This window comes from Actinoplanes sp. NPDC049118 (assembly GCF_040648555.1).
GTDB lineage: Bacteria > Actinomycetota > Actinomycetes > Mycobacteriales > Micromonosporaceae > Actinoplanes.
In genome coordinates, this window is sequence record NZ_JBEZDY010000042.1 from 1 (window position 1) to 57039 (window position 57039).

51 protein-coding genes, 1 tRNA gene and 2 pseudogenes (1 of these 54 only partly in view) are annotated in these 57039 nt (G+C 72.7%); 29 read left to right on the forward strand and 25 right to left on the reverse strand.

Annotated elements, in window-relative coordinates:
• Positions 1–105: 105 nt before the first annotated feature.
• Positions 106–2121: a hypothetical protein gene (locus AB0B58_RS39630; protein ID WP_360235571.1), complete on the reverse strand. Its 2016-nt coding sequence runs from the start codon at positions 2119–2121 to the stop codon at positions 106–108.
• On the opposite strand from AB0B58_RS39630, the gene AB0B58_RS39635 reads away from it, so the two are divergent.
• The 3 genes from AB0B58_RS39635 (at position 2065) to AB0B58_RS39645 (ending at position 5681) form a co-directional block, all read left to right on the forward strand.
• Complete coding sequence (locus tag AB0B58_RS39635; RefSeq protein ID WP_360235574.1) at positions 2065–2988, forward strand: Replicase polyprotein 1ab; 924 nt, start codon at positions 2065–2067, stop codon at positions 2986–2988. The two genes, AB0B58_RS39630 and AB0B58_RS39635, sit on opposite strands and share 57 nt — an antisense overlap.
• Positions 2985–3968 (forward strand): HAD-IIA family hydrolase, encoded by a 984-nt coding sequence (locus AB0B58_RS39640; protein WP_360235577.1) that lies wholly within the window; start codon positions 2985–2987, stop codon positions 3966–3968. Before AB0B58_RS39635 ends, AB0B58_RS39640 begins: the two co-directional genes overlap by 4 nt.
• A gap of 225 nt (positions 3969–4193) precedes the next feature.
• The gene (locus AB0B58_RS39645) at positions 4194–5681 is read left to right on the forward strand and encodes a DUF4407 domain-containing protein (protein ID WP_360235580.1); all 1488 of its coding nucleotides are present in this window, start codon (positions 4194–4196) and stop codon (positions 5679–5681) included.
• Between the two features lie 46 nt (positions 5682–5727).
• Here the strand turns inward: AB0B58_RS39645 and AB0B58_RS39650 are convergent, their stop codons facing one another.
• The 11 genes from AB0B58_RS39650 to AB0B58_RS39700 form a co-directional block, all read right to left on the reverse strand.
• The gene (locus AB0B58_RS39650) at positions 5728–8082 is read right to left on the reverse strand and encodes a hypothetical protein (protein ID WP_360235583.1); all 2355 of its coding nucleotides are present in this window, start codon (positions 8080–8082) and stop codon (positions 5728–5730) included.
• Entirely contained in the window at positions 8079–9869 is a 1791-nt protein-coding gene (locus tag AB0B58_RS39655) for a hypothetical protein (protein WP_360235586.1), read from the reverse strand. Before AB0B58_RS39655 ends, AB0B58_RS39650 begins: the two co-directional genes overlap by 4 nt.
• A complete protein-coding gene (locus AB0B58_RS39660) occupies positions 9869–10144 on the reverse strand; it encodes a hypothetical protein (RefSeq protein ID WP_360235589.1) in 276 nt (91 codons plus the stop codon). The genes AB0B58_RS39655 and AB0B58_RS39660 overlap by 1 nt, the downstream gene beginning before the upstream one ends.
• 1 nt (position 10145) lies before the next feature.
• Positions 10146–11528 (reverse strand): hypothetical protein, encoded by a 1383-nt coding sequence (locus AB0B58_RS39665; protein WP_360235592.1) that lies wholly within the window; start codon positions 11526–11528, stop codon positions 10146–10148.
• Positions 11529–11544: 16 nt separating this feature from the next.
• The gene (locus tag AB0B58_RS39670; RefSeq protein ID WP_360235595.1) at positions 11545–12288 is read right to left on the reverse strand and encodes a hypothetical protein; all 744 of its coding nucleotides are present in this window, start codon (positions 12286–12288) and stop codon (positions 11545–11547) included.
• Positions 12289–12690: 402 nt separating this feature from the next.
• Positions 12691–13176: a DUF4396 domain-containing protein gene (locus AB0B58_RS39675; RefSeq protein WP_360235598.1), complete on the reverse strand. Its 486-nt coding sequence runs from the start codon at positions 13174–13176 to the stop codon at positions 12691–12693.
• Positions 13177–13259: 83 nt separating this feature from the next.
• Positions 13260–13943: a response regulator transcription factor gene (locus AB0B58_RS39680; protein ID WP_360235601.1), complete on the reverse strand. Its 684-nt coding sequence runs from the start codon at positions 13941–13943 to the stop codon at positions 13260–13262.
• Complete coding sequence (locus AB0B58_RS39685) at positions 13940–15043, reverse strand: sensor histidine kinase (RefSeq protein ID WP_360235737.1); 1104 nt, start codon at positions 15041–15043, stop codon at positions 13940–13942. The genes AB0B58_RS39680 and AB0B58_RS39685 overlap by 4 nt, the downstream gene beginning before the upstream one ends.
• Positions 15044–15048: 5 nt before the next feature.
• A complete protein-coding gene (locus AB0B58_RS39690) occupies positions 15049–15870 on the reverse strand; it encodes an ABC transporter permease (RefSeq protein WP_360235604.1) in 822 nt (273 codons plus the stop codon).
• Complete coding sequence (locus tag AB0B58_RS39695; RefSeq protein WP_360235607.1) at positions 15863–16753, reverse strand: ATP-binding cassette domain-containing protein; 891 nt, start codon at positions 16751–16753, stop codon at positions 15863–15865. Before AB0B58_RS39695 ends, AB0B58_RS39690 begins: the two co-directional genes overlap by 8 nt.
• A gap of 81 nt (positions 16754–16834) precedes the next feature.
• Positions 16835–17170, reverse strand: coding sequence for an SCP2 sterol-binding domain-containing protein (locus AB0B58_RS39700; protein ID WP_360235740.1), 336 nt, complete (start codon positions 17168–17170; stop codon positions 16835–16837).
• A 119-nt stretch (positions 17171–17289) separates the two neighbouring features.
• On the opposite strand from AB0B58_RS39700, the pseudogene AB0B58_RS39705 reads away from it, so the two are divergent.
• The 20 genes and pseudogenes from AB0B58_RS39705 to AB0B58_RS39800 all read left to right on the forward strand — a co-directional run.
• Positions 17290–17589 (forward strand): annotated as a pseudogene (locus tag AB0B58_RS39705) (hypothetical protein); the annotation flags it as partial.
• A 743-nt stretch (positions 17590–18332) separates the two neighbouring features.
• Positions 18333–18707, forward strand: coding sequence for a hypothetical protein (locus AB0B58_RS39710; RefSeq protein ID WP_360235755.1), 375 nt, complete (start codon positions 18333–18335; stop codon positions 18705–18707).
• A 29-nt stretch (positions 18708–18736) separates the two neighbouring features.
• Entirely contained in the window at positions 18737–19597 is an 861-nt protein-coding gene (locus AB0B58_RS39715) for a TlyA family RNA methyltransferase (protein ID WP_360235610.1), read from the forward strand.
• Positions 19594–20481 (forward strand): NAD kinase, encoded by an 888-nt coding sequence (locus AB0B58_RS39720; protein ID WP_360235613.1) that lies wholly within the window; start codon positions 19594–19596, stop codon positions 20479–20481. Before AB0B58_RS39715 ends, AB0B58_RS39720 begins: the two co-directional genes overlap by 4 nt.
• A gap of 64 nt (positions 20482–20545) precedes the next feature.
• The gene (gene recN / locus AB0B58_RS39725; RefSeq protein WP_360235616.1) at positions 20546–22303 is read left to right on the forward strand and encodes a DNA repair protein RecN; all 1758 of its coding nucleotides are present in this window, start codon (positions 20546–20548) and stop codon (positions 22301–22303) included.
• Between the two features lie 114 nt (positions 22304–22417).
• Positions 22418–23596 (forward strand): putative cytokinetic ring protein SteA, encoded by a 1179-nt coding sequence (gene steA, locus AB0B58_RS39730; RefSeq protein ID WP_360235619.1) that lies wholly within the window; start codon positions 22418–22420, stop codon positions 23594–23596.
• A 27-nt stretch (positions 23597–23623) separates the two neighbouring features.
• Positions 23624–24553, forward strand: a complete 930-nt coding sequence (locus AB0B58_RS39735; protein WP_360235622.1) for a copper transporter — start codon at positions 23624–23626, stop codon at positions 24551–24553.
• Positions 24554–24650: 97 nt separating this feature from the next.
• Positions 24651–25517 carry a hypothetical protein gene (locus tag AB0B58_RS39740; RefSeq protein ID WP_360235625.1) on the forward strand — a complete coding sequence of 289 codons (867 nt, stop codon included), beginning with the start codon at positions 24651–24653 and terminating at the stop codon, positions 25515–25517.
• The gene (locus AB0B58_RS39745; RefSeq protein WP_360235628.1) at positions 25514–27169 is read left to right on the forward strand and encodes a lipid II flippase MurJ; all 1656 of its coding nucleotides are present in this window, start codon (positions 25514–25516) and stop codon (positions 27167–27169) included. Before AB0B58_RS39740 ends, AB0B58_RS39745 begins: the two co-directional genes overlap by 4 nt.
• Positions 27166–28293, forward strand: coding sequence for a glycosyltransferase family 4 protein (locus tag AB0B58_RS39750; protein WP_360235631.1), 1128 nt, complete (start codon positions 27166–27168; stop codon positions 28291–28293). Before AB0B58_RS39745 ends, AB0B58_RS39750 begins: the two co-directional genes overlap by 4 nt.
• Complete coding sequence (locus AB0B58_RS39755) at positions 28290–30704, forward strand: hypothetical protein (RefSeq protein ID WP_360235634.1); 2415 nt, start codon at positions 28290–28292, stop codon at positions 30702–30704. The genes AB0B58_RS39750 and AB0B58_RS39755 overlap by 4 nt, the downstream gene beginning before the upstream one ends.
• 140 nt (positions 30705–30844) lie before the next feature.
• Positions 30845–32563: a CTP synthase gene (locus tag AB0B58_RS39760; RefSeq protein ID WP_360235637.1), complete on the forward strand. Its 1719-nt coding sequence runs from the start codon at positions 30845–30847 to the stop codon at positions 32561–32563.
• Positions 32560–33156, forward strand: coding sequence for an NUDIX hydrolase (locus tag AB0B58_RS39765; protein ID WP_360235640.1), 597 nt, complete (start codon positions 32560–32562; stop codon positions 33154–33156). The genes AB0B58_RS39760 and AB0B58_RS39765 overlap by 4 nt, the downstream gene beginning before the upstream one ends.
• A gap of 205 nt (positions 33157–33361) precedes the next feature.
• Positions 33362–34477: an alanine dehydrogenase gene (gene ald, locus AB0B58_RS39770; protein WP_360235643.1), complete on the forward strand. Its 1116-nt coding sequence runs from the start codon at positions 33362–33364 to the stop codon at positions 34475–34477.
• A gap of 23 nt (positions 34478–34500) precedes the next feature.
• Positions 34501–35397 (forward strand): site-specific tyrosine recombinase XerD, encoded by an 897-nt coding sequence (locus tag AB0B58_RS39775; RefSeq protein WP_360235646.1) that lies wholly within the window; start codon positions 34501–34503, stop codon positions 35395–35397.
• Positions 35398–35508: 111 nt separating this feature from the next.
• Complete coding sequence (locus AB0B58_RS39780; protein WP_354721389.1) at positions 35509–36438, forward strand: AAA family ATPase; 930 nt, start codon at positions 35509–35511, stop codon at positions 36436–36438.
• 1 nt (position 36439) lies between these two features.
• Complete coding sequence (locus tag AB0B58_RS39785) at positions 36440–37108, forward strand: hypothetical protein (RefSeq protein WP_360235649.1); 669 nt, start codon at positions 36440–36442, stop codon at positions 37106–37108.
• A gap of 125 nt (positions 37109–37233) precedes the next feature.
• Positions 37234–40302, forward strand: a complete 3069-nt coding sequence (locus tag AB0B58_RS39790) for a PAS domain S-box protein (protein ID WP_360235652.1) — start codon at positions 37234–37236, stop codon at positions 40300–40302.
• Between the two features lie 94 nt (positions 40303–40396).
• Positions 40397–41788 carry an MFS transporter gene (locus tag AB0B58_RS39795; RefSeq protein WP_360235655.1) on the forward strand — a complete coding sequence of 464 codons (1392 nt, stop codon included), beginning with the start codon at positions 40397–40399 and terminating at the stop codon, positions 41786–41788.
• A 37-nt stretch (positions 41789–41825) separates the two neighbouring features.
• Complete coding sequence (locus AB0B58_RS39800) at positions 41826–42773, forward strand: aminotransferase class IV (protein ID WP_360235658.1); 948 nt, start codon at positions 41826–41828, stop codon at positions 42771–42773.
• Positions 42774–42777: 4 nt separating this feature from the next.
• On the opposite strand, the gene AB0B58_RS39805 is transcribed toward AB0B58_RS39800, so the two are convergent.
• Entirely contained in the window at positions 42778–43482 is a 705-nt protein-coding gene (locus AB0B58_RS39805; RefSeq protein WP_360235661.1) for an HAD family hydrolase, read from the reverse strand.
• Between the two features lie 151 nt (positions 43483–43633).
• Here AB0B58_RS39805 and AB0B58_RS39810 point away from each other — a divergent pair, with 151 nt between their 5' ends.
• The 6 genes from AB0B58_RS39810 (at position 43634) to AB0B58_RS39835 (ending at position 49200) form a co-directional block, all read left to right on the forward strand.
• A complete protein-coding gene (locus AB0B58_RS39810) occupies positions 43634–44833 on the forward strand; it encodes a segregation/condensation protein A (protein WP_360235664.1) in 1200 nt (399 codons plus the stop codon).
• A gap of 413 nt (positions 44834–45246) precedes the next feature.
• Entirely contained in the window at positions 45247–46182 is a 936-nt protein-coding gene (scpB, locus tag AB0B58_RS39815; RefSeq protein WP_360235743.1) for an SMC-Scp complex subunit ScpB, read from the forward strand.
• A complete protein-coding gene (locus AB0B58_RS39820; RefSeq protein WP_360235667.1) occupies positions 46169–46909 on the forward strand; it encodes a pseudouridine synthase in 741 nt (246 codons plus the stop codon). Before scpB ends, AB0B58_RS39820 begins: the two co-directional genes overlap by 14 nt.
• Positions 46910–46965: 56 nt before the next feature.
• Positions 46966–47646, forward strand: a complete 681-nt coding sequence (cmk, locus tag AB0B58_RS39825; RefSeq protein ID WP_360235670.1) for a (d)CMP kinase — start codon at positions 46966–46968, stop codon at positions 47644–47646.
• Between the two features lie 20 nt (positions 47647–47666).
• A complete protein-coding gene (gene der, locus AB0B58_RS39830; protein ID WP_360235746.1) occupies positions 47667–49040 on the forward strand; it encodes a ribosome biogenesis GTPase Der in 1374 nt (457 codons plus the stop codon).
• Between the two features lie 86 nt (positions 49041–49126).
• Positions 49127–49200 (forward strand) — tRNA-Pro (locus tag AB0B58_RS39835).
• Between the two features lie 69 nt (positions 49201–49269).
• Here the strand turns inward: AB0B58_RS39835 and AB0B58_RS39840 are convergent.
• From AB0B58_RS39840 to AB0B58_RS39895, 12 genes and pseudogenes are all read right to left on the reverse strand, one after another.
• On the reverse strand, positions 49270–50415 hold the full coding sequence (locus tag AB0B58_RS39840; protein ID WP_360235673.1) for a site-specific integrase: 1146 nt from the start codon (positions 50413–50415) through the stop codon (positions 49270–49272).
• Entirely contained in the window at positions 50412–50618 is a 207-nt protein-coding gene (locus tag AB0B58_RS39845) for a helix-turn-helix domain-containing protein (RefSeq protein WP_360235677.1), read from the reverse strand. The genes AB0B58_RS39840 and AB0B58_RS39845 overlap by 4 nt, the downstream gene beginning before the upstream one ends.
• Before the next feature lie 29 nt (positions 50619–50647).
• Positions 50648–52588 carry a replication initiator gene (locus AB0B58_RS39850; protein WP_360235680.1) on the reverse strand — a complete coding sequence of 647 codons (1941 nt, stop codon included), beginning with the start codon at positions 52586–52588 and terminating at the stop codon, positions 50648–50650.
• Positions 52589–52767: 179 nt separating this feature from the next.
• Positions 52768–53004 (reverse strand): annotated as a pseudogene (locus AB0B58_RS39855) (hypothetical protein); the annotation flags it as partial.
• Complete coding sequence (locus AB0B58_RS39860; RefSeq protein WP_360235683.1) at positions 53001–53744, reverse strand: DUF2637 domain-containing protein; 744 nt, start codon at positions 53742–53744, stop codon at positions 53001–53003. The pseudogene AB0B58_RS39855 and the gene AB0B58_RS39860, both read right to left, overlap by 4 nt.
• On the reverse strand, positions 53741–54031 hold the full coding sequence (locus AB0B58_RS39865) for a hypothetical protein (RefSeq protein ID WP_360235686.1): 291 nt from the start codon (positions 54029–54031) through the stop codon (positions 53741–53743). The genes AB0B58_RS39860 and AB0B58_RS39865 overlap by 4 nt, the downstream gene beginning before the upstream one ends.
• Positions 54028–54444, reverse strand: a complete 417-nt coding sequence (locus AB0B58_RS39870; RefSeq protein WP_360235689.1) for an RRQRL motif-containing zinc-binding protein — start codon at positions 54442–54444, stop codon at positions 54028–54030. The genes AB0B58_RS39865 and AB0B58_RS39870 overlap by 4 nt, the downstream gene beginning before the upstream one ends.
• Complete coding sequence (locus AB0B58_RS39875; RefSeq protein ID WP_360235749.1) at positions 54441–54743, reverse strand: hypothetical protein; 303 nt, start codon at positions 54741–54743, stop codon at positions 54441–54443. The genes AB0B58_RS39870 and AB0B58_RS39875 overlap by 4 nt, the downstream gene beginning before the upstream one ends.
• Before the next feature lie 23 nt (positions 54744–54766).
• Positions 54767–55222, reverse strand: a complete 456-nt coding sequence (locus tag AB0B58_RS39880; RefSeq protein WP_360235692.1) for a hypothetical protein — start codon at positions 55220–55222, stop codon at positions 54767–54769.
• Positions 55223–55334: 112 nt separating this feature from the next.
• Entirely contained in the window at positions 55335–55814 is a 480-nt protein-coding gene (locus AB0B58_RS39885) for a hypothetical protein (RefSeq protein WP_360235695.1), read from the reverse strand.
• Positions 55811–56692, reverse strand: a complete 882-nt coding sequence (locus AB0B58_RS39890; protein WP_360235698.1) for an FtsK/SpoIIIE domain-containing protein — start codon at positions 56690–56692, stop codon at positions 55811–55813. The genes AB0B58_RS39885 and AB0B58_RS39890 overlap by 4 nt, the downstream gene beginning before the upstream one ends.
• A 93-nt stretch (positions 56693–56785) precedes the next feature.
• Positions 56786–57039: the 3' portion of a hypothetical protein gene (locus AB0B58_RS39895; protein ID WP_360235701.1), read on the reverse strand. Its footprint extends 109 nt past the window's final position; only the last 254 of its 363 coding nucleotides appear in the window; the start codon falls outside the window, past its right edge; it ends in the stop codon at positions 56786–56788.

Sequence of the window (57039 nt, forward strand, 5' to 3'; positions counted from 1 at the left end):
GCACTCGGGAGGGTGTGGGAGAGTAGGACGCCGCCGGACTTAACGTACAGTCGAGGGCCTTCCCCGGTAGGGGTTGGCCCTCGACTGCTTTTGTGCGTCCGGTCCCTAGTAGCGTTGGATGGACGCGCGCTCGCCGCGCCCCCTCGTAGTGGCTCCACCCTGCAGTTGATACCGCTCCGTATTTGATGTGCTCCGGCAGCCCTCGCCGACGTCGTGAGGGACCTCGCCGAACTTGGAAGGACTTGACCCGTGAACCCAGGACCGCAGGACGGCGGCTCCAGCAACCGCGACGACGAAGGCCGGAACGGCCGCGGTCGCGACGGAGGCTCCGGCGCGAACCCCCGTGGTGACCGGGGAGACCGAGGCGGCCCGCGCCGCGAGGGTGGCTTCCGCGCCGGCGGTGACCGTGGCGGCTTCCGTGGCGGCGACCGCGACCGGGGCGGCTCGTCCGGCGGCGGCGACCGCGGCGGATATCGCGGTGGCGGCGATCGTCCCCAGAGCGGCGGGTACCGCGGTGGCGGCGATCGTCCGCAGGGCGGCGGATATCGCGGTGGCGGCGATCGTCCGCAGGGCGGCGGATATCGCGGTGGCGGCGATCGTCCGCAGGGCGGCGGATATCGCGGTGGCGGCGATCGTCCGCAGGGCGGCGGATATCGCGGTGGCGGCGATCGTCCCCAGGGCGGCGGGTACCGCGGTGGCGGCGATCGTCCGCAGGGCGGCGACCGTGGCGGCTATTCCGGTGGTGGCGATCGTGGCGGGTACCGCGGTGGCGGTGACCGTCCGCAGGGCGGTGGCTTCCGTAGCGGTGGAGACCGCGGCGGTTACTCCGGTGGCGGCGATCGTGGCGGCTACCGCGGTGGCGGCGACCGTCCGCAGAGTGGTGACCGTCCGCAGGGCGGTGGCTTCCGCAGCGGTGGCGACCGTGGCGGTTACTCCGGTGGCGGCGATCGGGGCGGCTACCGCGGCGGTGACCGTCCCCAGGGCGGTGACCGTGGCGGTTACTCCGGTGGCGGTGACCGTGGTGGTTATTCCGGTGGCGGCGATCGCGGCGGGTACCGCGGCGGTGGTGACCGTCCGCAGGGCGGTGGCTTCCGTAGCGGCGGTGACCGTGGTGGTTATTCCGGTGGCGGTGACCGTGGCGGCTACCGCGGTGGTGACCGTCCCCAGGGCGGTGACCGTGGCGGTTACTCCGGTGGCGGTGACCGTGGCGGCTATTCCGGTGGCGGCGATCGCGGCGGCTACCGCGGCGGCGACCGCGACCGTGGCGGTTCCTCGGGTGGCGGCGACCGCGGCGGCTACTCCGGTGGCGGCGACCGTGGCGGGTACCGCGGCGGTGGCGGTGACCGTCCGCAGGGCGGCGGCTTCCGCAGTGGCGGTGACCGTCCGCAGGGCGGCGGCTTCCGCAGTGGCGGTGACCGTCCGCAGGGCGGCGGCTTCCGTAGCGGCGGTGACCGTGGCGGCTACTCCGGCGGCGGCGACCGTGGCGGTTTCCGTGGCGGCGACCGCTCCGAGGGCGCCCCGCGCGGCAGCTTCCAGGGCGGTTCCGGCGGATACCGCGGCGACCGTCCCCAGGGCGACCGCCCGCAGGGAGACCGTCCGCAGGGCGACCGCGGCGGCTACCGCGGCGGCGACCGGCCGGACACCCGCAGCGGCGGCGGCTACCGGGGCGACCGTCCGCAGGGCGACCGTCCGCAGGGCGGCGGCTTCCGCGGCGGCGACCGTGACCGTGGCGGCTACTCCGGTGGCGGCGACCGCGGCGGATACCGCAGCGACCGTGGCCCGCGCGACGACCGCAGCGGCGGCGACCGCGGCCCGCGCGACGGCGGCTTCCGCGACCGTGGACCCCGCGACGACCGTGGACCCCGCGACGACCGTGGACCCCGCGACGACCGTGGACCCCGCGACGACCGTGGACCCCGCGACGACCGTGGACCCCGCGAGGACCGCAGCCGCGACGACCGCGGGCCCCGCGGGGAGGGCGTCTTCGTGGAGCGCGAGGAGCAGGCCGCGTTCCGGGCGCCGGAACTGCCCGAGGACGTCGCCGCGACCGACCTCGACAAGGAGGTGCGTGCCGAGCTGCTGAGCCTCTCGCGCGAAACCGCCGACCGGGTCGCCCGGCACCTCGTGGCCGCCGGCCAGATCATCGACGAGGACTCCGAGCTCGCGCTGCACCACGCCATCGCTGCACGGCGCCTCGCGTCGCGCATCGCGGTCGTGCGGGAGGCCGTCGGGCTCGCCGCGTACGCCGCGGGGGACTGGACCACGGCGATCGCGGAGCTGCGGACGTACCACCGGATGACGGGGCGGCAGACGCACCTGGCCGAGCTTGCCGACTGCGAGCGGGCACTGGGTCGCCCGGAACGGGCGATCGATCTGTTCCGTGGTGCCGAGAAGGAGGCGCTCGACAAGGCCGGCGCGATCGAGCTGCTGATCGTCGCGGCGGGTGCGCGCGGCGACCTCGGCCAGCACGACGCGGCCGTGGCGATGCTGCAGGTGCGTGAGCTGACCGCCGAAGAGGACGCCGACTGGGCGGCCCGGCTGCGTTACGCGTACGCCGACGCGCTGCTCGCCGCCGGCCGGCGTGACGAGTCCCGCGAGTGGTTCGCCCGGGCGGCGGCCACCGACCAGGACAGCCTCACCGACGCGGCCGAGCGGCTGCTCGAGCTCGACGGCGTCACGATCGAGGGCGACGACGTGGACGAGGACGACGACGACCAGAACCCGGTCGAGGCGGCCGAGGCCCGCGCCGACGACGAGGACGACGAACCGGGCGACGACGAGAACGGGGACGGCGAGGGTAACCTCGACGGGGCTTACCTGGACGACGACGAGTCCGACAAGGACGATGAGGAACTGGTCGACGAGGTCGACGACGGCAAGGCCGGTGACGACGAGTTCGTCGGCGCCCGCGAGGACGAGGACGATGATCGGGACGGCACCCGGCCGGACGGCAGGGTGGCGGAGGGCGACAAGGAGACCGGAGCTTGAGTCTGGTAGGCGCGTACGACCTCGTCATTTTCGACCTCGACGGCGTCGTCTATCTGATCGACAAGCCGATCGACGGTGCGGCCCAGGCGGTCGAGCGGCTGCGCTCGGCCGGCACGGCGGTCGCGTACGCGACCAACAACGCGTCGCGGCGCGCCGCCGACGTCGCCGCCCTGCTGACGGGCATGGGCGTCTCCGCCGCCGCCGACGAGGTGCTGACCTCGGCCGGCGCGGCGGCGGCCATGCTCGCCGAGCGGCTGCCCGCGGGGGCTCCCGTGCTGGTGGTGGGCGCGGAGGCGCTGCGGGCCGAGGTCCGCGACCACGGCCTCACCCCGGTGGAGCGCCTCGAGGACGGGCCGGTGGCCGTCGTGCAGGGCTACGGGCCCGACGTCGGCTGGCGGATCCTGGCCGAGGCGTCGCTGGCCGTACGGGCGGGCGCGCTCTGGATGGCGACCAACACGGACCGGACCCTGCCGAGCCCGCGCGGCCCGCTGCCGGGCAACGGCTCGCTGGTGTCGGTGCTGCGCACGGCGCTGAACCGGGATCCCGACGTGATCGTCGGCAAGCCGGCCCCGGCGCTGTTCGAGACGGCGGCGTCGCTGTCGCGGTCCGCGCGGCCGCTGGTGGTCGGGGACCGGCTCGACACGGACATCGAGGGGGCCGTCGGCGCGGGCATGGACAGCCTGCTCGTGCTGACCGGCGTGAGCGGTGCGGCGGATCTGCTGCACGCGCCGAAGCAGCGCCGCCCGGTCTACGTGGCGGCCGACCTGTCGGGGCTGTTCGGCGAGGCCGAGGCCGCCCGGATCCCGGCCGCCCGGGAGGAGCTCGGCGGCTGGCGGCTGGCGCCCGGGAAGCTCACCGGATCCGGTACGCCGGTGGACGCGTTGCGCCTGCTCACCGGGGTGTACTGGAACGGCGGCGAGGTGCAGGCCGGCTCGGACGAGGCGCGCGAACTGCTGACCGGCTGGGGCCTTCCGGCCTGAACCACGGACGTCACCGACGGCCCGTTCCGCCCGCATCGGGGTGGGACGGGCCGTCGGTCGTCGAGGGCTGTCCGAACGGCGGATAACCGCCGCGCCGGGCCGTCGTTGATCACCGGCAGGCGCCACGCCTACGGGGGATTTCCCCGCCAGGTGCGGCCGGAGATAGTGGACACCCAGAGGTCGGTTCCGACGCTTTGTGGTGGCCCCGACGGGAGTCGACGACCAGTGGCAGCAAGTACGCACAAGGACAGGACGCCCCCGCGTCGAGGTCTGCTGATCTGGCTCTCCGGTGCCGATCCCGACACGCTGTCGCGCAGCCCGCGGGAGAAACGGAAATTCTCCGGGCTCGGCGGCATCGTCCTCACCACCGCGTGCATGGCCGGGCTCTCCGCGGCCTTCGCCCTGCACTCCGGGGTACGCGCACCGCTGCTCGCGTCCATTGTGATCGCTCTGCTGTGGGCGCTCGCCATCGCCAACCTGGACCGGTGGCTCGTCGCCGCGGCGGGCCGCCGCGAACGCTGGTGGCAGAACCTGGCCACGCTCGTGCCCCGCATCCTGCTCGCGCTGGTCATCGGCGCCGTCGTCTCGACGCCGCTGGTGCTGTGGATCTTCCAGCAGGAGATCCAGGCCCAGCTGACCGTCACCCGCCAGGTCGAGCGCAACGTCTACGAGCAGAAGCTCAAGACCGACGCCCGTTTCGCGGTGATACCCGGCCTGCAGGCCGAGGTGACCCGGCTGCAGCAGGTCGCGGCGGGCTCGCTGATCGAGGACCTGGTCGGCAAGGACGCCGCGGTCGTACGCGACCAGGCCGAGTACGACAAGCTCGACAAGCGGTACTCCGATGCGCGCGCGGCCGCGATCGCCGAGTTCGACGGGACGGACGGCACCGGGCAGCGGGGCGGCGGCCCGGCGTACAAGACGAAGCTGAAGGCCGCCGCCGAGCTGCGGGACCAGCGGGATGCCGCCAAGGAGCGGCTCGACAGGTCGAAGAACGACGCGCTCGAGCGGCAGAGGTCGACGAGCTCCAAGGAGCAGGCGACCGCGCAGGGCGACCTGGCGACCAAGGAATCCGAGCTGGCGCGGCTCAAGAGCCTCAAGCAGGCCGAGGAGGACCGCTATCTCATCGACAGCGGCAACGACCGGGGCCTGCTCGCCCAGCTCGAGGCGCTGAGCCAGATCACCGACAGCAACGCGACGCTGAAGACGGCGTACCTGACCCTGCTGCTGTTCATCACCGCGATCGAGATCCTGCCGGTACTCACCAAGTTCCTGCTCAACATCGGGCCGGCCACCGCGTACGACGAGATCCTGGCGACCGCGGAGAAGAGCGACGTGCAGGCGGCGCGGGCCCGGATCGAGTTCGAGCGGGAGCAGGAACGCCAGGACCTCAAGGCGCAGGCGGCACGGCAGGAGGAGATCCGCAAGGAGACCGCCGGCCGGGAGACGCACGTGCAGACGGAGATCCGTAAGCGGGAGCTGGACCGGTGGCGCAGCGAGGAGCTGCACCGGCTCAACGGCGGCGCAGCGGCGCAGCCCACCCGCCGTACGCTGCGGTTCCCGGGTCCGCGGCGGGCCAAGGCGGACCGTTCCGGCTATCAGGACTGGCCGGCGGACGAGTCGGCGACCCGCGCCGCGTCGCCGGAGACGAACCTGGCGCTGCCCGAGACCGAGAGCGGCGGCGAGGGCACCGTGCCGAGGTGGCGTTTCAAGTAGACGGACGACGGCGGGAGGGCCGAGCGGCCCTCCCGCAGTGTTCCGGTCAGTTGCGGAAGTACACGTTGCCGACCAGGGAGCCGGCCAGGACGCCGGCGGGCGGCTTCTGGTTGGTCGCCCACGAGCTGAAGCTCACGGAGTCGAGTCGCTCGGGGTAGCTCTCCCGCAGCATGCGCTCCAGCCTCTTGGCCCGTTCCTGGTCGGTGCCGTAGGCGATGATCTCGATCGCTTTCGGGTTACCTATCGGCAACACCTTGGCGTTGAACTGGTCCTGGAACTGGCGCTCGTCGTCGTCGGGCCCGTCGTTGCGCGGCGGCGGCAGGACGATCCGCACCTGATCCGGGCTCGCGTGCGGCGGGGGCCCGCCCGGCCCGGTTTGGCCGACGGGCGTCTCGGCGGTCGCCGGCGCCGCGGCGGCCTGCGGCTGCTTGCGCGGCGGTGGCGGGGCCGGCTCCACCCGGACGGCGATCACCGCGGCCGAGGCCGCGAGCGCCGCGACGGCCAGGCCGGCGCCGACGAGGAACACCTGCCGCCAGGTGAGGATCTGCTCGTGCACGCAGCGGTCGTACCAGCGCCGCCAGCCGGGACGGGTGGTGTGTGTGCGCCCGGCCTCCTCGCCGTCCGGCAAGCGGAGCCGGCGCTGCTGTTCCGCGGCGGCGGCCAGCCTGCTCTTCGCCAGCCGCAGGGCGGCGGCGATGTGGTGCGGGGCGTTGTCGTAGCCGATGCCGAGGCAGCGCTCGGTCAGCGGCCGGTGGCGCGGGGCGTGCGGATCGAGCTCGAGCAACGCCTCGAGGGCGCCCCACATGATCCGTTTGAGCCGGGTGGAGCGGCGGGCCGAGGGCTCCTCCTGGATGGTGCGCAGCAGGTCGTCCACCCATCCCTCGTCGGCCTTGCCGCGCAGGCCGCTGCGGGTGAGCGTGGCGGCGAGCGGCTGGAGCAGGCGCGCCTCGGAGTCGGGAGGACGGCCGGGGTAGCGGGCCGCCGACATCCACAACAGCGTCGCGACGGCGTCGGCCGGCAGCGGCTGCAGCTCCGTCACCAGCGAGTCCAGCAGGGCAAGCGGGCGGCGGGCGAGCGCCATCTCCCCGTCGGCCACCTCGGTGTAGTCATGATGATGGTTGAGTTCGCCGATGACGATGTCCTGGCTCGGCGGGAAGTGCTCGGGGTCGTCCTGCGGCGTGAGCCCCAGCTTCAGCAGCCAGTCCCGGGCGGCGGCGAGGTCGCGGTCGTTGCCGAGCACCGCACCCGGGGTGATCCAGTGGCGGGTGTGCTCGCGCAGCGCGGCCCGCTGCCGGTAGCAGCTCTGCAGCAGCGCGGCGAGGTGGTCGTGCCAGTCGGTGAGCTCGGGTGCCTCGGCGGTGGGCAGCCCGAGGAGGTTCTCGGGCGTCTCGTTCTGCGCCCTGACCGCGCCCATGAGCACGTCCTCGGCGAGCGGGGCGGTGAAGTCGGCCCGGAGCCGGCCGATCGCCGCCGCGGGCTCGTGCTCGGCCCACTGCTGCACCAGCGGCCGGTGATTCGCCGACAGCCGCCGGACCCCGCCGGGCGTCTCCAGCATGGACGGCACGTCGGGCCAGTCCGGTACGTGGTTGGCGTGGCCCAGCTCGATCAGCATCTCGTCGAGCGAGTACTCGCCACGGAGCAGTTCCGGCTCGGGGCGCTTGCCGGTGCTGGCGTAGTGCACCAGGTATTCGAAGCCGCGGCGCACGTCGTCGCGGGCGAGACGGGCCTTGATCTCCTCCTCGGTCACCGGCCCCCGGCGGAACCAGTGGTCGATGGACTCGGCGCGGTTCGGCTCGCTGCGCCGGAACTCGTCGGGCCAGGCGCCGGAGACCACCCGCAGGTCCGGAGAGTCGGGCCGCTGCAGCATGCACGTCGACCAGGACCAGGCCCGCGACTGGCGTTCGGGCAGGACCTTGAGGGCGGCCGGGATGAGCGCCGCCGCCTCGGCCGGGCCGCCTGAGACGGGAACCGCGCCCTGCCGGACCACGATGCCGCCGAGCACCTGCATCACGGTGTGTTCGAACCAGCCGGCGTCGTGGGGCACCGGCGGAAGACCCTGGTCGCCGGCGGCGATCTCGCCGCCCGCGGTCCAGGCCTGCAGCGCCGACATGTCCTCGGTGGCGAACGCGAAGCGGCAGGTGCCGGCGACGCCGAAGGGCCCGCGGCGGCCCTGGACGACGAAGCACCAAAGCCAACGGCCCTGCACCTGTACGCGGCGCAGGGTCCAGATCGGATGGCCGACCGTCGAACGGATGCCCTCGGGCGGCTGGCTCAGATCGGCCTGCAGCAGGCGTTCGGCCGCCGCCCAGTACTCGCGGGGCGCGGCCGGGCCGACCTCGTGCGGGCTGAAGCCGCGGCCGGTCAGATCGGCCCACTGCACCATGATCATTCCGGTGGTCATCGGCGAGCCCTCCCGAGAACGGCGAGCAGAAGCTGGGTGAGTGCGGCGGCGCGGTCGTCGACGCGGGGGAAACGACCGCGGGGGTCGAGCGGCTTGAGCCGGATGTCGTCCACCGCGATCGGCACGGTCGCCAGCGGCGAGCACAGGAAGAACCGCAGCGTGATCCACGGTTCGCGGTGCATGCGGTAGAGGGCGCTCTGCTGGCCGAGGCCGTACGCGAGGCCGCAGCCGACCGCCGACATGATCAGGTCGCGGAGCAGGATCTGTGCGTCGGAGCCGGGCCGCAGGGCGCTGTCGAGGTGTTCGTCGATCGACGGGACCCGGATGTGCTGTGGCACCTCGGCCATGACGTCGCCGCCGGGGATGTGCACCTCGTTGTCGGTGCCGACGTGCACGAGCTTCCAGAACTCGTCGGCCTGCGAGAAGTGGTCGAGCAGGCCGCGGGCGACCTGGACGGCGCGGCGCTGCCGGACGGCGGGCTCGGTCGAGCTGGCACCCCAGAGGTAGGTGAGCAGCTGCGCGGCGCCGGGGTCGGCCGGGGTCTCGCGCTGCGCCCAGCGTTCGACCGCGAAGGCCAGGTAGCTGGCGGTGCCGCGTTCGACGTCGCCGGGTGCGCCGATGTCGAGCAGGTTCAGGCCCGGTTTCTCCAGCGCGGCGCGGATCAGGTCGCACTTGGTGATGGCGATCAACATCTGCAGCGGGCGGCCCTCGTCGGTCGCGAAGAGCCCGTCGACCATGGTGATCTGTTCGCCGATGCCGTCCTGGATGGACTCGCGGTTGCCGCGCACGATCTCGGCGCCGTACGCGCTGACGGTGCCGGGCCGCAGGCTGCCGTTGAGCAGCAGGCGCTCCTCGGTGACCGACTCGGTGGCCATCCAGTCGGTGGCGTTCGGGGCGACGGCCGGGTCGACGACCCAGAGCAGCGCGTCGAACGAGCGCAGCATGCCGGCCTCGCGCCGGTTGGTGCCCTGTTCGTCGAAGAGCTCGCCGGGAAGGTCGGCGACCCCGGTCCAGGTGCGCCGGTCGCCGGTGTCGGTGCGCAGCACGAGCGGCTGGCGGAACTGCCTGCCCCACTGCTTGGCGCGGCGGTCGCCGTCGACGACCGTGCGGCGGATCAGCTCCTGTATCGCGCCGAGGGCGTCGCGGAGCTGGTCGTCGAGCATGCCGGCGGGGGTGGCCTGCCGGTCGGTGCCGGTCGGCTGGATCGCCTCGCCGGTCTTGCGGGTCTCGTTGTACTTGCTGATCCGGGCGGTCAGCGGCAGCTCCTCGAGCGGGCTGAGCTTGCGCAGCCGGATCCGGCCGGGGTCGTTCTGCGCGCTCCAGTGCGTCAGGTTGTCGAGGTTCTGTCGCAGCATCCGGACCAGCAGGTACGTCTTGCCGCTGGCCGGTGCACCCATCGCGGCGACCATGTTCCAGTCGTCGATCTTCTGCTGCACGTTGTCGGCGCCGCGGGACGCTCCGGAGTGGAACACCAGCGCCGCGTCCGGGAAGATGTGCCCGCCGCCGCACAGCAGGTAGCTGAAGTCGATCTCGTGCTCGTTGAAGACCGGGTCCGTCGACTCCGCCGGCCGGTAGTTGCCGGCCAGCATCATGACCCGCCACGGCAGGCCGTTGCGGCCGTCGGGCGCGCCGACCTCGAGCCGGAACGACGGCGGCATCAGGAACCGGCCGGTCTGCCGGTCGATCGGGGGAGTGCCGCTGCCGAGCTGCTGCCGGCAGACCGGGCAGGCCTTGCCGAAGCGCTCCGACGGATCCTCGGCCGCGGGCGACGACCTCGACCACAGCATCAGGCGACCGCGCAGACGACGATGAACACGAGCGTCGCCGCGGCGCCGCCGACCACGAGGCCGGCGGCCGTACCCAGCTGGCGGCCGGTCTGCGCGGCCACCTTCAGGTAGTCGGCGACGCCGGCCTCGACCTCGAGGAACGCCGGGAGCCGGGCGCCCGGCGCGGCGTCGATCCAGTTGCCGAACGTGTACCCGTACCGGGCGAAATGCTTGTCGGGATCGCCGCACTGCCGGGTCACCCGGTCTCGCAGCGCCACGCGCCAGGAATCGGTCATCTCATCCCCCGCCCACCAGAACACCCAGCGCCACCGCGACGGCGACGCAACCCAGACACCAGATCGACAACCAGAGAACGGCCTGGCGCAGCGCTACCTCCTGCGCCCGGATGCCGATCGCGTCGTACGCCCGGTGCACCCGCTCCGGCCGCGTCGCCGGGCCGTGCTGTGCGTACGTGCGGACCGCCTCGATGTGGCCGGCGTACGCGGAAGCCAGCTCGGCGCCGGGCGGCACCGGCTGCCGGGGCTGGTCGCGGTCGCACCGCTGCTCGGCCTCGATGACCTCGGCCAGCCACGCCTCGGCCCACGGCCGCGTCGCCTCGAGGGCGATCTGCCCGCGCGGCCCGGTGCCGAACGGCTCGGCCAGCACCGTGATCAGCGGTTCCCACCGCGGATCGGCCCAGTGCTCCCGCAGCGCCTTCTGCACGGCCGTCTCGCTGTCGGCCACCCGGCTCCACGGGTCGTCGGGGTCGGTGTTCAGCAGGGTGTTCTCCACCCAGTACCGGCCGGCGAGGGCGCACAGCACCACGATCATCAGGCCGAACCGGTCCTGCGCGTAGAGCAGGCCGGGCGTCAGCTGCCAGCCGCGGGCCGGGTCGGTGCGCATCCGGCGCAGGCCGCCGTACTCGTAGAGCTCGGTGCCGCGCAGCACGGGTGGCGGCGGGTCGGCCTGGGTGGCGGCGTCCGTGTCGATCAGCACGTAGCCGCTGGTCTCCTGGTACGTGCACCAGCAGACGTTGTCCGGCTTGAGATCGCAGTGCGCCCACTTGAGCTGGTGCAGCTGGTCGAGGCCGGCGGCCAGCTGGCGGAAGTCGATCAGATGCTCGGTGCCGGGCCAGCGCCGCAGCGACTCCCACTTGAGCAGGTCGATCTGCGGCGACACGGCCAGCAGGTAGAGGTCGGGGCGGGCGCCCTCGCCGATCCAGGACGGCAGCCGCCGGTCCAGCTGGGCGACGATCTGATCGGACGGGGTGCCGAGCCGGGTGGTGACCGCGCCGGAGAGCTGTTCGAGCTGCCCGTCGCCGCGGACCACCTGCACCGGCACCACCGCCCACGGCGGCTCGATCGGGGAACGGCGGCCGTGGCCGCCGAGGTACTGGTTGGCGCGTTGCAGCGCGCTGGCCTGCCCGTGCAGGTGCTGGCGCAGGGCCTCGGCGTCGCCGAGGTCGGCGCAGCCGTAGATCTTGACGTGCCAGTTCTGCCAGCCGTTGCGCTCGTTGGCGGCGGTGGTGAAGATGACCTGGGTGCGGATCCGGCGCAACTGCCCGGTCTCGCCGGCACCGATCAGCGGCACGTCGAAGTCGACGGACTTGCGGTCACCGGTCGGCGGCGGCGCGACGGTGAGCTGGACGTGCCAGTGCGGCCCGCTCAGATCGATGACCATCGCGGGTTCCTGCGGATCAACCATGGGTACCGTCCCAGGCGAGTTGATAGTCGAGCCGGGTCGACGAGGCGGCGCCGTCCGCGTACTCGATCGAGCCGGCCGGGCCGGCCTGGATCAGGTCGCCGTTCGGGCGCAGCGGCGTGCCGTCGATGCGGACGAGGTAGTCGGGCCGGATCCGGGACCGGGCGAACTCGACGCGGTGACCCTGATGGCGCAGGTAGACGAGCTCACCGCGGGGCAGGAACGTGGCGTACTCGGGCAGGCGCACCGAGGCGTCGTGCTGCCGGCCGATCCACCGGCCCAGCGGCACCCAGCCGGGCGCGGACGCGAGATGGCAGACCCAGTGGAAGTCGGCGCCGTAGCGCAGGGTCAGATGCGCGGTCTCCGGCGGCGGATGCGCCGGCGGCCGGCGCACCTCCTGCGACTCGATCCGGGTCTGCGGCAGCGCCTGCTTCGGCGCCGGCAGTGCCGGCGGCTGGATGAGGAACCGGTGGCCGGGGTCCTCGGGCAGACTCGGGTCCACAGTGCACACGACCGAGACGACCCGGGCCAGCGGCAGCCGCCGATGGGTCTCCGGGTGCACGATCCGGTGCACCTTGCCGGCGAAGTCGGGCCCCATCGGCGCCCGGGTCGCGACGGTCACCGAGATCCGCAGCGAACCCGGGTCGACGTCGCCGGCGTTGACCACCGTGCAGTAGCGCTCGACCGCGGCCCGGAACGCGCCGAGGACGGCCCGCTCGAAACGCGGGTCCGGACTCATGCGGCTTCTCCGATCGACGCGGCGGCTGTCGGCGCAGGGGATTGCACTCCCGGAACCGGTCGGACGACACGGCCGGAAAACAAAAGGTAAAGCAGCGGCCGGGGATCACGTAAATGGCCGAAAGGCCCAGGTTGATACCGGACGGGTGACAGGCCACTTCCGGGGTAGCCGGAAAGGCCGCACGCCACGGGCTGTCCGGTCCCTCGACGAGATCGAAAGTTGCAGCTCGACGGCGGTTCACAAGCGCGGGGAGGCGCCGGCGGCCGACCGTTCACAAGAATGGCTCGGATAGCCGCGCCGAATGCATTTCCACGGACTTCACCCGGCCGAATGACGGCCATTCGGACGGCCCGATCACACCGAAGGTCCGGTAATGGTCCCGCGCCCGGCCGACGACGCCGGTCAGTGTGCGTGGTGGTAGCGGTGCACCACCGCGTGACCCTTGCCGCGCGAGATCATCCACCGGTTCACCGGCGTCGTCAGCAGGAACGCCACCACCAGCGAGAACGCCAGCGCGCCCCAGAACAACGCGCTGGTCAGCCCGGCGTCCATCGCGCCGGGCACCGCGACGACGACCGCGTTGTCGAGCAACTCCATCACCGCGATCGACACGGTGTCCGCCGCCAGCGCGATCCTCAAGGCGGCCCGGAAACCGACTCCGGCGCGCAGAACCCCGCGCATGGTCAACCCGTAGCCGAACGCGAACGCCAACGCGATCGAGAGCGCCACGGTGGCCGCGTCGTGCAGCCCGGCCGCGGTGCCGATCACCATGCCCAGGACTTCACCGATCGCGCAGCCGGTCAGGCAGTGCAGCGTCGCCGCCGCGGCGGCCCGCCAAGTGGTCCTGTCCACCTTCGCTGCGGCGGGGTGGTGATGGTCGTGGCTCATGGGCACCTCCTCGAGCATCCGACCATACCCCCAGGGGGTATGTCCAGCACCCGGTCATTGCCGGACGCCGAGCCCGAGAGTCCCTAGTCGACCAGGCCGGACTGGTAGGCGAAGACCACCAGTTGCGCGCGGTCGCGGGCGTGTAGTTTCACCATCGCGCGGCTGACGTGGGTGCGGGCCGTCGCCGGGCTCACCGCCAGGCGGGCCGCGATCTCGTCGTTGCTCAGGCCCTCGCCGACGAGGCCGACGATCTCGCGTTCGCGGTCGGTCAGCGTGTCCAGGCGTGGGTGCGGGCGCAGCACCCGGGCCGGCCGGGACGCGAACTCGCGCACCACCCGCCGGGTGACCGACGGCGACAGCAGCGCCTCGCCGTCGGCGACCAGGCGGATCGCGCGCACCAGTTCGGCCGGCTTGGTGTCCTTGGTGAGGAAGCCGCTGGCGCCGTGCCGCAGGGCGTCGAACACGTAGGCGTCGACCTCGAAGGTCGTCAGCACGATCACGCGGGTGCCGGCCAGCGCCGGGTCGGCGGCGATCCGGCGGGTGGCCTCGATGCCGTCGATGCCGGGCATGCGCACGTCCATCAGGACGACGTCGGGCCGGTGGGTGCGTGCCTGTTCGACGGCGCCGAGCCCGTCCGCGGCCTCGCCGGCGACGAGCAGGTCGTCCTCGCTCTCCAGCAGGGCGCGCAGGCCGATGCGCACCAGGTCCTGGTCGTCGGCGATGACGACGCGGATCGGCGTGGACCCGTCGCGGGCGGGCCCGGTCATCGGCGCACCGGCAGCTTCGCGGTCACGGCGAAGCCGCCCCCGGGGCGCGGGCCCGCGGCCAGCGAGCCGCCGAGCGCCGTTACCCGCTCGCGCATTCCGGCGAGTCCGTGGCCCGGCGTGACCGCGGCGGGGCCGCCCCGGCCGGTGTCGCTGACCGACACGGTCACGTCCTCGCTGGTGCAGGCGACCGAGACCGACGCCGAGGCCGTACCCGCGTGGCGCAGCACGTTGGTGAGGGACTCCTGGACGATGCGGTAGGCCGCCAGGTCTATCGCCGCCGGCAGCGACTCCAGCGGGCCGGCCAGGTCCACCGTCACCGGTACGCCCACCGAGCGGGTGCGGTCCACCAGCTCCGGCAGCCGGGCCAGGCCGGGCGCGGGGGAGCGGTCGTCGAAGTCGTCGCCGCGGCGTACCGCGCCGAGGGTGGCGCGCAGTTCGTCTAGGGACTCGCGGCTGGTGCGGCTGATCGCGGTGAGCGCCGCCTCCGCCTGGTGTGGCTGCTTCGCCAGCAGGTGCAGGGCGATCTCGGCCTGCATGTTGATCGCCGCCAGGCCGTGGCCGACCACGTCGTGCACCTCCTGCGCGACCCGCAGCCGTTCGGCGTCCGCCTGGCGGCGGGCCTCGTCGCGGCGGTTCTGCACCAGCTGCTCGCGCCCGACGCGCACGGTTACGCCGACGGCGAGGGGGCCGGCCACCCAGGCGAGCGGGGGAGCCACCGCGTCCAGGCTCATGCCGCCGCCGATCAGGCCGCCGGCGAGCACCGCGGCGAACGCACACGTCGCGGCGGCCGCCGCCTGCTTCAGCGGCCGGTGCGCGCCAACCGAGTAGACCGCCACCACCAGGCTCAGCAGGATCGGCCCGAACGGCTGGCCGCCGAGCAGGTAGAGGCTCACCGCGCCCGCGCAGACCGTCAGCGCCGCGATCGGCGCCCACCGGCGTGCCGCCATCGCCAGCGCCGCCGTGATCACCAGGACGTAGGCCCAGGCGGGTACCGAGGCGATGCCCTGGTTGCGGCCCGCCGGCGCCGTGCCGATCAGGCCGACGCCCGCCAGCGCCAGGGCGAGCAGCCCGTCCGGCAGATTTCTCCGCACCCGCTTCATGACGCTCACAGGATGTCACGGTGGCGCAGCAGCGCGCCGCCCAGCGCGGCGAACACCAGCAGATACGCGGCCACCACCGCGGCCGCCTGCCCGCCGCCGACGACCGCCTCGACGCCGGGTGTGTCCGCGCCGGCGCCGAGGGCCGCGACCAGCGAGCCCGCGTTCGGGCCGGGCAGGCCCTTCTGCGCCTGCGCCACCCAGCCCAGCAGCGGCGCGGCGATCAGGGCGAGCAGGTTCTGCACGGCGAGCAGCCAGACCAGGCCCAGCCCGGCCGGCAGCGCGACGCCGCGCAGCGCGATGCCGAGCAGGGCGCCGAGCACCGTCCACATCGCCGCGATCAGCCAGCCGGCGCCGATCCCGCCAGCCAGGTCGGCCGCGGCGGGCCAGTCCACCGGCCGGTCCTCGGCGAGCGCGATGAGCAGGCTCGCCGGTGCGCCGGCGGCGAAGACGGCGACCACCCCGGCGAGCGCGGCCAGGCAGACGGTCACCAGCTTGGCGGCGTACACCCGCAGGCGGGCCGGGTCCTGGGTCAGCACCGTCTTCCAGGTGCCCCAGGCGTATTCGCCGCCCGCCGCGAGCACGCCCAGGATCAGCATCAGCGCGCCGAGGAAGACCGGCAGGCCCCCGATCGAGTTGCCGACCAGCCGGTCCGGGAGCAGCGCGTCCAGGCCGCGGTCGGCGCGCGGTCCGCCGGTGCCGCCCGCGTACCCCGCGTACGGGATCAGGTAGGTGAAGGTCACGCTCAGGCCGAGCGCGATCGCCAGCAGTGCCCAGGTCGCCGGGCGGCGCACCAGCTTGAGCAGCTCGGCGCGGATGTGGTCAGTCATCGGTCCCGCCTCCGGTCAGTGCGAAGAAGGCCTGCTCCAGGCTGCGTTCCTCGGCCCGCAGCTCGCTGACGGCGATGCCCGCGCCGACCAGCGCCGCGTTCACCTCGGCCGCGCGGTCCGGCGGGACCGCCAGGTCCAGGCCGTCGCCGTTGACCCGGACGGCGTCCGCGCCGAGCAGGGCGCGGGCGCGGGCCGCGGCGACGTCCAGGGGAGTGGCGACCAGCCGCAGCGTGCGGTCGCCGCGGAGCTCGGCGACCGTGCTCTCCGCGACCAGCCGGCCGCCCGCGATGATGCCGACCCGGTCGCAGAGCTCCTGCACCTCGGTCATCAGGTGGCTGGAGAGCAGCACCGTGCAGCCGGCCGCGCCGAGCCGCCGCACTAGCAGGCGCATGTCGGCCATCCCCGCCGGGTCGAGGCCGTTGGTCGGCTCGTCGAGCACGACCAGGCGCGGATCCTTCAGCAGGGCGGCGGCCACGCCGAGCCGCTGCTTCATGCCCAGCGAATAGGTCGCGTAACGGTCGCCGGCCCGGCCGGTCAGCTCGACCTGGTCGAGCACGGCCGCGACCCGGCCGGCCGCGACGCCGGCGTGGCGGGCCAGCACGCGCAGGTTGTCGCGGCCGCTCAGGTACGGGTAGAAGGCCGGGCCCTCGATCAGCGCGCCGACGCCGTCGAGCCGCCCGGGCGGCTCGCCGAAGAGGCGCACCTCTCCCGAGGTGGGCCGGACCAGGCCGAGCACCATGCGCAGGGTCGTGGTCTTGCCGGCGCCGTTCGGTCCGAGGAAGCCGTACACCTCGCCCGCGCGGACGGTCAGGTCCAGCGCGTCGACGGCGGTGATCGTGCCGTACCGCTTGGTCAGGCGGCGGGTCTCGACGGGAGCTGTCATGCGCACCATCGTCGCCGCGCCGGGGTCCGGCGGCGTCCGGCCCGGCGCGGCCTCCGGCGTACGTCGCGGGACGTACGCGGGTCAGAGGAGCTTGCGCAGCTTCAGCAGATCGAACGGGTTGGCCTTGATCGAGACCTGGCGGGACGCGAGCGCCCTCGTGACGTCGAGCTTGCCGGTGACCAGCGCGATCAGCTCGTCGCTTGCGGCGGTCAGGGCGATCTTCGCCTTGGGGTCGTCGCCGTCGGCGATGTCGACCAGGCGGCCGCCGGCGAGCCGGGCGTGAAACGCCGTTTCGAGGTCCGGGATCCGGCAGGCGAGCGTGCGGTCGAGATCGAGTCTGCCGCGGGTCTCCGCGTTGGCGTCCAGCCGGGCGGCAAGATCATGTAGCGCCTGCCGGCACTCCTCCACGCTGGCCAATTCTCCGACCTCCCAGGCGACGCCACCCTGACGCACCGCACGGTACCGCAGCACGGCCGCGGTTCCGCCCGGTAGCGTGGCACCAGCGCAACGGCGTGGCGGAGTCGGAGGGAGCTGACATGCAGGACGCATGGCGGGCGTATCTGGAGCTGGCGCTCGGATTGACCGAGGCGCCGCGCAAGAAGGCCCAGCAGGTCGCGGGCGACCTCGTGAACCGCGGCGGCGCGACCGCCGCGCAGTTGCAGGGCCTCGTCGAGGACCTGGTGTCGACGGGCGTGGCCAACCGCGAGGCGCTGACCAACATCGTGCGCTACGAGGTGGACCGCGCGCTCGGGCTCGTGGGGCTGGCGACGGCCGACGAGGTGTCCGACCTGACCACCCGGGTGCGTGACCTGGAGCGGCAGCTGCGTGACGCCCGGGCGCGGGCGAGCGCGGCGGGCGGCGAGGCGGCACCGGCCGCGGTCGTGCCGCCGCCGGCCAAGAAGGCCGTGGCGAAGAAGGCGGTCGCGAAGAAGGCGGTCAAGGCGACCCCGAACGCGATGCCGGCCGCCGCGGCGGCACCGGTCACCCCGGCGCGGGTGGCGCCCAAGGCCGCGCCCACCAAGGCCACCAAGGCCGCGCCCACCAAGGCCACCAAGGCCGCTCCCGCCAAGGCCACTTCCGCGAAGTCCACGCCGGTCAAGACGGCTCCTGCCAAGTCGGTCACCGCCAAGGCCGCTCCCACCAAGGCCACCAAGGCCGCTCCCGCTAAGGCCGCGCCGTCCAAGGCCGCTCCGGTCAAGGCGGCGCGGTCGGCGCCGGCCAAGACGGCTCCCGCCGATGCCGCTCCGGCCGAGGCGGGCCCCGCCAAGCCCGCCGCGCCGGCAGGTCCGTCGAGCGCGGCGCCGTCCGCCGGCACCGCCACTCCGGCGGGTACCGCCGCCGCACCGACCGCCCCGGTCAAGGAGGCCGCTGCCGCCACCGAGCTGCCGCCCGTCGCCAAGAAGACCGCGGCCAAGAAGACCGCGGTAAGGAAGGCGACCGCCGGGAAGGCGCCGCCGGAGAAGGCCGCACCGGCGACGAGCACGCCCGGCGGGACCGCACCCGCCGCGGAGGCCGCCGCCACGCCGGCCGGGACGGCCGAGCAGAAGTCCACCGATCCCGCCGCGCCGGAGGCGACGCCGTGACGTACCCGAACCACCAGCCGCCCGCGAGCCCGCGTCCCGGACCGCCGCCCGGCGGTTTCCGCCCGGCGCCGCCGCCGGGGGGCTTCCGCCCGGGACCGCCGCAGCCCCAGGCGCCGGTACACCGCCCGGAGCAGCAGGATCCGGCGGTCGGCGACGGCACGAGCGAGCACAGCGCGGGCAGCGAGACCCACGAGCCCGTGCCCGGCCCACCCCGGCCGGCCGACGGCACGGAGGGAACCGGGCATCCCGCCGTCGACGCCGTCCTGCAGTCGCTGGCCAACGCCGCCACGCTCGCCCCGGCCGACCAGATCGCCGAGTACGAGGCCGCGCATCAGGTGCTCCAGGAGACCCTGGCTAGCATCGATCGCTGACACCCGTACCCGAAAAAGATTTGGATCCGATGGCCCGCCGTGCGCGTCTCGACGCCGAGCTAGTCCGCCGCAAGCTGGCCCGGTCCCGGGACCAGGCGGCCGCGCTCGTCGCGGCCGGCCGGGTCCAGGTCCGTGGCAGCGTGGCGCAGAAGGTCGCCACCATGATCGACCCGGCGGATCCGGTCGTCGTCACCGGCGACGATCCGGCCACCGAGTACGTCTCGCGCGGCAGCCACAAGCTCGCCGGTGCCCTCGCGGCCTTCGGGCCCCTGTCGGTCGAGGGGCGGCGCTGCCTCGACGCGGGCGCCTCCACCGGCGGCTTCACCGACGTGCTGCTGCGCGAGGGCGCCGCGCGCGTCTACGCCGTCGACGTCGGCTACGGCCAGCTCGCGTGGCCGCTGCGCACCGACGAACGGGTCACCGTCATGGAACGCACAAACGTGCGCACCCTGACGCCCGACATGCTCGGCGGGCCGGTGGAGCTGACCGTCGCCGACCTGTCGTTCATCTCGCTCCGGTTGGTGCTGCCCGCGCTGGCCGGCTGCACCGGACCCGGCGGCGATCTCGCGCTGATGGTCAAGCCGCAGTTCGAGGTCGGCAAGGAACGGGTCGGCTCCGGCGGCGTCGTGCGCGATCCGCTGCTGCGCGCCGAGGCGGTCCTCGACGTGGCCGCGGCCGGCGCCGAGCTGGGCCTCGGCGTCGCCGGGGTCGCGGCGAGCCCGTTGCCCGGGCCGAGCGGCAACGTGGAGTTCTTCCTCTGGTTCCGCCGGGACGCGCCGCCGGCCGACGAGGCCCGGGTGCACGCCGTGGTCGCCGCCGGCCCGTCCGGCAATGTAGCCTCCGCCGGGCCGGCACTGCCGTCGGTTTCGCCCCCGCTGGAGGATTCGTGACGCGGTCCGCGTTGCTGGTTACACACACAGGTCGCCGGCAGAGCACGCAGCATGCCCAGACCGTCGCCCGCGACCTGGTCGCGGCCGGTTTCGAGGTGCGGGTGCTCGCCCAGGAGGTCGCCGACCTGGAGCTGCCCGCCGGCGTCACGCCGGTCGACGACCCGACGGCCGCGGAGGGTGTGGAGATCGTCTTCGCGCTCGGCGGCGACGGCACCTTCCTGCGCGCGGCCGAGCTGGCCCGCCCGGCGAAGGCGCCGCTGCTCGGCATCAACCTCGGCAAGGTCGGCTTCCTGGCCGAGGCCGAGCTGAACAACATCGACCAGACCGTGCGCGACATCGTCGCCGGCGACTACACGGTGGACGAACGGCTCACCCTCGACGTGCGCGCCGAGTACGACGGCCGGCTGATCGCCGACTCGTGGGCGCTCAACGAGGTCAGCGTCGAGAAGGGGCAGCGGGCGCAGATGCTCGAGCTGCTCGTCGACGTCGACGGGCGGCCGCTGTCGCGGTACGGCTGCGACGGTGTCGTGTGCGCCACACCGACGGGTTCCACGGCGTACGCGTTCTCGGCCGGCGGTCCGGTGGTGTGGCCCGAGGTCGAGGCGCTGCTGCTCGTGCCGATCAGCGCGCACGCCCTCTTCAGCAGGCCGATCGTGACCGCGCCGACCTCGCGGTTCGTGCTGACCGTCGACCCGTACACGTCGTTCGCGGTGCTTTGCTGCGACGGCCGGCGCACCTGGGACCTGCCGCCGGGCGCGCAGGTCACGGTCCAGCGCGGCGAGCTTCCGGTACGCCTGGTCCGGCTCGCCCCGCGGCCGTTCACCGACACGCTCGTGGCCAAGTTCGCGCTACCGGTGGACGGCTGGCGCGGGAATCGCCGCTGACCCGGGATCGGCGCCGACCGGCCGCGCTGGGCAATTGTCGGTGGGCACCGATACCCTTCGGCCTGTGCTGGAGGAACTGCGCATCACCGGGCTGGGCGTCATCGATGACACGACGCTGCGGCTGACCACGGGCATGAATGCCATCACCGGTGAGACCGGCGCCGGAAAGACGATGGTCGTCACCGGCCTCGGGCTGCTCTTCGGCGGCCGCGCCGACGCCGGTCGCGTCCGCGCGGATCCCGGCCGGGCGGTGGTCGAGGGCCGGCTGCGCCTCGTCGGCTCGCTCGGCGACGCCGTGCAGACGCGCATCACCGACGCGGGTGGCGAGCTGGACGACGACGGGTCGGTGCTGCTCAGCCGCACGGTGACCATCGAGGGCCGCTCGCGGGCGCACGTCGGCGGGCGCAGCATGCCGGTGGCGATGCTGGGCGAGGTCGGCGAGCAGGTGGTCGCCGTGCACGGGCAGTCCGACCAGCTGCGGCTGCTGCGCCCGGCCGAGCAGCGCGCCGCGCTGGACCGCTTCGCCGGTCCCGAGCACGAGAAGCTGCTGGAGACCTACCGGGAGACGTTCACCCGCTGGCGGGCCGTCGTCGAGGATCTCGCCGACCGGCGCCGGCACGCCCGCGAGCGCAGCCGTGAGGCCGACCTGCTGACCCTCGGCCTCGACGAGATCAGCCGGGTTGACCCCCAGCCGGGCGAGGACGACGACCTGCGGGCCGAGGTTCAGCGCCTCGAGCACGCCGAGGGGCTGCGCACCGCCGCCGCCCTCGCCGCGCAGGCGCTCGCCGGCGGCGTCGAGGCCACCGAGGAGACGCCGGACGCGACCCTCCTGCTGGGCACCGCGCGGCGCACCCTCGAGGCGCAGGCCGCCGTCGACCCGGCGCTCGGTGAGCTCGCGGCCCGGATCGAGGAGGCCGCCACGCTGGTCGGCGACGTCTCCGCGGAGCTGTCTGCCTACCTGAGCGCGCTGGACGCGGACCCGGCCCGGCTCGAGGTCATCTACGAGCGGCGGGCGGCGCTGCGGGCGCTGACCCGCAAATACGCGGACGACGTCGACGGCGTCATCCTCTGGGCGGAGAACGCCCGGACCAGGCTGGCCGCGCTGGACAGCTCCGACGAGCTGCTCGAGGAGCTGGACCGGGAGCGGCTGCGCATCGCCGCGACCGTCGGCGAGCTGGCCGGGCGGCTCACCGCCGCCCGGGCGGAGGCCGCCGGGCGGTTCGCCGAGCAGGTCAGCGTCGAGCTGGCCGGGCTGGCCATGCCGCACGCCCGGGTCGATGTCGCGGTGCAGGCGCGGGTCGCCGGGCGGGACGAGCCGACGGTGACCGTCGACGGCGCCGAGGTCGCGGTCGGCCCCGACGGCGGGGACGACATCGAGCTGCGGCTGATCGCGCACCCCGGCGCCCCGGCGCTGCCCCTGCAGAAGGGCGCCTCCGGCGGGGAGCTGTCCCGGGTCATGCTGGCCATCGAGGTGGTGTTCGCCGGGGCGGGCGGGCCGCCGACGCTGGTGTTCGACGAGGTCGACGCCGGCGTGGGCGGGCAGGCCGCGGTGGAGATCGGGCGGCGGCTGGCACGGCTGGCCCGCACCCATCAGGTGCTGGTCGTGACGCACCTTCCGCAGGTGGCCGCGTTCGCCGACCGGCACCTGGTCGTCGCGAAGGACACCGGCGGGGCGATCACCACCAGCGGGGTGCGGATCGTCGAGGAGACCGAGCGGGCGAGGGAACTGGCCCGGATGCTGGCCGGCCTGCCGGACTCGGACCTGGGCATCGCCCACGCGGAGGAGTTGCTGGCGGTCGCCGACCGGGAAAAGCGCGGCTGACGGAGCCCGTGAACGGTGAATACTGCGGAGAGTGACGGCTCTTTGTCGCTTTTGTCGGTGACCTTGTGCATGTCGCGTGGGTGATGCATGAAATGGCATGTCAGGATGGCCGGGATGCGACTTCCCACCTTGCGCCGGACCCGGAGCGTCGAACCGGGAGCTGTCTCCGGCACCGCCCGACTCGACCGCCGGACCAAGCGCCTGGTCGGACGGCTGCGCCCCGGTGACATTGCGATCATCGACCACGTCGACATCGACCGGGTCGCCGCCGACTCGCTGGTCGCCGTCGGTGTCGCCGCCGTGCTCAACGTCAAGCCCTCGATCTCCGGGCGATATCCCAACCTCGGCCCCGAGGTGCTGATCCAGGCCGGCATCGTGCTCGTCGACGACCTGGGCGACGAGGTCTTCGACCGGATCAGCGAGGGCGCCCTCGTCAGCATCGACGGCGACACGGTGCTGCTCGACGGCGAGCCCGTCGCCAGCGGCATCCAGCAGGACACCCAGACCGTCGCCGCCGCCATGGCCGACGCCCGCGAGGGCCTGTCCGTGCAGCTCGAGGCGTTCGCCGCCAACACGATGGACTACCTCAAGCAGGAGCGCGACCTGCTGCTCGACGGTGTCGGCGTGCCGGACGTGCAGACGCAGATCTCGGGCCGGCACGCGCTCATCGTCGTGCGCGGCTACGACTACAAGGCCGACCTCGACGTGCTGCGGCCCTACATCCGCGAGTTCAAGCCGGTGCTGATCGGCGTCGACGGCGGCGCCGACGCGCTTGTCGAGACCGGCTACACGCCGGACATCATCATCGGCGACATGGACTCGGTCACCGACGACGTGCTGCGCTGCGGCGCCGAGGTGATCGTGCACGCGTACCCCGACGGGCGCGCGCCCGGGCTGGACCGGGTGCACGGGCTCGGCGTGCCCGCGGTGACCTTCCCCGCGGCGGCGACGAGCGAGGACCTGGCCATGCTGCTGGCCGACGACAAGGGCGCCACGCTCATCGTCGCCGTCGGCACGCACGCCAACCTGGTGGAGTTCCTGGACAAGGGCCGCGGCGGCATGGCCTCGACGTTCCTGACCCGGCTCAAGGTCGGCGGCAAGCTGGTCGACGCCAAGGGCGTGAGCCGGCTCTACAAGCAGAACATCTCCGGCTCCTCCCTGCTGCTTCTCGTGCTCTCCGCGATCGCGGCGATGGCCTCGGCGGTCGCGGTCTCCACGGTCGGCAAGGCCTATCTCTCCGTGGTGTCCGAGTGGTGGGACAATCTGGTCTTCCAATTAGGGCAGCTCTTCTAATCCGCGAGTGACCAAGAGGCTTTTGGCGTGATCAACTTCCGGTACCACGTGGTGTCCCTCACCGCGGTCTTCCTTGCCCTGGCCATCGGGCTGGTGGTCGGCACGGCCGCGCTCAACGGGCCGGTCGCCGACACCCTCAAGGACCGCGTCGACGCGCTGAGCAAGGACAACAGCAACTACCGCGAGCAGGCGAACCAGTACCGCGAGGAGCTCAACCGGACGCAGGACTTCGCCACCGAGGTCTCGCCCGCGCTGCTGGGCGGCAAGCTCGCCGGGCGCAAGATCCTGATCATGGTGATGCCCAGCGGCCAGGACTACGCCGAGGGCGTCACCTCGATGCTCAAGGTCGCCGGCGCCAGGATCACCGGCACGGTCACCGTGCAGGACAAGTTCTTCGACCCGGCGAACGCGTACGAGCTGCTGAACCTGGCCGACAAGGCCTCGCAGCCGACCGTGCCCGCCGAGGGGCTGCCGCTCAACAGCGACGGCGTCGAGACCTCCAGCGCGCTGCTGGCCGTGGCGCTGCTGCAGCAGGCCGTCCCGGTGACGACCGGGGACCTGACGGCGGTGCTCACGGCGTACACGGAGCCGGGCTACATCTCGGTCTCCGACAACCTGGTGCCGGGCGCGGAGGCGACCGTGGTGGTCTCGGGCCTGCCGCCGGTCGACCGCGACGCCGCGAAGAAGAACCAGAACGCGGTCACCTTCACGACCCAGTTCGCCAAGGACCGGCCGCTGGTCGTCGGCGGCAACGGCATCGGCGACGGCAACCTGGTCGCCGAGGTCCGCGCCGACCCGACCCTGGTCAAGGGCATCTCGACGGTGGACAACGTGAGCACCGAGCAGGGCCAGCTGGCGACCGCGCTGACGGTGGTGGAGCGGGTGGTGGCCGGCCGGGTCGGCCATTACGGCCTGTCGGCGGGCGCGACCTCCCAGGTACCGAAGGCCGCGGTCTGACCCGCAGGCGGCGCGTCCGCGTGGCCGAGCCGGGACCGCCTAGACTCGGCGGTCGGTCGCCGAGGGGTGCGGCCCGGCGAGGCGGGAGTTCACTCAGATGGCCACTCGGGTCGTGAAGTCGTTCGGGATCGGGGCCCTCGTGGCCCGTGCCACCCTGGCCTGGATCCGTAGCGATCCGCGCGCCGCCCAGCTGGAGCGGACGAACTTCCGCGGCCGCACGGTCACCCTCGCGGGTGGTCCCGCCCTCGCGGCGGGCGCCACCGTCGCCGCGGCCGCCGGTGCGCCGAGCCCTGCCGTGGCCGCGGCCGTGCTCACCGCGGGCGCCACGTCCGGCGCGGTCGGCTTCTACGACGACCTGGTCGGCAACCGGCCCGAGCAGAAGTCCGCGAAGGGCTTCGCCGGCCACGTCGGCGCGCTGCGCGAGGGCCGGGTCACCAGCGGCGCGATCAAGATCGCGGGGCTCGGCGCCGCCGGGCTCGCCGCCGCCGCTCTGCTCGGCCGCGACCCGGGCGTGCGGGCACACCGCGGCCGCCGGCGGGGCGGCGCCGTGCGGCGCACGGCCGACGTGCTGCTGGGCGCCGGGGTCATCGCCGGCACGGCGAACCTGGTCAACCTGCTGGACCTGCGCCCCGGGCGCGCGCTGAAGGCGGGCGCGCTGATCGGCACGCCGCTCGCGGTCGGCCGCGGCGCCGGCGTCGCCGCCGGGACGCTCGGCGCGGGCGCGGCGCTGCTCCCGTCGGACCTGGGCGAGGAGATCATGCTCGGCGACTCGGGCGCCAATGCGCTCGGCGCGCTGCTCGGGGTGGCCCTGGCCGCCCGGACCGGGCCGGCCGGGCGCGCCGCCCTGCTGACCGTGCTGGCCGGGCTCACCGCCGCCAGCGAGAAGGTCAGCTTCACCAAGGTCATCCAGGACACGCCGTGGCTGCGCGAGCTCGACGCGCTGGGCCGCCGCCCGCCGGAATGACGGGCGCACCGGACCAGGACCTCGCCGGGAGCGCGACACCCGCGCCGCGTTTCGGCGCCGGGCGCATCGCCGGCGCGGCCGCGCTGATCGCCGGGCTGACCGTGCTCGCCCGGATCGCGGGCTTCGGCCGCACCGTCGTCCTGGTCGGCACGGTGCAGCGCACGTCGCTCGGCGACGTCTACAGTGCCGCCAACACGGTCCCGAACATCGTCTTCGAACTGGTCGCCGGCGGCGCGCTGGCCAGCCTTGTGGTGCCGCTGCTGGCGGGCGCGGTAGCCGGGGGCGACCGCCGTCGGGTCAACGCCGTCGCCTCCGCCCTGCTGACCTGGACGCTGCTGCTGCTCGTGCCGCTGGCGATCCTGGTAGCGCTGTTCGCCCGCCACATCGCCGGGTTGCTGCTGTCGGACATGTCGCCCCAGGCGCACGAGGTCGGCACCCGGATGCTGTGGGTCTTCGCGCCCCAGCTGCCCCTGTACGGCGTCGGCATCGTGCTCGCCGGAGTGTTGCAGGCGCACCACCGCTTCGCCTGGCCGGTCATCGCGCCGCTGCTGTCCAGCGTCGTCGTGATGGGCGCCTACCTGACGTACGCGCTGGTGGACGGCCGGGGCAGCGACCTGCCCGGGCTGAGCAGCGGCGGCGAGCTCGCTCTGTCGCTGGGCACCACGCTGGGCGTCGTCGTGCTCAGCCTGTGCCTGCTGATCCCGCTGCGCGGCCTGCGCCTGCGGCTGCGCCCGGCGCTGCGCTTCCCGGGCGACGCCGGCCGCCAGGTCGTCCGGCTCGGCTGGGCGGGCGCGGTCACCGTCGGTTCCCAGCAGCTCATGGTCGTCGTGGTGCTGCTCCTGGCGGTCGGCAAGGGCGATCTGCTCACCTTCAACCTGGCCCAGGCGCTGTACCTGTTGCCCTGGGCGGTGCTCGCCGTGCCGCTCGCGACTGCCGCATATCCGACATTGGCCGCGGCGGCGGAGCGCGGCGACGAGGACGGCTACCGTGATGCGCTGGCCGGGACCGCCCGGACGGTGGTGCTGCTGGCCTGCTTCGGCGGCGCGGCGCTGGTCGCGCTCGCCGGGCCGGTCGCGAGGCTGCTGGATGTGCCGCAGGCCGCGCCGGGCATCGCCGGGTTCGCGCCGGGCCTGCTCGGGTTCGCGCTGTTCGCGCTGCTCTCGCGGGCCCTGTACGCGCGCGGGGCGACCGCGGCCGCCGCGGCGGCGACCGCGGTGGGCTGGGCGGTGGCCGCGGGCGCCGCTCTGGTGCTGGTGGCGGTCCTGCCCGACACCGACAAGGTGCTGGCGCTGAGCCTGGCCAACAGTGTGGGCATGCTCACCCTGGGCGTGTTGCTGGTCGCCACCGTACGCCGTCGCGCGGGCGCCGCGGCGCTCGCCGGGCTGCCCCGCGCGGCCGGCGTGGGTATCGTTGCGGCGGTCGTCGCCGGGCTGGCCGGCTGGGGCGCCGTGGAGGCCGTGCGGCACGTGTCCGGCTCGACCCCGGCAGGTTGGGTGAGCGTGCTTTCGGGCATGCTGGGCGGAGTCGTGGTGGTGGTCGTGTTCCTCGCGGTGACCTACCCGCTGGACCGCCACGACCTGCGGCCACTGGTCGCCAAGGTGACGGCGCGGATCCGCCGCGGACCGGCGCCGGACGGGAAGGACGCGAAGTGACCGACACAGCGCAGCCGTGGCACGGCTCGGTGGCGCTGGTGCTGGGCTCCAGCACCGGCGGCGTCGGTCAGCACGTGGCCTCGCTGGTGCGTGGCCTGCTCGCCGCCGGATGCCGGGTCCTGGTCTGTGGCCCGGCCGCCACCGACGAGCTGTTCGGCTTCTCCGCCGCCGGCGCCGAGTTCGCCGCCGTGGAGATCCCGGCCAGCCCCGGCCCGCAGGACTCCGGTGCGGTGCGCGCGCTGCGCCGGGCCCTGACCGGCCGCGAGACGGACGTCGTGCACGCGCACGGGCTGCGCGCCGCGTTCGTCGCCTCGCTCGCCCGTCCCGCCGCGCCGCTCGTGGTCACCTGGCACAACGCGGTGCTCGCCCGCGGCCTGCGCGGCCAGGCCTCCGCGCTGGTCGAACGGATCGTGGCCCGCGCCGCCACGCTCACCCTCGGCGCGTCCGAGGACCTGGTCGAGCGCGCCGCCTCGCTGGGCGCCCGCGCCGCCCGCCTCGGCGCGGTGGCCGCGCCGACGCCGGCCCCGCCCAAGCGCACCCGGGCCGCCGTGCGGGCCGAGTTCCGGGTGCCGCCGGGCACCCCGCTGATCCTCGCCGTCGGCCGGCTGCACCCGCAGAAGCGCTACGACCTGCTGCTCGAGGCCGCCGCACGCTGGCGTGCCCTCAAGCCCGCCCCGGTGGTCGTGGTTGCGGGCTCCGGGCCCAGCTACATGGTGCTCGCCCAGCGGGCGTCGGAGCTACGCGCGAAGTTCTACCTGCTCGGGCACCGCCGGGACGTGCCCGACCTGCTGGCCGGCGCCGACCTTGCCGTGATCACCAGCGACTGGGAGGCCCGGCAGCTGTTCGCCCAGGAGGCGTTGCGCGCCGGGGTGCCGCTGGTCAGCACGGCGGTCGGCGGGCTGCCCGGGCTGGTCGGCGACGCCGCGCTGCTGATCGCGCCGGGTGACGTCGACGCGCTGGACGACGCCGTCCGCGGCCTGCTGGCCGACCCGGCCCGGCTGGCCGACTACGCCGCCCGCGGGCCACGGCGGGCCGCGACCTGGCCCACCGAGGAGGACACCGTCGCGGACGTGCTCGCCGCCTACTCGTCGGTGACCTCCACCGCCCGGGCGGGGCAGGGATGAGCGAAGTGGAACCCGCCCACCCCAGCCCGGAGGCCGCCGTGGCCGGGACCGGGCGGGACGGGGCCGCGCGCCGCCCTCGCACCGAGCCGGCCGCGGGTGTGCGGTGGAGGCCGGGCCGGTGGCCCGGCCGGGCCTGGCGCAGCCTGCGCCGCGGGCCGCGACCCGACTCCGCACCGCCGTCCCGGGTGCGCGGTGGCCGGACCTGGCTGCCGTACCTGCTGATCGTGCTCGCCGCCGGCGCCAGCATCGCCGGCCTGGCCGTGCGTCCCGCCACCGGCGCGCCGCAGGACACCGCCGACTACGTCATCATCGCCGGCGCCGCCGGCCTGCGCTGGGAGGACCTCGACCCGCAGCGGACGCCCGCGCTGTGGCAGCAGGCGACCCGCGGCTCGATCGGCTGGCTCTCCGTGCGCTCCGCGCACCACACGACCTGCCCCGCGGACGGCTGGCTCACCCTCGGCGCCGGCAACCACGCGATCTGGCGGGACGAGCGCGTCGACGGGCAGTGCCCACCGGCCGCGCCGGCCATCGAGCGACCGGACGGCATCGGCGCGAACCTTCCGCAGCTCAGCGGCGTGGTGCGCGAGAACCAGGACAAGCAGCCGTACGGCGCCGTGCCGGGCGCGCTCGCCGAGTCCCTGCGGTGCACCGTCGCCGTCGGGCCGGGCGCGGCGGTCGCGGCGGCCCGCCCGTTCGGCCGCGTCGACCAGTACGCGGAGTCGCTGCCGGACGACCCGCGGGTCCTGCTGTCGCAGTGCGTGCTCAGCGTGGTCGACCTCGGTACCGTCACCGGTACCGGATCCGAGCGGGAGTCGCTGGTCGCCCAGGCGGACGCGACGCTCGCGCGGATCGTGGCCGCCCGGCCCGAGCGCTCGGTGGTGATGGTCGCGGGCGTCGCGGACACCGACAACGCCTCGCGGCTGCACGTGGCGATCGCCGAGGGACCGGGCTGGCAGGGCGGCTGGCTGACCTCCGCCGGCACCGGCCGCGACGGCTACCTGCAACTGGTCGACCTCGCGCCGACCGTGCTCACCTCGCTCGGCCGCCCGGCCCCGGAGCGGCTGTTCAGCGGGCACAGCGCGTTCTCGGCGCCCGGGCGTCCCACGGATCCGGCGGACGCGGTGCTCGGCGTGCACAACGCGGACCGGCGCGCGGGCGCGCAGCTGGGCATCGCCGGCACGTTCTTCACCGCGCTGGCCGCCGTACAGCTGGCGGTGTTCCTGCTGGTCGTGCCGTTGATGATCCGGGCGCGGCGGCACGCCGGGCCGACCGGCCCGGCCGCGGCGCCGAAGTGGCGGGTGCTGTGCGTCGAGGTGCTGCTGATCGCCGTGGCCCTGGCCATTCCCGCCGCGCTGCTCGCCGACGCGTCGCCGTGGTGGCGGGCGGGGTGGCCCGGCCTGGTCTTCGCCCTGCTGACGCTCGCCCTGGTCGCGGCCGGCACCGCCGCCGTGCGCCTCGGGCCGCGCTACCCCGGCACGCTGTGGCCGATGGGGGTGGTCTCGGCGGTCTCCGCGGCGGTGGTCGGCTTCGACCTGCTGACCGGCGCGCAGCTGCAACTCAACGGCGTCGCCGGCTACTCGGCGATCGAGGGCGCACGCTACTCGGGCGTCGGCAGCGTCGGCCTCGGCATCTTCGTCGCCGGCATCCTGACCGTCGCCGGCTGTCTCGCCCAGGCGGTACGCCGCCCGTGGCGCCCCGTCCTGGTGGTGCTGGTCGGTGGCTTCGCGGTCGTCATGGTCGGCAGCCCGTACCTGGGCGCGGACCCGGTCGGTGCGATCGCGGTGACCGCCGGGGTGTGCGTGGCCGCCGCGATCAGCACCGGAGGCTGGCTGACGTTCCCGCGCTTCGCCTGGGCCGCCCTCGCCGGGCTGGCGGTGACCATCGGCTTCGCCGTGCTGGACCTGCGCCGGCCCGAGCAGGAACAGGGCAGCCTGGGCCGCGCGCTGACCGCCCTCGGCGACGGCACCGCCGGCCCGGCGATCCAGCGCGCGGCCACCTCCAACGCGCACGCCCTGGACAGCCCGCTGACGCTGCTGGCGCTGATCGGTGTCCTGATGCTCGCCTTCTGCCGTTTCTCGCCCTGGGGCGGTCTCAACCGGGTCTTCGGCCTGCACCCGGCGCTGCGCGCGGCCATGGCCGGCACGGCCGTTGCGACGTTGATCGCCGGGGTGCTCGGCGGCGCGGCGTTCGCCGTCGCGGGCGCCGCGGCGGCCGTGGTCGTCCCGCTGGCCGTGCTGACGACGCTGCGGGTCCTGGAGCACGCGGCCGACCGCACCCGCCCGGAGGGCGGCACCGACGGGCCGGGCGGGCCAGGCCTGTCCATGCGCCCGCTCCCCGCCCGGCCGGGCCCGCGGACGCCGGATCCGGCGGACAAATCCGACTCGGAGGGCGTGACCGTCCGCGGTGCGTGACCCGGACACGCGCGGCGACCAGCCCGGACGTTCGCCCGGCGGCGATGGTGTTACCGTGGAATCCCGTGGATGGCGCGATCAACGCGTTGAGTTGAGCGCCGGTCTGCACGATCGCATCTGACCGACCACGGGAGCAGGCCTTGGCAGCAACAGTTCGCGAGACCCGGCACATCTTCGTCACCGGGGGCGTCGCCTCCTCGCTGGGCAAGGGCCTCACCGCCTCCAGCCTCGGCAATCTGCTGACCGCGCGCGGACTGCGGGTGGTCATGCAGAAGCTGGACCCCTATCTGAACGTCGACCCGGGCACGATGAACCCGTTCCAGCACGGCGAGGTCTTCGTGACCGAGGACGGTGCCGAGACGGACCTCGACGTCGGCCACTACGAGCGGTTCCTGGACCGGGCGCTGTCGGCGAAGGCCAACGTCACCACCGGCCAGATCTACTCGGCCGTCATCGCCAAGGAGCGCCGCGGCGAGTATCTCGGCGACACCGTGCAGGTCATCCCGCACGTCACCAACGAGATCAAGGAGCGCATCTTCGCGATGGCCGCTCCCGACGAGTTCGGTCGCACGCCGGACGTCGTCATCACCGAGGTCGGCGGCACCGTCGGCGACATGGAGTCGCTGCCGTTCCTCGAGGCGATCCGCCAGGTGCGCCACGAGATCGGCCGCGACCACGTCTTCTACCTGCACGTCTCCCTGGTGCCCTACCTGGCGCCGTCGGGCGAGCTGAAGACCAAGCCGACCCAGCACTCGGTCGCGACGCTGCGCAACATCGGTATCCAGCCGGACGCGCTGGTCTGCCGCAGCGACCGCGAGATCCCGGAGAAGCTCAAGCACAAGCTGTCGCTCTACTGCGACGTCGACCACGAGGCCGTCGTGGCCTGCCCGGACGCGCCGAGCATCTACGACATCCCCAAGGTGCTGCACCGCGAGGGCCTGGACGCGTACGTGGTGCGCCGGCTGGGCCTGTCGTTCCGCGACGTCGACTGGTCGAGCTGGGACGACCTGCTCGAGCGGGTGCACCACCCGCGGCGCACGATCACCGTCGCGCTGGTCGGCAAGTACGTCGACCTGCCGGACGCGTACCTGTCGGTGAGCGAGGCGATCCGCGCGGCGGGCTTCGCCAACCACGCCCGGGTGCAGCTGCGCTGGGTGCCCAGCGACGACTGCGACACCGCGGCCGGCGCGGCGCACGCGCTCAAGGGCGTCGACGGCATCGTCATCCCCGGCGGCTTCGGCATCCGCGGGATCGAAGGCAAGATCAACACTTCCCGGTACGCCCGGGAGAACGCGATCCCGATCCTGGGGCTGTGCCTGGGCCTGCAGTGCATGACGATCGACGCGGCGCGCAACATGGCCGGCCTGGAGGGCGCCAACTCGCTCGAGTTCGACGAGCGGGCCGCGCACCCGGTCATCTCCACGATGGCCGACCAGCAGGACATCGTCGCGGGCAAGGGCGACCTGGGCGGCACCATGCGCCTGGGCGCGTACCCGGCGGCGCTGGCCGAGGGCTCGCTCGTCGCGGAGGCGTACGCCGGCAACGAGATCTCCGAGCGGCACCGCCACCGCTACGAGGTCAACAACGCCTACCGGGACCGGCTGAGCAAGGCCGGCCTGAGGTTCTCGGGCACCTCGCCCGACGGGCGGCTGGTGGAGTTCATCGAGCTGGACCGCGAGCAGCACCCGTTCTTCGTGGCCACCCAGGCGCACCCCGAGCTCAAGAGCCGGCCGACCCGGGCGCACCCGCTGTTCGCGGCGTTCGTCAAGGCCGCCGTCGAGTACGCGGCCGCCGACGAGCTGCCGGTCGAGGTCGCCGAGCCGAACCACGCCGCCAAGGCGCCGGTCGCGGCGTCATGACGTCCTTCGCGCACGAGACCGTCTCGCGGACGCAGCGGTACTCCGGGCCGATCTTCACGGTCAACACCGACGAGGTGACGATGCCCGGCGGGGGCACCGCCCGGCGCGACATAGTGATCAACAAGAACGCCGTGGGGGTAGTCGCCCTGGACGACGTCGGCCGGGTCGTGCTGATCCGGCAGTACCGCCACCCGCTCGGCATCAAGCTCTGGGAGCTGCCCGCGGGCCTGCGTGACGTCGAGGGCGAGGACCTGGCGCTCACCGCCGCCCGCGAGCTGGCCGAGGAGGCCGACCTCAACGCGGCCCGCTTCGACCTGCTGATCGACCTGCACACCTCGCCGGGATTCAGCGCCGAGACGATCCGGATCTTCCTGGCCCGCGAGCTGTCGGCGGTGCCCGAGGAGGAGCGGCACGTGCGGCGCGACGAGGAGGCCGACATCGAGATCGCCTGGTGCGACCTCGACGAGGCCGTCGCCATGGTGCTGCGCGGCGAGATCACCAACGCGGCCGCGGCCGGCGGGCTGCTCGCCGCCGCCCGCGCCCGCGACGACGGCTGGGCCACCCTGCGCCCGGCCGGCACCCCGCCGATCTGAGCCCCGGCCGGTACGCCCCACCGTGGGCGTACCGGTCCGCTGCAGGTCCGGGGTGTTCTGGGCCACAGCGGCGACGGCGGCCCACTTCTTGATCTTCGGGCCACACATCGGCAGTATCTTCCACTTGTTGGGACGGTATTCTGCGAAGCAGCCCGTCTCGGGTATGAGCCATCGACGTCTCTCCCGGAAAGGACGGTGTCGACTCGTGAAGGTCGGCATTCCGAGCGAAGTAAAGAACAACGAGTTCCGGGTGGCGATCACCCCCGCGGGGGTTTTCGAGCTGAACCGGGCAGGCCACGAGGTCTACGTGCAGGCCGGCGCGGGCGCCGGTTCCTCGATCACGGACGCGGACTTCGCCGCCGCGGGCGCCACGATCCTCGAGGGCCCCGACGCCGTCTGGGGCGCCGGCGACCTGATCCTCAAGGTCAAGGAGCCGATCGCCGAGGAGTACGGCCGCATGCGTGAGGGCCAGGTGCTCTTCACCTACCTGCACCTCGCGGCCTCGAAGGAGTGCACCGACGCGCTCATCGACCGCAAGGTCACCGGCATCGCCTACGAGACCGTCGAGCTGCCCGACCGCAGCCTGCCGCTGCTCGCCCCGATGTCCGAGGTCGCCGGGCGGCTCGCGCCGCAGGTGGGCTCGTACCACCTGATGCGCTCCGGCGGCGGGCGCGGCGTGCTCATGGGCGGCGTGCCCGGCGTCTACCAGGCCAAGGTCGTCGTCATCGGCGCGGGCGTCTCGGGCATGAACGCGGCGGCGATCGCGCTCGGCATGCAGGCCGAGGTGCTGGTCCTCGACAAGAACATCGCCCGGCTCCGCGCGGCCGACGCCGACTACCGCGGGCACCTGCAGACGATCGCGTCGAACGCGTACGAGATCGAGAAGGCCGTCATCGACGCCGACCTGGTGATCGGCGCGGTCCTGGTGCCCGGCGCGAAGGCGCCGAACCTGATCTCCAACGAACTGGTCTCGCGGATGAAGCCGGGCAGCGTGCTCGTCGACATCGCCATCGACCAGGGCGGCTGCTTCGAGGACTCGCGGCCGACCACGCACGCGGACCCGGTCTACCGGGTGCACGAGTCGATGTTCTACTGCGTCGCGAACATGCCCGGCGCGGTGCCGCACACCAGCACGTACGCCCTGACCAACGTGACCCTGCCGTACGCGCTGGAGCTGGCGAACCGGGGCTGGCGCGACGCGGTCCTGGCCGACCCGGCGCTGGCCCTGGGTCTCAACACCCACGGCGGGCACGTCACCTACGGCCCGGTCGCCGAGGCGCACGGCATGCACGCGTACTCCCTCGCCGAGGTGCTCAGCTGAGTTCACCGGCGTTGCGGCGGGCCGTGCGGACCTACCTCGATCACCTCACGGTCGAGCGCGGCCTGTCCCGCAACACCCTGGCCTCGTACGGGCGGGATCTCGAGCGCTATCTGGAGACCCTGGCCGCGGCCGGCGTCGGCGATCTCGCCGCCGTCACCGCGGCCGAGGTCTCCGGGCACCTCGCGCGCCTGCGCGAGGGCGACCCGGAGCATCCGGCCCTGTCCGCCGCGTCGGCGGCGCGGGCGGTGAGCGCCGTCCGCGGCCTGCACCGCTTCGCCGCCCGCGAGGGCATCGTGGCGCACGACGTGAGCCGCGAGGTGAAGCCGCCGGCGCCGCCGAAGCGCCTGCCGAAGGCGCTCGACGTCGACCAGGTCGCCCGCCTGCTCGCCGTCGCCGTCCCGCCGCGCGACCGGGCCCTGCTGGAATTCCTGTACGGCACCGGCGCGCGCATCTCCGAGGCGGTCGGGCTGGCCGTCGACGACCTGGCCCTCGGCGACGAGCCGACGGTCACGCTGCACGGCAAGGGCGGGCGGACCCGGTTCGTGCCGGTCGGCCGTTACGCCCGGGAGGCCCTCGAGGCCTACCTGGTCCAGGTCCGGCCCGCGCTGGCCGCCGCCGGCCGGGGCACGCCTGCGGTGTTCCTCAACGCGCGCGGGGGACCGCTGTCGCGGCAGAGCGCCTGGACGATCCTGCACCGCGCCGCGCAGACCGCCGGGTTGCCCGTCGAGGGCCCGCACGCCGTGTCACCGCACACGCTTCGGCACTCGTACGCGACCCATCTGCTCGACGGCGGCGCGGACGTCCGGGTCGTGCAGGAGTTGCTCGGACACGCCTCGGTGACGACCACACAGGTCTACACCCTGGTGACAGTGGACCGACTTCGGGAGGTGTACGCGACCTCCCACCCGCGCGCTCGTTGAACGGTGTGCGTGAGTCGACGCGACACGCCGAACGGCTGACCCCGGCAGGGCGGCCTCTTTGGCGTACAGTCGGGCATCGGCTCCGGCTGCGGGTCGAGAGGGGGCAGGGAAATGAGCGGGAACCATGACCGCGCCGAGGCGTGGACTTCGGCCCTGCGCGACCAGCAGAGCTCCATGGATCTCGGTGCCGACCTCGGCCCAGCCGACCCGACGGCCTACACGATGCGCAGGCCGATCCCCGAGCCGATGCCGACCGACCGGCACGGCCCGGCGCGGATCATCGCGCTCGCCAACCAGAAGGGTGGCGTCGGCAAGACCACGACGACCATCAACCTGGGCGCCGCCCTGGCCGAGTACGGCCGCAAGGTGCTGCTCGTCGACTTCGACCCGCAGGGCGCCTGCTCGGTCGGCCTCGGCGTCAACCCGCACAACCTCGACCTGAGCGTCTACAACCTGCTGATGCAGGACGACGTCACCGCCGAGGACGTCATCATCAAGACGGACGTGGCCGGGCTGCACCTGCTGCCGGCCAACATCGACCTGTCCGCGGCCGAGATCCAGCTGGTCAACGAGGTCGCCCGCGAGATGGCCCTGGCGCGGGTGCTGCGCACCGTGCGCAAGGAGTACGACTTCATCCTGATCGACTGCCAGCCCTCGCTGGGCCTGCTGGCGATCAACGCGCTGACCATCGCGCACGGAGTGCTCATCCCGCTCGAGTGCGAGTTCTTCAGCCTGCGCGGCGTCGCCCTGCTGCTCGACACGATCGACAAGGTCCGCGAGCGGCTCAACTTCGACCTCGAGCTCGAGGGCATCCTGGCGACCATGTACGACAGTCGCACCACGCACTGCCGCCAGGTGCTGCAGCGGGTGGTCGAGGCGTTCGGCGACAAGGTCTACCAGACGGTCATCACCAAGACGGTGAAGTTCCCGGAGTCCACGGTGGCCGGCGCGCCGATCACCAGCCTGGACCCGGCGTCCTCGGGCGCCCGCAACTACCGCCAGCTCGCCCGTGAGGTCATCGCCGCGCAGGCGGAGCGCTAGCTTGCTCTTCGCCCTCGGCGAACCGGTCGCATTCGTCGCGCTGGTCGTCGCCTTCCTCCTCGGCCTGCTGCTGCGGGCCTTCGCGATCCGGATCACGGCACGCGCCCTGCGGCTCAGCGACCGCCGGGACCCGGTGTCCCCGCGGCCGCGCGAGGACGTCGACCCGTTCGGCGCCGTCGCGGCGGCGGTCGGCGGCATGGGCTGGGGCAAGATGATCTCGGTGGACGAGGTGCCCCGCTACCACGGCCGGGGGAGGGCGGCGGCGGTCTTCGCCGCGGGCCCGCTCGCCTGCATCGTGTTCGCTCAGCTCCTGTTCGCGGCCTACGTGATCCTGTTCCCCGGCAACCTGCTGTCGTTCCTGCGACCGTCGGACGTGCTGCGCGGGTTCACGCTGCCGGTGGGGCAGCAGGTGCTGCTCTGCCTGGCGGTGGGGCTGCTGACCTTCGGGCTGCTGGCGCTGATCCCGATCCCGCCGCTGGACGGCTTCGGCATCCTGTGGTCGGCGCAGCGCCGCCCGGGGGTGGGCATGCAGAAGATGCGGCTCTGGTTCGAGGACAAGAACATCGGCGTGCTGATCCTGCTGATCTGCTGCTTCTTCCCGTTCACCTACCCGTTCCTGCTGGCGATCCTCGACGTGCTCGGCGTGCTCTTCCTGCGCCTGTGGGGCTGACGCCTTCCTGAGGTCCGCCCGGGCGGGCACTTCTGATGCCGGATCGATAATGCATCATGCATGGTGGTGTTTGCCCAACGAACTGACGCCATCGGGTGAATCATCATCAAGTGGGGGATCCCAGGGTGCTTCAGCTGATCGCCGCGCTCTACGTGATGATCTTCGCCTGGACGTCGGTGACCTATCTGCGCCGCCGCGACCCCCTGTTGCGCGATCTGATGTGGATCTTCGCCGCGGTGTCCATGACCTTCGTCCTGCGCGGTGCCCGCCTGATCATGGGGGTCCCGCCCCCGGCGCTGGTGGTGGTGCTCGTCATCATCATCGCGGGCCAGCCCTACCTGACCCTGCGGCTGGTGAGCCGGCTGCGCCGGGTGCCGGCGTGGGTCCTGCGGGGTGCGCTGGCCGTCTGGATCGCGTGCGCCGTACAGATCATCTTCCTGCCGACCGAGTTTCCCAACCGGGCCGCCTGGCCGGTCACCTGCGTCGTCTTCCTGCTGGACGCCGTCGCGGCGACGCTGCTGGCGCTCGAGGCCGGCCGCCGCGGCGGCGCGGCCCGGAGCCGACTGCTGTGCGCCGCCTGGGGCATCGCGGCGCTCGGCACGGCGCTGCTGCTGGCCGGCATCGGACCCTCCGTCGCGGCGACGATGTGGAGCCTCCTGCTCGCCTCGTCGCTGATGTCAATGCTCGCCTTCCTGCCGCCGCGCTGGCTGCGCCGCATCTGGTCCTGGGGAGCGGCCTACTCGGTGATGCGACAGCTGCTCGCCACCCCGGCCGACGCGCCCGCCGGGCAGATCTGGCAGCGCTACTGCCAGGGCACGCGCCGGGAGCTCGGCGCCGACGCCGTGGTGGTGCTGCTGCCCGGCCCGGACGGCGTGGTGACCCCGGTCAGCGACCCGCACCTCGGCCTCGGCGATCGGCGCTACCCCGACGACGACGGCGTCGAGCGGCTCCTGACCATCGAGATCGCCATCGACGCGCTCGCCGGCTGGACCCACCCTCCCCAGGTGGCGGTGGACCTGGCCCGGTACAGCGGCACCCGGTTCGTGACCGCGGCGCCCCTGACGGTGCCCGGTGGGGCGCTGGTACTGCTGCACCGGTACCGGACGCTGTTCGCCGACGACGACATCACCCTGATCGCGGAGCTGGGCGCCCAGGCGGCGGCCCTCGCCGAGCGGGCCACCGTGCTCGAGGAGCGCAAGCGGCTGGCCGTCATCGTGGAGTCCTCCGCCGACGCGATCATCAGCAAGGACCTCGACGGGGTGATCACCAGCTGGAACGCCGCCGCCGAGGATCTGTACGGCTACGGCGTCGAGGAGGCGGTCGGCCGGGACTACGCCACTCTCGTCGCGCCCGGGCATCAGGACGTGGAACGGCGACTGCTGGATCGGGTCATCCGCGGGGAGCGCATCGATCAGGTGGAGGTCGAGCACCGGACCAAGGACGGTGCGCCGATCATGGCGTCGCTGACGTCGTCACTGATCACCGACGCCGCCGGCCGCCCGGTCGGCGTGGCCTGCATCGTGCGCGACATCAGCGAACGCCGGCGCGCCGAGGCGATGTTCCGCGGACTGCTGGAGGCGTCCCCCTACGCGATCATCGGCGTCACCGCGGACGGCAGCATCGTGCTGACCAACGCGGAGGCCGAGATCCTCTTCGGGTACCGGCGCGACGAGCTGCTCGGGCAGAACGTCGACATCCTGGTGCCGGAGCGGTTCCGGGCCGTACACCCCGGCCAGCGCCGGGACTACTTCGCCGACCCGCGGCCGCGGGACATGGGCGTCGGGGAGGCCCTGGCCGCGGTCCGCAAGGACGGCAGCGAGTTCCCCGCCGAGATCAGCCTGTCCGCCCTCGAGACCGAGGACGGCGTGATCGTCTCCGCCGCGGTCCGCGACGTCACCGAACGGATACACGCACAGGCCGAGCGGGAGCGCCTCGCCGCACAGGCCGAGCGCGACGCCGCGGACCGCCGCATGCAGCACGCCCGCCGGCTGGAGAGCCTCGGCCAGCTCGCCGGCGGCGTGGCGCACGACTTCAACAACATCCTGGCGGTGATCGCCAGCTACACCGAGCTGCTCGTCGAGACGCTCGACACCCCCGAACCGGATCCCGGTGACCTGAGCGCCGCCCGCGCCGACCTGGCCCAGATCTCCCGGGCCACCGAGCGCGCCACCCGGCTGACCAAGCAGCTCCTCGCGTTCGGCCGGCGCGAGATCACCCAGGCGCAGGTGGTCAGCCTCAACCACGTGGTCGGCGACGTCGAGCAGATGCTGCGGCGCACCCTCGGCGAGCACATCCACCTGATCACCCACCTCGACCGGGAGCTCTGGCCGGTCTGCGTCGACCCCGGCCAGTTCGAGCAGGTGCTGCTCAACCTCGCGGTGAACGCGAGGGACGCCATGCCGACCGGCGGCACGCTGTCCATCGACACCGGCAACACCAGCCTCGACGAGGAGGACGTCGCCGACGGCACCGGACTGCTCCCCGGCCGGTACGTGCGGGTCCGGATCAGTGACACCGGCTTCGGCATGCCCGCCGAGGTGGCCGAGCGCGCCTTCGAACCGTTCTTCACCACCAAGCCGCAGGGCGCCGGCACCGGGCTCGGCCTGGCCACCGTCTACGGCATCATCGCGGCGGCCGACGGCCACGTGCGCCTCTACTCCGAGAACGGCATCGGCACCACGGTCACCCTGGTGCTGCCGGCGACCGAAGCCGAGGGCGAGACCGAGGCCCCGGCCGCCGAGGCGACCGCCGCCGCGGAGATCGCCGCACCGCAGGAGACGATCCTGCTGGTGGAGGACGAGGCCGCGCTGCGGGAGGCGGCCAGCCGCATCCTCAAGCGGGCCGGCTACCAGGTGCTGATCGCCGACGACGGCGCCGGCGCGCTGCGCATCGCGCAGAGCCACCCGGACCCGATACACCTGCTGCTCACCGACGTGATCATGCCCAACATGATGGGCAACGAGGTCGCCGCCCGCGTGCACGCGCTACGCCCCGGCATCCCGGTGCTCTACATGTCCGGGTACGCCCAGCCGGTCCTCACCGAGAACGGCACCCTCCCGCCCGGCGTGAGCATCATCGAGAAGCCGTTCACCCGCAGCGACCTGCTCGACCGGGTGCACGCCCGGCTGCATCACGCCGCCGAGGACGACGAGGCGGCGGCGACCGGCGGCGCGGGCCTGGCGGAGGGCCGGTGAACGCCGCCCAGGCGCCGCCGCGCGCGGCGGCGACCAGGGCCCGCACGCATAATCGCCTGGACATCAACGGGGGTTCAGGCCATACGGTCTCTGGATGAGCATCATCCGCGGTAACCGGAAGACGTTCTACCAGCTGCTGGCCAACACCCTGCTGGTATCGGTGATCAACTTTACCGTCTGGTTCGCGATCACCTTCTACGTCTACCTGCAGACGCGCTCGGTCTTCGCCACCGGAGTGATCTCCGGGATCTTCCTGGTGATGACGGCGCTGACCGGCATCTGGTTCGGCAGCCTTGTCGACCACCACTCCAAGAAGACGATGATGCAGGTGTCGGCCGCGGCGTCGTTCCTGCTGTACGCCGCCGCCTTCGTGGTCTACCAGATCACCCCGCACGGGTCGTTCGCCGACCCGGCGAGCGTCGCCCTGTGGACGTTCATCGTGCTGCTGATGTTCGGCGTCATCGCCGGCAACATCCGCACGATCGCGCTGCCGACGCTGGTGACGGTGCTGATCTCCGAGGACACCAGGGACCGGGCCAACGGGCTGGTCGGCACCACCTCGGGCGTCTCGTTCCTGCTGACCTCGGTGATCAGCGGGGTGCTCGTCGCGGTCGGCGACATGTTCTGGGTGCTGGTCCTGGCCTTGGCGGTGCTCGCCGTCGCGCTGGTGCACCTGTCCTTCGTCGCGGTCCCGCAGCGCGCGACGGCGCCGGACCCGGCCGCCGTGGACGGCGAGCCGGTGGCCCCGGCGAAACGCACGGTCGACGTGCGGGGCACCATGCGGGTGATCGGCGAGGTGCCCGGCCTGAGCGCCCTGATCCTCTTCTCGGCGTTCAACAACTTCCTGGGCGGCGCGTTCATGGCGCTCATGGACGCGTACGGGTTGTCGCTGGTCTCGGTGCAGGCGTGGGGCCTGCTGTGGGGGGTGCTGAGCACCGGTTTCATCGTCGGCGGAATGCTCGTCGCCCGTACCGGCCTGGGCCGCAACCCGGTCCGGCTGCTGCTGCTGGTCAACCTGGTGCTGTGGACCGTCACCATGCTGTTCCCGCTGCGGTCCTCGATCCTCCCGCTCGCCGCGGGAATGTACGTCTACATGCTGCTCGTGCCGTACGCGGAGGCCGCCGAGCAGACCATCCTGCAGAAGGTGGTGCCGTACGAGCGGCAGGGCCGGGTCTTCGGCTTCGCGCAGAGCGTCGAGCAGGCCGCCTCGCCGCTGACCGCGTTCCTGATCTCGCCGATCGCCCAGTTCGTGTTCATCCCGTTCATGACCGACGGCGGCGCGGGTGCCGCGGCGATCGGCGGCTGGTTCGGCACCGGAGCCGACCGGGGGCTCGCGCTGGTGTTCGTGCTGACCGGCGTCATCGGCGTGGTCGCCACGGTCCTGGCGCTGCGCAGCGGCCCGTACCGGCGGCTGAGCCACCGGTACGTGGCGGGCCCGGCGACCACCGCCGGCCCGGTCCCGTCGGAGCCGGACCTGGCGACGTGACCGGCGGCCCGCGGAACGACCCATATGATCCACTCAGGTGGGTCCCGTCCGCGGGCCCGTCGTACAGGGGGCGACGCCGATGCTGCAGGGCTACGACGAGCGCAACGCCGACATCGTCTACTGGGTCAACGGGGTGCTCCGGCACCGCGACGAGCCCGGCATCTCGCCGTTCGACTCGGCGGTGCAGGGCGGCGACGCAGTATGGGAGGGCCTGCGGCTCTACCAGGGCAGGATCTTCGGGCTCGCCGCACACCTCGCCCGGCTGCGGCGCTCCGCCACCGCCCTGGACTTCGCGGCCGTACCCACCGACGCCGAGCTCACCGGCGCGATCGCGGCCACCCTGCGCGCGAACGCGATGTTCGACGGCGTGCACGTCCGGCTGACCCTGACCCGCGGCGTGAAGATCACCAGCGGGATGGACCCGCGCCTGAACCGGGCGGGCGCGACGCTGATCGTGCTGGCCGAGCACAAGGCGCCCGTCTACGACACCACCGGGCTGCGGCTGATCACCGCGAGCGTGCGGCGCCCCGGACCAGACGTGCTCGACCCGAAGATCCACCACGCCAACCTGCTGAACTCGATCCTGGCGAAGATCGAGGCGACCGCGGCCGGAGCCGACGACGCGCTGATGCTCGACGGGCGCGGCTTCGTCGCCGAGACCAACGCCACCCACCTGTTCGCCGTGATCGGGGGAGGGCTGGTCACCCCCGGCACCGCGGCCTGCCCGGAGGGCATCACCCGGCAGACCGTGCTGGACCTGGCGCGGTCGGCCGCGATCCCGGCCGTGGTCCGCGACGTGTCGCTCGCCGAGATGTACGCCGCGGACGAGGTGTTCTGCACCGGCACGATGGGCGAGATCGCCGGCGTCACGGTGATCGACGGCCGGCTGATCGGCACCGGGCAGCCCGGGGACCTGACCGCCCGGATCGCCCGCCTCTACGGCGAGCACGCCCGGGCGCACGGCACCCCGGTGGTCGCCCAGTGAGCGTTCAGAGCCGGTGGGCGGCCAGTTCGTCGTAGTACGGCCGGGCCGCCTCGACGAGCGGGCGCAGCCGGTCCGACACCTCGGCCGGCGCCGGGTCGTACGGCGCGAACCCGGTCGAGGCCCGGACGGCCGCGTACCAGTGCGGCGCCCACACGCCGTCGGTGGCCCGCGGACCGGGCGGCCAGCGCAGCATGGCCGGGTCGAAGTCGAGGCCGAGCGCCGCGCAGAGCCGGCGCAGCACCGCGGCCGGGTCGCGCAGGACGTCGGCGGCGTCGACCACCGGCCCGCCGAAGGCGCGGAACAGCTCCGCCTGCTGCGGGTAGCCGAGATCCGCCAGCGTCGGCTCGCCGCGCACCCGGGCGTAGGAGGCGACCACGTGCGCCGGATCGCGGATCAGGTACGCGTGGGTGAGCGCGGGCAGCCAGGACCGGCCCATGCCGGGCAGCAGGTGATGGGCCATGTGCTTCTGGTAGTGCACGGTCACCCCCACCGGCAGCGGGCCGGCAAGCGCCGCGGCCACGTCCTGCCACCGGTTCGGCTGGCTCGCCAGCACCGCGTCGCGGCCGGGATGGTCGAGGCCGGTCACGGCCAGATAGTGCGCGTAGAACGGCTCGTCGGACACGACGGTGTCGGCGCGGGCGCCGAAGCTGCGCATCATGGCCGTGGAGATGTTGCGCGGGCCGGACCACATCGCCACCCGTGTCGTCATGCCTCCAGGATCACACCCCGGCCGGTGCCGGGCCCGCCGCCGATGATCTCTTTCGGGTCCGGGGCAGCGGGACCCGCACGGACAGTTACCGGCCGCCGGTCGCTGCGTTGACCTTGAGGGGAGCTGCACTCGAGGTCGCGGGGGTTTGAGCATGAGCCGGGAGCAGCCTGTCGGACCCGTGGACTACCGTCAGCACGTGCCTGAACAGCCTGTACCGTCGCCGCAGCCCGCCGAGCCGGCGGGCCCCGCCGACGCCGCGGTGCTGGACGCTGCCGCGCTCGACGGCGTCCCGGAGGCCGACTCCGGCAAGTTCACCGTGCGGCTGACGAACTTCACCGGGCCGTTCGACCTGCTGCTGCAGCTCATCGGCAAGCACAAGCTCGACGTGACCGAGATCGCGCTGCATCAGGTCACCGACGACTTCATCGCCTACATCCGGTCCATGGGCGACGACTGGGACCTCGGCGAGACCAGCGAGTTCCTGCTGGTGGCGGCCACCCTGCTCGACCTCAAGGCCGCGCGCCTGCTGCCCGCGGCCGAGGTCGAGGACGAGGAGGACCTGGCCCTGCTCGAGGCCCGCGACCTGCTCTTCTCCCGGCTGCTGCAGTACAAGGCCTACAAGGAGGCCGCGGCCGTCATCGCGGACCTGGAGGGTGTCGGCGCACGGCGCTGGCCGCGCGCGGTCTCCCTCGAGCCCCGGTACGCCGAGGCGCTGCCGGATCTGGTCCTCGGCATCGGCGCGGAGCGGCTGCTCAAACTGGCGCTGAAGCAGTTCCTGCCCAAGCCGGGCCCGCCCGAGGTGTCGATCGCGCACATCCACCAGGTGCGGGTCAGCGTCCGCGAGCACGCGGCCCTGATCCGCGACCGGCTGCGCCGGGCCGGCAGCGCCACGTTCAGCCTGTTGATCGCCGACTGCGAGAACACGCTCGAGGTGGTGGCCCGGTTCCTGGCGCTGCTGGAGCTCTACCGCGAGGGGCTTGTCGAGTTCGAGCAGCCGGTGTCGCTGGAGGAGATGACGGTCCGCTGGATCGGCGGCGACCAGGTCGAGGGCGAGCTCGACATCGACGACTACGAGGGCACCCCGCCGGAGCCGGACACGGCCGCCACCGACCCGGACGCCGCGGAACCCGGCCCGGCCGACGCCGAAGCGGACGCGGACGCCGACGTAGATGCCGAAGTGGACGTGGACGTGGACGTGGACGTGGACGTGGACGTGGACGCCGACGCCGACGCCGACGCGGACCCCGACGCCGACGCCGGCGCGGACGCCAGCGCGGACGCCGGCGCCGATGCTGAGGGTCTCGGCCAGGAAGCCGCATACACAGATTCGATCGACGAGGAACAGCGATGACCGACGAGCGACCCGAGTCCCTTGCCGCGCAGGCAGCCTCCTGGGTGCCGCCCTGGGAGCGGGCGCCGCGCCCGCCCGACGAGGAGTACGCGGCGTCGCAGCGGGCCTCCGCGGACGCGGACGAGGCGCCCGCCGAGCCGACTCCGGCGGACGACGGCGAACATGAGTCTGTCGCCGAGGCGACTCCGGCGGACGACGGGGCTGTCGCCGAGGGGACCTCGGCGGACGACGGTGACGACGTCGATTCCGCGTTCGAGTGGGCGAACCCGGCCGAGGGCGGGACCAGGGCGCCGGAGGAGCTGCCGCCGTTCCCGGGCGAGGCCGAGGGGGAGCCGGGTATCGACGCGCCGCAGGAGCTGCCCGGCGAGGTGGAGCCGGAACCGACCGAGGTCGGCGGCGGCCCCGAGCTGCCGATGCCCGAGGCGATCGTCGACGCCGTCGAGCACGAGGACGGCTCCTCGCCGACGCCCGACGCCCCGACGCCGGATGCCGTCTTCGAGGCCACAGCCGATGACGCCGAGATCGAGTTCTCGTTGACCCAGGACGTTGCGGGGCTCGAGGAGAACCCCGCTGGGCGGGGCCTGGACGATGTCGCCGAACCCTCGGTCGCGGCCGCCGCGGTGCATTCCGGCGCGGCGGATTCCACCGGTGCCGGCGCCGGCGAGGAGCCGGCGCCCCCGGCACGGCCGGGCTCCGAGATCCCGGCCCAGGGCCGTCGCCGCAAGGGCGCCGGTGCTGCTTCTGAGGAGCCGTCATCCCGTACCGAAGAGGAAGAGGAAGGAACGCCGGAGCCGGAGCCGATCGGGGACGAGGAACTGCGGGCGGCCCTCGAAGCCATCCTGCTGGTGGTCGACGAGCCGGTGGCCGAGCTGCAGCTCGCGCAGATCATGGAGCAGCCGGCCGAGCGGGTCGCCGCCATGCTGGAGGACATCTCGGCGCGCTACACGGCGGCCGGGCACGGGTTCGACCTGCGGCGGGCGGCGGGTGGCTGGCGTCTCTATACCCGGCCGGAATATGCGCCGTATGTGGAGCGGTTTGTACTGGATGGGCAGTCTGTGAGGCTTACCCAGGCCGCCCTGGAGACACTCGCTGTAGTCGCCTATAAGCAGCCTGTTACGAGGTCGCGCATCTCGGCCATCCGCGGTGTGAACTGCGACGGCGTCATGCGTACGCTTAACACTCGCGGCCTCATCGAGGAATGCGGCACTGAGGGCGAGACCGGGGCATTCCTGTACCGCACCACGGCGCTGTTCCTGGAGAAGCTCGGCCTCAACTCGGTCGACCAGCTCCCGCCGCTGGCCCCGTTCCTACCCGACGACGTGGAAGAAGTGCTCGATGCCTCAGGCTGACCAGGATGCCTCCATACGGCTGCAGAAGATCCTCGCAACCGCAGGAGTCGGATCCCGCCGTGCCTGCGAAGACCTGATCTTCCGCCGGCGCGTGACCGTGAACGGCCGGGTCGCCCAGCTCGGCGACAAGGTCGACCCCGCCACCGCCGAGATCCACGTCGACGGCGCGCGGATCATCACCGACACCAAGCTGGTGTACCTGGCGATGAACAAGCCCCGCGGCGTCGTCTCGAGCATGGACGACGAGAAGGGCCGCAACGAGCTCTCCGACTTCCTCGGCACCTTCGAACAGCGGATCTTCCACGTCGGCCGGCTCGACGCCGACAGCGAGGGCCTGCTGCTGCTCACCAACGACGGCGCGCTCGCGCACAAGCTGATGCACCCGTCGTACGGAATCGCCAAGACCTACCTCGCCGAGGTCGCCGGCCCGCTGCCGCGCAACGTCGGCCGCCGGCTGCTGGCCGGCGTCGAGCTCGAGGACGGCCCGGCCAAGGTCGACACGTTCAAGCTCATCGACGCGGTCGGCAAGACCGCACAGATCGAGATCACCCTGCACGAGGGCCGCAAGCACATCGTGCGCCGGATGATGGACGAGGTCGGGCACCCGGTGTCCCGCCTGATCCGCACCGCGGTCGGCCCGATCCGCCTCGGCGACATGCGCCCCGGCGGCTTCCGGCGCCTCTCGAACGCCGAGGTCGGCGCGCTGTTCAAGGCCGTCGGCGACTGAGCTTCGCGCGCCGGGCACAATAGGTTGTTGATTCTTCGGTCTTCATGGAGGTAACGGTGGCGCAAGCAGTGCGGCCCGAGCGGTGTGTAGTGGCCGTCGACGGTCCCTCGGGATCGGGCAAGTCCACCGTTTCCCGTCGGCTCGCCACCGCGATCGACGGCATCTACCTCGACACCGGTGCGATGTACCGGGCGATCACCTGGGCGGTGCTGCACGCCGGCGTCGACCCGCAGAACGTCGACGCCGTGGTGAAGATCGCCCAGGAGACCGACCTGACGATCGGTACCGACCCGTCGGCGCCGCACTTCGAGGCCAACGGCGTCGACGTCGACGCGGCCATCCGCGGCCCCGAGGTCACCGGCGCGGTCTCGGCCGTCGCCGCGGTCCCGGCGGTACGGGCGATGCTGGTCCAGCTGCAGAAGGACATCATCGCCGCCGCGCCGCGGATCGTCGTCGAAGGCCGCGACATCGCCGCCGTCGTCGCACCCGACGCCGACCTGAAGGTCTACCTGACCGCCTCCGCCGCCGCGCGCGCCCAGCGCCGCAGCGCCGAGGACGCGACCGACGTCGCCGCCACCGAGGCGGACCTGGCGCGCCGCGACAAGCTCGACTCGAGCCGGGCCGTCGACCCGCTCCGCCAGGCCTCCGACGCGACCACGCTCGACACCACGGGCATGGGCATCGACGAGGTAGTGGCGGAGCTCCTGAGCATGTTGAACAGCAAGGTGAGTTCGTGAGCGAGGCCCCTGATTTCGTACTGGATTCCCCGCGGGACGATGAGTCCCCCGAGGGTCCGGTCCCCGTCGTCGCCGTAGTCGGGCGACCCAACGTCGGCAAGTCGACGCTGGTCAACCGCATCATCGGCCGCCGCCAGGCGGTCGTAGAGGACAAGCCCGGCGTAACCCGCGACCGCGTGCCCTACGACGCCCAGTGGAACGGCCGCCGCTTCACCGTCGTCGACACCGGCGGCTGGGAGCCCGACGCCAAGGACCGCGCCGCCGCCATCGCGGCGCAAGCCGAGATCGCCGTGCAGACCGCCGACGTGGTCATCTTCGTCGTCGACACCACCGTCGGCGCCACGGATGTGGACGAGAAGGCCGTCAAGATGCTGCGGCGCAGCAGCAAGCCGGTCATCCTGGTCGCCAACAAGGCCGACAACCAGGCCATCGAGCACGAGGCCGTGGCCCTGTGGAGCCTCGGCCTCGGCGAACCGTTCCCGATCTCCGCCCTGCACGGCCGCGGCTCCGGCGACCTGCTCGACGCGATCCTCGCCGCCGTACCGCCAGCCCCGCCGATCATCGAAGGCGGCCCGCGCGGCCCCCGCCGGGTGGCGCTCGTCGGCCGCCCCAACGTCGGCAAGTCATCACTGCTGAACCGCCTGGCTCGCGAAGAACGCGCGGTCGTCGACTCCGTCGCCGGCACCACCGTCGACCCCGTCGACAGCCTCGTCGAGATGGACGGCGACGTCTGGCAGTTCGTCGACACCGCCGGCCTCCGCAAGCGGGTAAGCCACGCCTCCGGCACCGAGTACTACGCCTCCCTACGCACCGCCGGCGCCGTCGAGGCCGCCGAGGTCGGCGTGGTCCTGCTGGACGCGGCAGAGGTCATCAGCGAGCAGGACCAGCGGGTGCTGACCTCCGTAGTCGAGGCCGGCCGGGCCCTGGTCATCGCCTTCAACAAGTGGGACCTGGTCGACGAAGACCGCCGGAACTACCTGGAGAAGGAGATCGACCGGGAGCTCAAGCGCATCCCCTGGGCCATCCGGGTCAACATCTCCGCGAAGACCGGCCGCGCCGTCGACAAGCTCGCCCCGGCCATCCGCAAGGCCCTGGCCAGCTGGGAGAAGCGGATCCTCACCGGCGCGCTCAACCAGTGGCTGACCGCCCTGACCCAGGCCACCCCACACCCGGTGCGGGGCGGGCGGGCACCGCGGATCATGTTCGCCACCCAAGCGGGGGTGGCGCCGCCGCGGTTCGTGCTGTTCACTACCGGGCCGCTGGATGCGGGGTACCAGCGCTTCGTGGAGCGCAAGCTCCGCGAGGAGTTCGGCTTCGAGGGCAGCCCGATCGAGGTGTCCGTGCGGCCGCGTAAGAAGCTGGGGCCCGGTGGGCGGGGTAAGGCTCACGGCTGACGCGCTGGTATGCCGGTGTGTGGTCTGGTGGGGGTTGTTGGTAGGGTGATGGAGTTGCCGCGCACTGGGGTACCGGGGCGTGGCATCGGGCTGTAGCGCAGCTTGGTAGCGCACTTGACTGGGGGTCAAGGGGTCGCAGGTTCAAATCCTGTCAGCCCGACGCAGGTCAGGGGGCATATCCCATCGATGGATATGCCCTCTTGTCATGCCTGGGTGACTAATTGGGTGACTACGCCTCGTGAGAGTCGTCCGGGCCGAAGATGCGGTCCATGGCGACGGCGCCGTTGAGCAGCACCGGCCGGAGCTGGTGACGGTAGACGCTCTCGGTGATGGATGTGCCGGAGTGCCCGCACAGGTCGGCGATCTCTTCGAGGCTCATGCCGTTGTCGGACAGCAGCGACACGAAACTGTGCCGCAGTTCGCGTGGTGTCCATTGGGCAGGGTTGAGCCCGGCGGCTTTGATCACGGGTCGGAAGGCGCGCAGGACGTTGTGCCGGTCGAGCTGGGTGCCGGCTTTGCTGGCGAAGACGAGCGCGTCCCCGGTGGGTAGGCCCTGGCGTTCGTAGTGGTCGGTGAGGACCTGGACGCAGCGGGCGGGAAGTGCGAGGGAACGCCGCGATTTGCGGGTCTTGGTGTCGCCGTCGACGCGGACGGAGCGCCAGACGTGGACCGAGGGCGGGATCGGCGGATCGGTGTCCGGTCGCCCCTCGAGGTCGACGTGTGCCCAGGTGAGAGCGCGAAGCTCCTCGGTGCGGGCACCGGTCATCAGAGAGAGCACGACATAGGCGTGCAGGGTGCTGTGCTCGGCAGCGGCGAGCAGCGCCTTGGCCTGCTCGAACGTCAGGGATTTCGACGGTCGGCCGTCCCGCCCGTATGGCACGGTGCACAGGCTGACGACGTTGCGCATGACCTTGTCGCGGGCCATGGCCCGGTTGACGGAGCGGTTGAGGATCGAATGCAGCAGGCGCAAGGTTCGCGTGCTGAGGATCTTCGACTTGGTGGCCAGCCACCGGTCGATGTCGTTGGCGGTGAGGTCGCGGAGCTTCCGAGCGCCGAGGTCCGGCGCGATGTGGGTACGCGACAGCACGGTGTAGTTGCCGACGGTGTTCGCGGACTTCCCGCTCAGCCCGTAGGCGAGCCAATCGGCGAGTCCGTCGGCGACGGTGAATCCTGTGTGGGCGATCGATAGCCCGTCCTCGTACTCGCGGATCTTCGCGCGGAGGGCAGTGTGGGCTTCGGTCTTGGTCTTGCCGCTGGCTTTGCGGACGATGCGCTTGCCTGCCGGGGTGTAGCCGACGGTGACTGAGGCGATCCAGCGCTGTCGCGCGTCGTCCCAGTGCAGTCCGCCATCACCTCTGCTACGGCGTTTGGTCATGCGGCGACTCCTTCCGTGCTCTCCCGTTCCAGTAGGGAGACGTATTCGGTGATGGCCGACTCGGGGACGAGTCGGGTGCGGCCTTGCTTGACGGTCCGCAGTCGGCCGGAGCGGATGAGTTCGTAGATCACGGAGCGGCTGAGGCTCAGTTGCCGCATGGCTTCAGGGATGCGGTACAGGGCCTTCCGCTGGGGTTCGTTCAACGGCGTTCCTTCCTAGATGAGCGATGGAGTCAGGCGGCGGCTTGCAGGATGGGTGCCACGACGGAGCCAGCCTCGTGGGCGAGTTCGTCGCGGCCGGTCTCGTGTCGGGCGCGGGCCATCGCGGCGGCGGTGTTGGCGAGTAGTGCATCGCCGTTGTTGTGCCAGCCGACTCCGGCGAAGGACAGGGTGCCGACGATCAGGGTGGTTTGCTCGCCGTGGTGGTCGACAGCGCGGATGGTGCCGGGGTCGACTTCGGCCCGGTCCTCGGTGCGGCGGTAGTTGATGCGGGTGTCGCGCAGGGTGGCGAAGCGGACGACGCGGCGGCGTGTTTTGGTGAGGAAGTGGCCGGCGAAGCCGAACCGGTGTGCCCATCGGCGCAGCCGTGCGTAGGGATTGGTGGTCGTGCTCGTGTTGGCCGGTTTGGTGTCAAGGCTGGCTTGACGTTCGGCGACGCAGACGGGGCAGGTGCGGTAGCGGGTGTGGGTGCCGCAGTCCGGGCACGTCCAGGCCGTGTCGAAGGGCCGTCGCTCACCGGGTTCCGGTGCGCGCCTGGGGCGGTCGATCAGCCTCCGCCGGACGTACGTGGCAGCCAGGGCGCCAAGCAGGCCGAGGACATCGGAGAGCGGGGTGGCCTTGTCGGTCACCTGCTTGACGACTATGCCGAGCAGATAGCCCGTGATGGGCGTGGGGCGTGTCGGACGGCCGAGGCGCCAGCAGGCGGCGACGAGGCGGTCGATGTGGTCGCCGTCGGGGTCGTGCTGGCCGGCGGATTCGTCGGTGATGCGGCTGGACGAGAAGCCGGTGGCTTCGGTGCTCTTGGTTGTGTACTTGGCGAGGTAGCCGGCCTTTTGCGAGGCGACCTGTTCGCCGAGCATGTCGTCGGTGATGCTGCCGTCCCCGGCGAGGGTGAGCGGCTGGATGTCGAAGCCCTTGTCCGGGTCGCCCCACCGGATCTCCCAGCCTTGCGGTCGGTCGGGGTGCGCCGGGGTGGTGAAGGAGATGGACCTGACGGCGTGCTGGAAGGCGGCGATGATGTCGTCGACGTCGACCCCGGCCGGGGGAACGAGTACGGCGTCGGGGTCGTCGGGGTGCACGCCGTCGAGGCGGACCAGGGCGTGGAAGTGCACGACGGCGCGGCGCTGCATCTCGGCGGCCTTGCCGTGGGTGAGCTGCGCCGGCGGGACCATGCGTACCTTGCCGCTCTGGCTGACCTTGGGCACCGGGGGAAGGCCGCGGGCCTTGCAGAGCTGGGCGAGGTAGCGGTCGGCGGCTTGTTTGGTGCGGTGCCACAGCTCGGTGGAGAACAGGTTCCAGACGACGTGGTGGTCATGGTCGTAGCAGTCCAGGCAGAACGGCTGGCCGAGGGCCGGGTCGTCGGCGGCGTGTCGGGCCCAGCAGACGACCGGCTGATCGTGCTCGCACGGCCCGGGGGTGTCGCGGCGGGCGTGACAGGGTTCGGGGCGGCAGTCGCAACGCTTGCGGTTCGTGCAGGTATGGCGCTTGACGTTGCGGGTGTGCACGGTGCCGAAGCTGGGGGCGGTGAAGGTGGGGAACACGGCCGGGTGCTTCGCGACCGATGCCGGGATACCTTTGCCGCCGATCAGGAATGACCGCAGGATCTGGTAGGCGTCGCGTTGGTAGGTGCGGGCGCAGGAGGGGCAGACCGACGCGAGGCGGGTGCCGCAGGCTTTGTAGATGGCGGCGTCGGGGAGCTGGTCGGTGTGCCGGGAGTCGAGCAGGTTCCCGGCCGGGCTGTAGGTGTCGAGGGTGCCGGACAGGCGGATCGGTCGGGTGCAGCCGGAGGCGGCCTGGACGTGGGACAGCCAGTCGAAGTAGTCCGGTTGGGAGGCGCGGGCGAGGGCTTGTCCGGCGGCGGAGGAGTCGGCGGCCGGTGGCATCCAGGTTTCGGCGTTCGATCCCGTACCCCGGGCAGAGTGCTCCCGGGGTGCGAGGTCCAGCGTCGAACTCATCAGGCGGCAACCCGATTGGTGGTGGGGTGCTGCGAGGTGCGGCGAGGCCGGCACAGCAGGTGCCTGCCGGTCTCGGCGAGGGCGGCCGCGAGGGGCTGACCGCAGGTGCCGCAGGGGTAGGCGGCGAGTCCGCCCGGCATCGGTTCGGGGGCCGGGGTGTGTGGGCCGGTGTGGGTGAAGGTCACCGTGTGTTCGATGACGGTGGTCCGGCAGGCCGGGCACCGTTGTTCGCGGGGCACGTGGCGGCCGCAGTCGATGACGGTGGTGGTGTCACCGGATCGGATGGTGACGGGGTTGCGGCAGGGTCCGCCGGGGGCGACGGCGACGATGGTGCGCCGGGTGTCGTAGGGGTGTGGCTCCGGGTTGGCCGGGCAGGTGTGGGTGTAGTGGTGGACGTCGACCTGGACGGCGGTCATCGGGTACTGCCGAGGGCGGGTGTGTGGCCGTTGATCCGGGTTGGTGCCGGGTTGTCGATGGTGGCCAGGAGTCGTCCGGCGATGGCCGGAGAGGTGTTGAGCCGGGCCGCCAGCTCCTCAGCGGTGATGGGCTCGGTGGAGGTTTGCCGGTGCTGCACGGTGATCATGCGGGCGGCCGAGACGAGCCGGGCCGGAACGTCCTCGGTCGGGTGACGGTCGGTGTCGGCCGGCGGTGCGGTGAGTGCAGGCGCGGGGACGGTCGTGTTGCCATCGGCCGCCGTGGTGGTGGTGAGTTCGTTCTCACGGACTTCGATGGCGGCGAAGTCGGGCCGGATCTTCCCGGCGACCCATTCGACTCCGGCGACCAGGCCGACGATGAGGGCGAAGATGATCCGCAGGCCGAGCGGTCCGGGGGCGGCGGCGTTGACCGCTGCGCTGATGGTGATGACGACGATCAGCACTTTGAGGGCGGCGCGTTTGGCGTCGGCGGCCATGCCGATGGTCTGGGTGATGGTGAGCATGGAGACGATGCCGAGGTCGAAGACGGCCGGGACGATCCAGGAGAAGACGCCTGCGCCGAGGGTCAGCAGGAAGTGGGCTTGGTGCAGGTAGGACGCGGCGACCGCGCCGACGAGGATGCCCTTGTTGGCGAGTTTGATGGTGCGGATCGCGCGGAGCATGCCGGGTACGGCTTTCTTGGTGTACTCGGCGGCGAACTGCTGAGTCAGCGATGTGGTCATCGGATGCCTCCGTCGTTGGTGACGGGCAGGACGGCGGTGATGCCGTTGCAGTGCGAGCACCAGACGGCGGCGTAGCCGTCGGCGAGGATTTCGTTGATGCGGTCGTCGAGGGTTTCCCACTCGGCCGGGAAGACCGAGGTATCGGCGCATTCGTCGCACCAGCGTTGGGTGGGGCAGAGCCGCAGGACGGGGCCGAGGTCGGGGTGGATCCCGACGGGGGTCATGCCGTCGATGCACCACACACAGCTGGGGGCGGTTTCGGCGTCGTGCCGGTCGTAGAGGCTCATCGGGGTCCTCCGGGTTCGCAGACGAGGCACGCGCCGGTGGAGCGCGGGATGTAGTAGTCGCGGAGTTGCCCGCAGTGGCGGCAGGTCCGGCGGGCGAGCAGCATTTTGGCGACCACGGCGAGCTGGGCCGGGGTGGCGTGCCGCTTGGGGGCGGCGAGGTCGCGGCGGTAGAGGTACGCGATGCGGACCTGCTTGCGGTGCCGCCACAGGATTTGCGCGATGACGGGTTGGCCGTTGGGCCGTAGTCCGGCGGCGCGTAGCTGGCGGCGGGTGGCCAGGCCGTCGGGTGCGTACCGGTAAGGGAAAGTGGGGAAGCCGTGGTGGCTGCCGTCGGGGTCGTAGAACTCGACCTTGGTGCCGGTCCGCTGGCCGAGGGCTTCCAGGAACGAATTCGTGAGTGTGGGGGCGGTCATGACGGGTCCCCGCCCCAGCGCTGTTGGGCGGCTTGGCGGCTGATGCCGAGGCGTTGGCCGATTTCGGCCCAGGAGTAGCCGTGGGAGCGCAGGCCGATCACGGCCTCGCCGATGGCCTCATCCAGCAACGCGGACAGGGCGACCATGTCGGTGAGGGCTTCGACGTCGCCGGTGGCGACACGTCGGGCGTAGGCGCGGATGATGCGCCGGGCGAACGCGGCGTATTCGTCGTTCTCGACGACGTCACGGCGGCGCGGCTTGGATGGCCGGCTGTCACGGTTGCCGGGCTGAAGTGTCAAGGCGTGGTTGACGTAGGAAAGGCTCACCGGGCACCTCCGGTGGTGTGGGCACGGTCCCAGTTGTCGGCGGCGTCCGTGAGGGTTTCGATGACCTCGCCGATGGTGCGGTCGTCTTCGTCGTTCCAGCCGGAGACGATGTCGATCGCGCTGGTCATGTAGGCGAAAATGTCGACGGTGGTGCTGTAATCGGGGTCGAGGTAGGCGGCGAGTACGCGCATGGCCGTGATGGCGGCGTCGGTGTCGGCGTCCTGTGATTCGTCGTCGGAGCACAGGATCGGGCGGCCGTGAGCGCAGATGTTGATCGCGCCGAGAGAGCAGGCGGGCGGGAACGGCTTGTCGGACAGCAGGTCGAAGAAGTCGCCTTGCTTCCAGCCGTGCATGAAGAGGTAGCGTGCGGCACCGCGGAGCAGGTCGGCCGGTGTCATACCGGTGTCGAGGTCGAGGATCGGCGGGGTGTGGGTAGCCTTCATGGCAGCCACGTCCTTTCCTTATGAGGTGTGGTTGTTGGGTGGACAGGACCGGTCGTGCTGGCAGGCGTTGAGCCGGTCCTGTCGTCCGTCGTTGCTATGCAGTTGTGATCGGGGCACCCGGTCAGCAGCCGGGGCAGTGCCGACGGCGGCCGGAGTTGCGAGCCGCGAGCGCGGCGAGGACGGCGGCCAGGGCCAGGACGCTGCCGATCTGTGCGGCGTGTGCGGCGATGAGCTCGACGAGCTGGCCGATCAGGTAGGCGGCGACGGCGAGGAGTCCGGCGGCAGTGCCGGTGATCGCGGTGACCATGACCGCGATGCGGGTGCGGCCGGGACGCCGGGTGCGGGTGCGTTCGCCGACGGAGGTGACTCGCATGGTCGGCTGAGTGGGCTGGTACTCGCGGACCCGGATGAGGACCTGGAGGCGGTCACCGACTGGGCGGGGTGCGGTCATGGCGACGAGGTTTCCGGCGTTGCGGTGGTTCGCCACGATGTCGGCGAGCTGGGCCGGGGTGCCGGTGACGGTGTGGTCGCGGTTGAGGTAGTGGCCGGCGGCACGCTCGGTGACCGGTCGGCGGGGTCGGGTGGTGGTGTGGGTGGTCATGCGGCCATCTCCCATTGGTTGGTGGTGGGCGGTGCAGGAACGGTGATGCCGGACGGGCGTCGCATCCAGGCGGCGTAGTCGGCGATGTTGTAGAGGTCGGTGTCGGTTAGGTAGGCGGCCTTGATCCGGTACGGCAGGCGGCCTTCGGCGAGGAGCCAGGCGGCTCCCCGGTTTCCGGGGTCGATGTCGGTGGCCGTGTAGCCGAGGTCGGCCCAGCCCGCGCCGAGGATCACGTCGGAGGATCCGTTGGTGGTGCAGCGGAACGCGGCTCGGTAGCCGAAGAGGTCCCGAAGGCTGGCGGGGATGATGTCCCAAGAGGGCCGCTGGGTGGCGGCGATGACCGGCATGCCGCAGGCCCGGCCGAGTGAGACGAGGCCCCGCAGGAGGGTGGCGAACTCTTCGCGTTGGTCCTTGGTGCCGAGCACGGTGGAGAACATGGCGAGTTCGTCGATCATCGTGACGATCGTGGAGAGGTTGTCGTCGCGGTCCACTTTGCGGCGACGGTGGGCCAGCAGCCACAGGTAGCGGTTGGTGGCGACCTTGAGTAGGCGTTTGAGGACGCTGATGGCGGCCTCGATGTCGTTGCCGATGAACGCGTCGGCGATGTCGCGCCAGGGGCCGAGTTCGACGTACTTGGCGTCGAGCAGGACCAGGCGGGTGTTGTCGGACAGGGCCGCGTGTGCGGCGGCGAGGTTGATCAGTCCGGACTTGCCGCCGCCGGGCTCTCCGGCGACGAGCAGGTTGTGATAGACGGTGTCGAGGCTGACGTGATGGCCGAACTCGTCGATGCCGATGAACATCGGATCGAACATCGACAGGCCAGGAGCGACCGGTACCCGGTCTATGCCGAGAGGGTCGCGGGCAGCGATGGTGGTCATGGTGTGGGCCTCCGGTAGGCGATAAGGTCGAAGAGGCCGACGCAAGGGCCGTGGTCTTGGAGGCCCGTTGGCCCTCGCGTCGGTCCCTTGTGATCAGTCGTTGTCGGTGCAGGTGTGCTCGCGCTGCGAGCCGAGACAGCCGCAGGCGAGGTAGCCGCCCACGTGGAGAAGCGGGGCGACGCTGGCGGTGTCATCCGGGCTATAGGCGATCCGGACGCCGGAGATTGACATTCCGGACGCCTCGGCGAGGTCCGCCAGCCGGTACGGGCGGGGCTTGACGTGTTCTCGCGCGTAGGCGATGAGCTGCCGCATCTGGTGATCGATGGCGTCACGCTGACGACGCAGCT

Bases quoted from the DNA above. Each gene is read 5' to 3' on its own strand.
- steA (WP_360235619.1), top strand. From the start codon at position 22,418: ATGCGACTTCCCACCTTGCGCCGGACCCGGAGCGTCGAACCGGGAGCT.
- AB0B58_RS39795 (WP_360235655.1), top strand. From the start codon at position 40,397: ATGAGCATCATCCGCGGTAACCGGAAGACGTTCTACCAGCTGCTGGCC.
- AB0B58_RS39870 (WP_360235689.1), bottom strand. From the start codon at position 54,444: ATGACCGCCCCCACACTCACGAATTCGTTCCTGGAAGCCCTCGGCCAG.
- AB0B58_RS39690 (WP_360235604.1), bottom strand. From the start codon at position 15,870: ATGACTGACCACATCCGCGCCGAGCTGCTCAAGCTGGTGCGCCGCCCG.
- AB0B58_RS39715 (WP_360235610.1), top strand. From the start codon at position 18,737: ATGGCCCGCCGTGCGCGTCTCGACGCCGAGCTAGTCCGCCGCAAGCTG.
- AB0B58_RS39695 (WP_360235607.1), bottom strand. From the start codon at position 16,753: ATGACAGCTCCCGTCGAGACCCGCCGCCTGACCAAGCGGTACGGCACG.
- AB0B58_RS39860 (WP_360235683.1), bottom strand. From the start codon at position 53,744: ATGACCACATCGCTGACTCAGCAGTTCGCCGCCGAGTACACCAAGAAA.
- AB0B58_RS39680 (WP_360235601.1), bottom strand. From the start codon at position 13,943: ATGACCGGGCCCGCCCGCGACGGGTCCACGCCGATCCGCGTCGTCATC.
- AB0B58_RS39670 (WP_360235595.1), bottom strand. From the start codon at position 12,288: ATGAGTCCGGACCCGCGTTTCGAGCGGGCCGTCCTCGGCGCGTTCCGG.
- scpB (WP_360235743.1), top strand. From the start codon at position 45,247: ATGCCCGAGGCGATCGTCGACGCCGTCGAGCACGAGGACGGCTCCTCG.
- AB0B58_RS39740 (WP_360235625.1), top strand. From the start codon at position 24,651: ATGGCCACTCGGGTCGTGAAGTCGTTCGGGATCGGGGCCCTCGTGGCC.
- AB0B58_RS39820 (WP_360235667.1), top strand. From the start codon at position 46,169: ATGCCTCAGGCTGACCAGGATGCCTCCATACGGCTGCAGAAGATCCTC.
- AB0B58_RS39650 (WP_360235583.1), bottom strand. From the start codon at position 8,082: ATGACCACCGGAATGATCATGGTGCAGTGGGCCGATCTGACCGGCCGC.
- AB0B58_RS39675 (WP_360235598.1), bottom strand. From the start codon at position 13,176: ATGAGCCACGACCATCACCACCCCGCCGCAGCGAAGGTGGACAGGACC.
- AB0B58_RS39745 (WP_360235628.1), top strand. From the start codon at position 25,514: ATGACGGGCGCACCGGACCAGGACCTCGCCGGGAGCGCGACACCCGCG.
- AB0B58_RS39665 (WP_360235592.1), bottom strand. From the start codon at position 11,528: ATGGTCATCGATCTGAGCGGGCCGCACTGGCACGTCCAGCTCACCGTC.
- AB0B58_RS39840 (WP_360235673.1), bottom strand. From the start codon at position 50,415: ATGACCAAACGCCGTAGCAGAGGTGATGGCGGACTGCACTGGGACGAC.
- AB0B58_RS39780 (WP_354721389.1), top strand. From the start codon at position 35,509: ATGAGCGGGAACCATGACCGCGCCGAGGCGTGGACTTCGGCCCTGCGC.
- AB0B58_RS39865 (WP_360235686.1), bottom strand. From the start codon at position 54,031: ATGAGCCTCTACGACCGGCACGACGCCGAAACCGCCCCCAGCTGTGTG.
- AB0B58_RS39810 (WP_360235664.1), top strand. From the start codon at position 43,634: ATGAGCCGGGAGCAGCCTGTCGGACCCGTGGACTACCGTCAGCACGTG.
- AB0B58_RS39850 (WP_360235680.1), bottom strand. From the start codon at position 52,588: ATGAGTTCGACGCTGGACCTCGCACCCCGGGAGCACTCTGCCCGGGGT.
- AB0B58_RS39685 (WP_360235737.1), bottom strand. From the start codon at position 15,043: ATGAAGCGGGTGCGGAGAAATCTGCCGGACGGGCTGCTCGCCCTGGCG.
- AB0B58_RS39885 (WP_360235695.1), bottom strand. From the start codon at position 55,814: ATGACCACCCACACCACCACCCGACCCCGCCGACCGGTCACCGAGCGT.
- AB0B58_RS39755 (WP_360235634.1), top strand. From the start codon at position 28,290: ATGAGCGAAGTGGAACCCGCCCACCCCAGCCCGGAGGCCGCCGTGGCC.
- AB0B58_RS39660 (WP_360235589.1), bottom strand. From the start codon at position 10,144: ATGACCGATTCCTGGCGCGTGGCGCTGCGAGACCGGGTGACCCGGCAG.
- AB0B58_RS39765 (WP_360235640.1), top strand. From the start codon at position 32,560: ATGACGTCCTTCGCGCACGAGACCGTCTCGCGGACGCAGCGGTACTCC.
- AB0B58_RS39890 (WP_360235698.1), bottom strand. From the start codon at position 56,692: ATGACCACCATCGCTGCCCGCGACCCTCTCGGCATAGACCGGGTACCG.
- AB0B58_RS39655 (WP_360235586.1), bottom strand. From the start codon at position 9,869: ATGCTGTGGTCGAGGTCGTCGCCCGCGGCCGAGGATCCGTCGGAGCGC.
- AB0B58_RS39805 (WP_360235661.1), bottom strand. From the start codon at position 43,482: ATGACGACACGGGTGGCGATGTGGTCCGGCCCGCGCAACATCTCCACG.